This window comes from Burkholderia cepacia (assembly GCF_001039005.1).
In the GTDB taxonomy this organism is placed as follows: domain Bacteria; phylum Pseudomonadota; class Gammaproteobacteria; order Burkholderiales; family Burkholderiaceae; genus Burkholderia; species Burkholderia theae.
This window is the reverse complement of record NZ_LDWR01000011.1, coordinates 57,672-115,342: the sequence shown is the minus strand read 5'-3', so window position 1 is coordinate 115,342 and position 57,671 is coordinate 57,672. Positions and strand designations below refer to the sequence as shown.

At 67.5% G+C, this 57,671-nt stretch carries 41 protein-coding genes (1 of these 41 only partly in view); 35 read left to right on the top strand and 6 right to left on the bottom strand.

Going from position 1 to position 57,671, the window contains the following annotated elements:
- Nucleotides 1–95 precede the first annotated feature (95 nt).
- The 11 genes from VL15_RS05535 (at nucleotide 96) to VL15_RS05485 (ending at nucleotide 15,629) form a co-directional block, all read left to right on the top strand.
- A complete protein-coding gene (locus tag VL15_RS05535) occupies nucleotides 96–464 on the top strand; it encodes a DUF805 domain-containing protein (protein ID WP_053077586.1) in 369 nt (122 codons plus the stop codon).
- 306 nt (nucleotides 465–770) lie between these two features.
- The gene (locus tag VL15_RS05530; protein ID WP_048243812.1) at nucleotides 771–1,721 is read left to right on the top strand and encodes a sugar ABC transporter substrate-binding protein; all 951 of its coding nucleotides are present in this window, start codon (nucleotides 771–773) and stop codon (nucleotides 1,719–1,721) included.
- Between the two features lie 145 nt (nucleotides 1,722–1,866).
- On the top strand, nucleotides 1,867–3,477 hold the full coding sequence (locus VL15_RS05525) for a sugar ABC transporter ATP-binding protein (protein ID WP_048243810.1): 1,611 nt from the start codon (nucleotides 1,867–1,869) through the stop codon (nucleotides 3,475–3,477).
- Entirely contained in the window at nucleotides 3,477–4,496 is a 1,020-nt protein-coding gene (locus VL15_RS05520) for an ABC transporter permease (RefSeq protein WP_048243809.1), read from the top strand. Before VL15_RS05525 ends, VL15_RS05520 begins: the two co-directional genes overlap by 1 nt.
- Before the next feature lie 35 nt (nucleotides 4,497–4,531).
- Nucleotides 4,532–5,563 (top strand): LacI family DNA-binding transcriptional regulator, encoded by a 1,032-nt coding sequence (locus VL15_RS05515; protein ID WP_048243807.1) that lies wholly within the window; start codon nucleotides 4,532–4,534, stop codon nucleotides 5,561–5,563.
- Entirely contained in the window at nucleotides 5,560–6,489 is a 930-nt protein-coding gene (rbsK, locus tag VL15_RS05510; protein ID WP_048243805.1) for a ribokinase, read from the top strand. The genes VL15_RS05515 and rbsK overlap by 4 nt, the downstream gene beginning before the upstream one ends.
- 301 nt (nucleotides 6,490–6,790) lie before the next feature.
- Nucleotides 6,791–8,551, top strand: a complete 1,761-nt coding sequence (locus tag VL15_RS05505; RefSeq protein ID WP_048243803.1) for a methyl-accepting chemotaxis protein — start codon at nucleotides 6,791–6,793, stop codon at nucleotides 8,549–8,551.
- 545 nt (nucleotides 8,552–9,096) lie between these two features.
- Entirely contained in the window at nucleotides 9,097–11,019 is a 1,923-nt protein-coding gene (locus tag VL15_RS05500; RefSeq protein ID WP_048243801.1) for a PrkA family serine protein kinase, read from the top strand.
- 125 nt (nucleotides 11,020–11,144) lie between these two features.
- Nucleotides 11,145–12,413: a YeaH/YhbH family protein gene (locus tag VL15_RS05495; RefSeq protein WP_048243799.1), complete on the top strand. Its 1,269-nt coding sequence runs from the start codon at nucleotides 11,145–11,147 to the stop codon at nucleotides 12,411–12,413.
- Nucleotides 12,410–14,089, top strand: coding sequence for a SpoVR family protein (locus tag VL15_RS05490; protein ID WP_048243797.1), 1,680 nt, complete (start codon nucleotides 12,410–12,412; stop codon nucleotides 14,087–14,089). The genes VL15_RS05495 and VL15_RS05490 overlap by 4 nt, the downstream gene beginning before the upstream one ends.
- Before the next feature lie 235 nt (nucleotides 14,090–14,324).
- The gene (locus tag VL15_RS05485; protein WP_048243795.1) at nucleotides 14,325–15,629 is read left to right on the top strand and encodes an MFS family transporter; all 1,305 of its coding nucleotides are present in this window, start codon (nucleotides 14,325–14,327) and stop codon (nucleotides 15,627–15,629) included.
- Nucleotides 15,630–15,708: 79 nt separating this feature from the next.
- Here VL15_RS05485 and VL15_RS05480 read toward each other — a convergent pair whose 3' ends face one another.
- Nucleotides 15,709–16,638 carry a LysR family transcriptional regulator gene (locus tag VL15_RS05480; protein WP_048243793.1) on the bottom strand — a complete coding sequence of 310 codons (930 nt, stop codon included), beginning with the start codon at nucleotides 16,636–16,638 and terminating at the stop codon, nucleotides 15,709–15,711.
- A gap of 101 nt (nucleotides 16,639–16,739) precedes the next feature.
- Between VL15_RS05480 and VL15_RS05475 the strand changes: the two genes are divergently transcribed.
- From VL15_RS05475 to VL15_RS05435, 9 genes are all read left to right on the top strand, one after another.
- Nucleotides 16,740–17,777 carry an agmatine deiminase family protein gene (locus VL15_RS05475; RefSeq protein ID WP_048243791.1) on the top strand — a complete coding sequence of 346 codons (1,038 nt, stop codon included), beginning with the start codon at nucleotides 16,740–16,742 and terminating at the stop codon, nucleotides 17,775–17,777.
- Nucleotides 17,778–17,823: 46 nt separating this feature from the next.
- The gene (gene aguB / locus VL15_RS05470; RefSeq protein ID WP_048243789.1) at nucleotides 17,824–18,738 is read left to right on the top strand and encodes an N-carbamoylputrescine amidase; all 915 of its coding nucleotides are present in this window, start codon (nucleotides 17,824–17,826) and stop codon (nucleotides 18,736–18,738) included.
- 10 nt (nucleotides 18,739–18,748) lie between these two features.
- Entirely contained in the window at nucleotides 18,749–19,861 is a 1,113-nt protein-coding gene (locus tag VL15_RS05465; protein WP_048243787.1) for a polyamine ABC transporter substrate-binding protein, read from the top strand.
- 50 nt (nucleotides 19,862–19,911) lie between these two features.
- Complete coding sequence (locus tag VL15_RS05460; RefSeq protein WP_048243785.1) at nucleotides 19,912–21,024, top strand: agmatine deiminase family protein; 1,113 nt, start codon at nucleotides 19,912–19,914, stop codon at nucleotides 21,022–21,024.
- A 197-nt stretch (nucleotides 21,025–21,221) separates the two neighbouring features.
- Complete coding sequence (locus VL15_RS05455; RefSeq protein ID WP_230684347.1) at nucleotides 21,222–22,691, top strand: agmatine deiminase family protein; 1,470 nt, start codon at nucleotides 21,222–21,224, stop codon at nucleotides 22,689–22,691.
- A gap of 277 nt (nucleotides 22,692–22,968) precedes the next feature.
- Nucleotides 22,969–23,661 (top strand): alpha/beta hydrolase, encoded by a 693-nt coding sequence (locus tag VL15_RS05450; RefSeq protein ID WP_048243782.1) that lies wholly within the window; start codon nucleotides 22,969–22,971, stop codon nucleotides 23,659–23,661.
- 216 nt (nucleotides 23,662–23,877) lie between these two features.
- Nucleotides 23,878–24,693 (top strand): ABC transporter substrate-binding protein, encoded by an 816-nt coding sequence (locus VL15_RS05445; RefSeq protein ID WP_048243780.1) that lies wholly within the window; start codon nucleotides 23,878–23,880, stop codon nucleotides 24,691–24,693.
- A gap of 92 nt (nucleotides 24,694–24,785) precedes the next feature.
- Complete coding sequence (locus VL15_RS05440; RefSeq protein ID WP_048243778.1) at nucleotides 24,786–25,508, top strand: amino acid ABC transporter permease; 723 nt, start codon at nucleotides 24,786–24,788, stop codon at nucleotides 25,506–25,508.
- A gap of 2 nt (nucleotides 25,509–25,510) precedes the next feature.
- Nucleotides 25,511–26,236 carry an amino acid ABC transporter permease gene (locus VL15_RS05435; RefSeq protein ID WP_048243777.1) on the top strand — a complete coding sequence of 242 codons (726 nt, stop codon included), beginning with the start codon at nucleotides 25,511–25,513 and terminating at the stop codon, nucleotides 26,234–26,236.
- A 168-nt stretch (nucleotides 26,237–26,404) separates the two neighbouring features.
- On the opposite strand, the gene VL15_RS05430 is transcribed toward VL15_RS05435, so the two are convergent.
- Both VL15_RS05430 and VL15_RS05425 read right to left on the bottom strand, forming a co-directional pair.
- On the bottom strand, nucleotides 26,405–27,670 hold the full coding sequence (locus VL15_RS05430; RefSeq protein WP_048243775.1) for a M23 family metallopeptidase: 1,266 nt from the start codon (nucleotides 27,668–27,670) through the stop codon (nucleotides 26,405–26,407).
- A gap of 338 nt (nucleotides 27,671–28,008) precedes the next feature.
- Nucleotides 28,009–28,656 (bottom strand): TetR family transcriptional regulator, encoded by a 648-nt coding sequence (locus VL15_RS05425; RefSeq protein ID WP_048243774.1) that lies wholly within the window; start codon nucleotides 28,654–28,656, stop codon nucleotides 28,009–28,011.
- Nucleotides 28,657–28,805: 149 nt separating this feature from the next.
- Between VL15_RS05425 and VL15_RS05420 the strand changes: the two genes are divergently transcribed.
- The 7 genes from VL15_RS05420 to VL15_RS05390 all read left to right on the top strand — a co-directional run bounded on the left by VL15_RS05420 (nucleotide 28,806) and on the right by VL15_RS05390 (nucleotide 40,335).
- Nucleotides 28,806–30,005, top strand: a complete 1,200-nt coding sequence (locus tag VL15_RS05420) for a MexX/AxyX family multidrug efflux RND transporter periplasmic adaptor subunit (protein ID WP_048243772.1) — start codon at nucleotides 28,806–28,808, stop codon at nucleotides 30,003–30,005.
- Between the two features lie 19 nt (nucleotides 30,006–30,024).
- Complete coding sequence (locus VL15_RS05415) at nucleotides 30,025–33,162, top strand: multidrug efflux RND transporter permease subunit (protein ID WP_048243770.1); 3,138 nt, start codon at nucleotides 30,025–30,027, stop codon at nucleotides 33,160–33,162.
- Nucleotides 33,162–34,622 (top strand): efflux transporter outer membrane subunit, encoded by a 1,461-nt coding sequence (locus VL15_RS05410; RefSeq protein WP_048244356.1) that lies wholly within the window; start codon nucleotides 33,162–33,164, stop codon nucleotides 34,620–34,622. The genes VL15_RS05415 and VL15_RS05410 overlap by 1 nt, the downstream gene beginning before the upstream one ends.
- A gap of 845 nt (nucleotides 34,623–35,467) precedes the next feature.
- On the top strand, nucleotides 35,468–35,980 hold the full coding sequence (locus VL15_RS05405; RefSeq protein WP_034186931.1) for a fimbrial protein: 513 nt from the start codon (nucleotides 35,468–35,470) through the stop codon (nucleotides 35,978–35,980).
- Between the two features lie 119 nt (nucleotides 35,981–36,099).
- Nucleotides 36,100–38,553, top strand: coding sequence for a fimbria/pilus outer membrane usher protein (locus VL15_RS05400; RefSeq protein ID WP_048243768.1), 2,454 nt, complete (start codon nucleotides 36,100–36,102; stop codon nucleotides 38,551–38,553).
- Nucleotides 38,554–38,569: 16 nt separating this feature from the next.
- On the top strand, nucleotides 38,570–39,316 hold the full coding sequence (locus VL15_RS05395) for a molecular chaperone (protein ID WP_048243767.1): 747 nt from the start codon (nucleotides 38,570–38,572) through the stop codon (nucleotides 39,314–39,316).
- Complete coding sequence (locus VL15_RS05390; RefSeq protein WP_048243765.1) at nucleotides 39,313–40,335, top strand: fimbrial protein; 1,023 nt, start codon at nucleotides 39,313–39,315, stop codon at nucleotides 40,333–40,335. Before VL15_RS05395 ends, VL15_RS05390 begins: the two co-directional genes overlap by 4 nt.
- Before the next feature lie 90 nt (nucleotides 40,336–40,425).
- Here the strand turns inward: VL15_RS05390 and VL15_RS42610 are convergent, their stop codons facing one another.
- Together VL15_RS42610 and VL15_RS05385 are read right to left on the bottom strand one after the other, a co-directional pair.
- Nucleotides 40,426–40,563 (bottom strand): HHHH-motif protein, encoded by a 138-nt coding sequence (locus VL15_RS42610; protein ID WP_196319544.1) that lies wholly within the window; start codon nucleotides 40,561–40,563, stop codon nucleotides 40,426–40,428.
- 48 nt (nucleotides 40,564–40,611) lie between these two features.
- The gene (locus tag VL15_RS05385) at nucleotides 40,612–40,854 is read right to left on the bottom strand and encodes a hypothetical protein (RefSeq protein ID WP_048243763.1); all 243 of its coding nucleotides are present in this window, start codon (nucleotides 40,852–40,854) and stop codon (nucleotides 40,612–40,614) included.
- A 325-nt stretch (nucleotides 40,855–41,179) separates the two neighbouring features.
- Between VL15_RS05385 and VL15_RS05380 the strand changes: the two genes are divergently transcribed.
- The 7 genes from VL15_RS05380 to VL15_RS05350 all read left to right on the top strand — a co-directional run bounded on the left by VL15_RS05380 (nucleotide 41,180) and on the right by VL15_RS05350 (nucleotide 47,990).
- A complete protein-coding gene (locus VL15_RS05380; protein ID WP_048243762.1) occupies nucleotides 41,180–41,848 on the top strand; it encodes an RNA polymerase factor sigma-70 in 669 nt (222 codons plus the stop codon).
- An 88-nt stretch (nucleotides 41,849–41,936) separates the two neighbouring features.
- Complete coding sequence (locus VL15_RS05375; protein WP_021163602.1) at nucleotides 41,937–42,179, top strand: MbtH family protein; 243 nt, start codon at nucleotides 41,937–41,939, stop codon at nucleotides 42,177–42,179.
- 44 nt (nucleotides 42,180–42,223) lie between these two features.
- A complete protein-coding gene (locus VL15_RS05370) occupies nucleotides 42,224–43,243 on the top strand; it encodes a TauD/TfdA family dioxygenase (RefSeq protein ID WP_048243760.1) in 1,020 nt (339 codons plus the stop codon).
- Nucleotides 43,233–44,081 carry an ABC transporter ATP-binding protein gene (locus tag VL15_RS05365; RefSeq protein WP_048243758.1) on the top strand — a complete coding sequence of 283 codons (849 nt, stop codon included), beginning with the start codon at nucleotides 43,233–43,235 and terminating at the stop codon, nucleotides 44,079–44,081. The genes VL15_RS05370 and VL15_RS05365 overlap by 11 nt, the downstream gene beginning before the upstream one ends.
- Nucleotides 44,078–46,168, top strand: a complete 2,091-nt coding sequence (fhuB, locus tag VL15_RS05360; protein WP_048243756.1) for a Fe(3+)-hydroxamate ABC transporter permease FhuB — start codon at nucleotides 44,078–44,080, stop codon at nucleotides 46,166–46,168. The genes VL15_RS05365 and fhuB overlap by 4 nt, the downstream gene beginning before the upstream one ends.
- The gene (gene fhuF / locus VL15_RS05355; RefSeq protein WP_048243754.1) at nucleotides 46,165–46,965 is read left to right on the top strand and encodes a siderophore-iron reductase FhuF; all 801 of its coding nucleotides are present in this window, start codon (nucleotides 46,165–46,167) and stop codon (nucleotides 46,963–46,965) included. Before fhuB ends, fhuF begins: the two co-directional genes overlap by 4 nt.
- Nucleotides 46,962–47,990, top strand: a complete 1,029-nt coding sequence (locus VL15_RS05350; RefSeq protein WP_048243752.1) for an ABC transporter substrate-binding protein — start codon at nucleotides 46,962–46,964, stop codon at nucleotides 47,988–47,990. The genes fhuF and VL15_RS05350 overlap by 4 nt, the downstream gene beginning before the upstream one ends.
- Nucleotides 47,991–48,185: 195 nt before the next feature.
- On the opposite strand, the gene VL15_RS05345 is transcribed toward VL15_RS05350, so the two are convergent.
- On the bottom strand, nucleotides 48,186–49,931 hold the full coding sequence (locus VL15_RS05345; protein ID WP_048243751.1) for a cyclic peptide export ABC transporter: 1,746 nt from the start codon (nucleotides 49,929–49,931) through the stop codon (nucleotides 48,186–48,188).
- A gap of 269 nt (nucleotides 49,932–50,200) precedes the next feature.
- On the opposite strand from VL15_RS05345, the gene VL15_RS05340 reads away from it, so the two are divergent.
- Nucleotides 50,201–57,671 carry the 5' portion of a non-ribosomal peptide synthetase gene (locus tag VL15_RS05340; RefSeq protein WP_048243749.1) on the top strand. Its footprint extends 2,216 nt past the window's final position, so only the first 7,471 of its 9,687 coding nucleotides appear in the window; its start codon is at nucleotides 50,201–50,203; its stop codon lies beyond the right edge, outside the window.

The following is a 57,671-nucleotide window of genomic DNA, read 5'->3' as shown; positions in this document are numbered from 1 at the left end:
TCGTCGTTCAGCGAACAACGCACGCGGATTGCCGGTTCCGACCCACTCGAACGCACATCACGCCGCGCGCAACACGCACGGAGAAGCGCTAAACAATGAATCTCAAATGGTTTCTCTTTTCCTTCGAAGGCCGGATCGGCCGCATGCCGTGGTGGATCTACGCGCTGGTTTCCGCGTTGATCAGCGCGGTTTTCGATGCGGGTTCCCGCGGTTCGCCGGATGACGATCTGCCGCTGCTGGCGATGCTTGTGCTGGTCGCGATCGCGATCGTCGCTGTGTGGTCGTCGATTGCCGTCGGCGTGAAGCGACTGCACGACATCGACAAGTCGGGATGGTGGATGCTGCTGATTTTCGTGCCGATCGTCGGCGCGATCGCACTGTTCGTGATGAACGGCTTCATCGCCGGCACGCCGCATGCGAACCGCTTCGGCGAGCCGCTTCGGCGAGCCGCCGTCGTCCGATGAAGACGAACCCGCGCCGCGGGACCCGGCGTGATGCGCAAACACGCGCTCCGAATAAACCCTTAATTATTGATCAGACAGGTTGCGCGTCGAAGCGAATCGGTACAGCATAGCCGTCACTCCGCCGGCGGTCCCGCTGGCGGCGGCGCGTCAACGACAGCACGCGCCAGGCAGTCGGCCGTCTGCCTCGCTTCCATTTCGTGGTACCGACAGCAGCATCGATGGCCATTGCTCGGGTAGTGTGGCGCAAACGTTTGCTCACATTAAAACAACAGTCCGGCCCATTGGGCCAGTCGCCAGGAGATGTGTATGAATGTCCTGTTTCGCCGTCGCTTCCTGACCGCCGCGCTCGCCGCCGTCGCGGTCGCTGCCGCACCGGCCGTCCACGCGCAATCGGCGGCCAAGCCGAAGGTCGCGCTCGTGATGAAGTCGCTCGCCAACGAGTTCTTCCTGACGATGGAAACCGGCGCGAAGGAATACCAGAAACACAATGCAAGCCAGTTCGACCTGATCACCAACGGCATCAAGGACGAGACCGACACCGCGAACCAGATCCGCATCGTCGAGCAGATGATCGTGTCGAAGGTCGACGCGATCGTGCTCGCGCCGGCCGATTCGAAGGCACTCGTGCCGGTCGTGAAGAAGGCGGTCGATGCGGGCATCGTCGTCGTGAACATCGACAACCGGCTCGATCCCGACGTGCTGAAGTCGAAGAACCTGAACGTGCCGTTCGTCGGCCCGGACAACCGCAAGGGCGCGCGGAAGATCGGCGACTACCTCGCGAAGCGGCTGAAGGCGGGCGACCAGGTCGGCATCGTCGAAGGCGTGTCGACGACGACCAATGCGCAGCAGCGCACGGCCGGCTTCCAGGACGCGATGAAGGCGGGCGGGATGAAGGTCGTGTCGGTGCAGTCCGGCGAATGGGAGATCGACAAGGGCAATGCGGTCGCATCCGCGATGCTCAACGAATACCCGAACCTGAAGGCGCTGCTGTGCGGCAACGACAACATGGCGATCGGCGCCGTGTCGGCCGTGCGCGCGGCCGGCAAGCAAGGCAAGGTGCTCGTGGTCGGCTACGACAACATCAACGCGATCAAGCCGATGCTGAAGGACGGCCGCGTGGTCGCGACCGCCGATCAATACGCGGCGAAGCAGGCCGTGTTCGGCATCGACACGGCGCTCAAGGCGATTGCCGAGCATCGCAAGCAGGCCGACATGTCGGGCGTGGTCGAGACGCCGGTGGATCTCGTGACGAAGTGACGCGGCCCCGATGCGGCCGCCGCCCTCAAGAATCCGGCGCGGCGGCCGTTATCAGGGGTGAGCGCGATCACGGCCACTGCATGCACATGCACTTGTGAGCGTCACACCCGCGCGCCGCGTACAAGCGGCCGCAACCAGGATCGCGATGGAACCGACCTTCCAACCCTCCCGTTCAGCCATTCCCGTGCTGTCCGTCTCCGGCATCGGCAAGACCTATGCCGAACCCGTGCTCGCCGACGTCACGCTGACGCTCGAGGCGGGCCACGCGCTTGCGCTGACGGGCGAGAACGGCGCCGGCAAGAGCACGCTGTCGAAGATCATCGGCGGGCTCGTCGAACCGACCACCGGCACGATGCAGCTCGGCGGCCACCCGTATGCGCCGGCGAGCCGCACGCAGGCCGAGGCGCTCGGCGTGCGTATGGTAATGCAGGAGCTGAACCTGCTGCCGACGCTGACGGTCGCCGAAAACCTGTTCCTGAACCGTCTGCCGCGGCGCTTCGGGATCATCGACCGCGCACGGCTGCGCGACGACGCGCGTGCCGCGATGGCGCAGGTCGGGCTCGATGCGGTCGATCCCGATACGCCGGTCGGCGCGCTCGGCATCGGCCACCAGCAGATGGTCGAGATCGCGCGCAACCTGATCGGCGACTGCCGCGTGCTGATTCTCGACGAGCCGACCGCGATGCTGACGGCGCGCGAAGTCGAGCTGCTGTTCGAGCAGATCGACCGGCTGAAGGCGCGCGGCGTCGCCATCGTCTACATCTCGCACCGGCTTGAGGAACTCGCGCGCGTCGCCGAGCGAGTCGCGGTGCTGCGCGACGGCCGGCTCGTGCATGCGGGCGACATGGCGGCGACGACGTCCGACGGGCTCGTCACGCTGATGGTCGGGCGTGAGATCGGCGAGCACATCGATCTCGGCGAGCGCCATATCGGCGCGCCGCGGCTCGTCGTGTCGGGTCTCTCGCGCGGGACGGCCGTGCGGGACGTGTCGCTCGAGATCCGCGCAGGCGAAATCTTCGGCATCTCGGGGCTGATCGGCGCAGGGCGCACCGAGCTGCTGCGGCTGATCTACGGCGCCGACACGCCGGATGCGGGGACGATCGCGGTCGGCCAGCCGCTGAAGCCGGCGCGGATCGGTTCGCCCGTCGATGCGGTGAAGCACGGCATCGCGCTGATCACCGAGGATCGCAAGGGTGAAGGGCTGCTGCTGTCGCAGTCGGTCACGGCGAACGTGTCGCTCGGCCAGCTCGACCGGTTCGCGCGCGGCGGCATCGTCGATACCGTGCGCGAAACGGCGCTTGCCGAGCAGCAGATCGACGCGCTGCGGATCCGCACGCACGGCGCGACGCAGGCGGTCGGCGAGCTGTCGGGCGGCAACCAGCAGAAGGTCGTGATCGGCCGCTGGCTGGCGCGCGACATGGGCGTGCTGCTGTTCGACGAGCCGACGCGCGGGATCGACGTCGGCGCGAAGTTCGAGATCTACACTTTGATGGGCGCGCTCGCGCGCGAAGGCCGTGCACTCGTCGTCGTGTCGAGCGACCTGCGCGAGCTGATGCTGATCTGCGACCGGATCGGCGTGATGTCGGCCGGCCGCATGACCGCCGTGTTCGAGCGCGGCAACTGGACCCAGGATGCGCTGCTGGCCGCGGCGTTCGCCGGCTTCGGCCGCGAGACGCCGCCGGGCGGCGCGCAGCATCCGGACGCCGGGCCGGCGCAAGGCGCCGCTCCGGGCACTTCGACGACAGGACGACAGTAATGACCCAGCCTCCCGTATCCCCGACCGACGCAGGCGCACAGCAGACCGCGACGGGGCGCCGCGCGCGCACGCTGTCCGGCACGCGGCTCGGCCTGTCGAACTATCTCGGGCTCGCCGGCGCGCTCGCCGCGATGATCGCGCTGTTTTCGATGCTGAGTTCGCATTTCCTGACCTACGATACGTTCAGCACGATCGCGAACCAGATTCCCGATCTCGTCGTGATGTCGGTCGGGATGACCTTCGTGCTGATCATCGCCGGGATCGACCTGTCGGTCGGCTCGGTGCTCGCGCTCGCCGCGTCGATGGTCAGCGTCGCCGCGCTGAAATGGCAGTGGGGGCCGCTGCCGGCCGCGTTGATCGGGATCGCGGCCGCGACCGTCACGGGCGCGCTGACGGGCGCCGTCACGGTCGGCTGGCGGATCCCGTCGTTCATCGTGTCGCTCGGTGTGCTGGAGGCCGCGCGCGGCCTCGCGTACCAGCTGACGAATTCGCGTACGGCCTATATCGGCGACGCGTTCGATGTCCTGTCGAATCCGATCGCGCTGGGCATCTCGCCGGCGTTCCTGATCGCGGTCGCGGTGATGATCGCGGCCCAGTTCGTGCTCACGCGCACCGTGTTCGGACGCTATCTCGTCGGGATCGGCACCAACGAAGAAGCCGTCCGACTTGCAGGGGTTAACCCGCGGCCGTATAAAATCCTCGTATTCGCATTGATGGGCGCGCTCGCGGGGCTCGCGTCGCTGTTCCAGATTTCGCGGCTCGAGGCCGCCGACCCGAATGCGGGCGTGGGCCTCGAACTGCAGGTGATCGCGGCCGTCGTGATCGGCGGCACGAGCCTGATGGGCGGGCGCGGCTCGGTGATCAGCACGTTCTTCGGCGTGTTGATCATCTCCGTGCTGGCCGCGGGGCTGGCGCAGATCGGTGCGAACGAGCCGACCAAGCGGATCATCACCGGCGCGGTGATCGTGGTGGCGGTCGTGCTCGACACGTATCGCAGCCGGCGCGCGCGCGCCCGGTAGTACGACAGACAGAACAGACCAGAGAGAAACGGGAAATGGCGACGATCAAGGATGTGGCGGCCATGGCGGGCGTGTCGTTTACGACCGTCTCGCACGTGGTGAACAATTCGCGGCCGGTGTCCGCGGATGTGCGTGCGAAGGTCGAGGGCGCGATCCGCGAGCTGAACTACGTGCCTTCGGCCGTGGCGCGCTCGCTGAAGGCACGCTCGACGGCGACCATCGGCCTCGTCGTGCCGAACAGCACGAATCCGTATTTCGCGGAGCTTGCGCGCGGCATTGAAGACCAGTGCGCGGCCAACGGCTATTGCGTGTTCTTCTGCAATTCGGACGACGATCCCAAGAAGCAGCGCAACTACCTGCGCGTGCTGCAGGAAAAACGCATCGACGGGCTGATCGTTGCGTCGGCGGGCGAGGATGCGGTGCTTGCGGAGACGCTCGCGGACGCGCATGCGCCGCTCGTCGTGGTCGACCGCAACATCGAGGGGCTCGCGGCCGATCTCGTGCAGATCGACCACGAGCGCGGCGCCTACCTGGCGACGCGCCACCTGCTCGAACTCGGGCACGCGAAGATCGGCTGCATCACGGGGCCGACCGACACGGCGGTCAGTGCGATGCGCGTGCACGGCTTCATCCGCGCGATGGCCGAGCGCGGGATCGACATCATGCCGGGCGCGATCGCGGAAAGCGACTTCTCGTGCCTCGGCGGCTATCACGCGGCGTCGCGGCTGTTCGAATCGGTGCGGCCGAGCGCGATCTTCGCGGGCAACGACCTGATGGGCGTCGGCGCGCTGCGCGCGGCGGCCGAGCGCGGGATGCGCGTGCCCGACGACTGCTCGATCATCGGTTTCGACGACATCGAATTTTCCCGCTACACGTATCCGGCGCTGTCGACGGTCGGCCAGTCGGTACGCGCGCTCGGCGAAATGGCCGCGCAAACGCTGATCGAGCGTATCGGCGGCGGCTCGACGGCCGCGCCGAGCCGCCGCCGGGTCGTGTCGCCGCGCCTCGTGCTGCGCGAATCGACCGCGATCTACCGCGAGCCGCCTGCACCGGGCGGTCGCGCGTGACGGCGCCCGTGGCGGGCGCCGGCCGCGTGACGGTGGTCGGCAGCCTCAACATGGATCTCGTCGTACGTGCGCCGCGGCTTCCGCTGCCGGGCGAAACGCTCGCCGGTCATGCGTTCGCGCAGGCGGCGGGCGGCAAGGGCGGCAACCAGGCCGTCGCCGCCGCGCGGCTCGGCGCGCAGGTCGCGATGATCGGTTGCGTCGGCGCGGATGCGCACGGCGCGGCGCTGCGCGCGGGCCTCGAAGCCGAGGGTATCGACTGCACGGGGCTCGCGACGAGCGCGTCGGCGTCGACCGGTGTCGCACTGATCGTCGTCGACGATGCGAGCCAGAACGCGATCGTGATCGTCGCGGGCGGCAACGGCGAGGTCACGGCCGAAGCGGTTGCGCGCCACGAGGCCACGCTGGCGTCGGCCGACGTGCTGATCTGCCAGCTCGAGACGCCGCCGGACACGGTGTTCGCGGCGCTGTCGGCCGGACGGCGGCTCGGCCGCACGGTGGTGCTCAATCCGGCCCCGGCCGTCGCGCCGTTGCCGGCGGACTGGCTGCCGCTTGTCGATTACCTGATCCCGAACGAGGTCGAGGCGGCCGCGCTGACCGCGCTGCCCGTGCGCGATCCGGCCGAGGCGGAAGCTGCCGCGCGTGCGCTGCAGGCCGCCGGCGCGCGCAACGTGCTGGTCACGCTCGGTGCGCGCGGCGTGCTTGCGCTGACGGCCGACGGAACCGCGCGGCACTATCCGGCCCCGGCCGTCCAGGCCGTCGACACGACGGCGGCCGGCGACACCTTCATCGGCGGCTTTTCCGCACGGCTCGCGGCCGGCGCGGACGTCGACACCGCCATCCGCTTCGCGCAACGCGCGGCGGCGCTGTCGGTCACGCGAGCGGGCGCGCAGCCGTCGATTCCGACGCTCGCCGAACTGGCCGATTAGGGCCCGATCTCCACCCCCCCCAATCCAGGACTCCGCAGCACGGCCGGCTCGTCACACGAGACGGCCGGCCGCGCTCGCGGCCACGCGCCGGAGCCTCTGCGAACCTGCCTCCATTCTGCTTGCCGAGATTGCAGGACATTGCATCATTTATTCAGCTGTTTGTAATAAACAGATGAATAATTCGAAAAAATCCGTGAAAACCATCAAGTTGTGCGTCGCACAGTCGTAAATGCACTAGGAGAAGCAGTGCTTCGAGCCAACGGGCCAGGCCCGTTCATGACGTCGCTACACAGGAAAGATGATGGTGTTCAGGAACCTGACGATTCGCGCGCGCATCGGTTTGACGATGGCGTTTCTGGCGGTGCTGCTGGGCGTAACCGGCGTGCTCGGGCTGTACGGGATGACGCGTTCGAACGACTCGACGCGCGAAATTTTCACGAACCAGATGCCGAGCGCGGTCGACGTGGCGGTCGCGGAAATGTTCGCGGCGCGCGAGCGTCTCGCGCTCGACCGCGCGGCGTTGCTGGCCGGCACACCGGACTCGGCGGCCGCCGTCGAGCGCAGCCGCGCGATGCGCACGCAGGCCGATGCGTGGTGGCAGAAGTATCTCGCGCTGCCGCGTGGGCCGGAGGAGGATCGGCTCGCGCAGGATGTGGCCGCGAAGCGGCAGGCGCTGCAACGCGGCTGTGATGCGTTCGCGAGCATCCTCGGGGCAGACCAGCGCGATCGCATCGGCGACGGCGCCAAGCAGCTCCAGGCGCTCTACAACGACCTCGCGGTGGCCAGCGAAGCGCTGCGCAACTTCCAGTTCACCGACGCGAAGGCGGGCTTCGACAGTGCGGAATCGGTGTTCGACACGTTGCGGGTCTTGTCGATCGTCGCGCTCGTGGCCGGCATCGGCGCCGCGCTGTTGTCGTGGCTGACGCTGAGCCGCGCGATCGGCCGCCCGATTGCCGACGCGCTCACGCATTTCGACGCGATCTCCGCGGGCGACCTGCGCCGGCCGATCGTCGTGCACCGGCGCGACGAAATGGGCCAGCTGCTCGAGGGCCTGGCGAAGATGCAGCGCGGGCTCGTCGACACGGTACGCACCGTGCGCGGCGGCAGCGAATCGATCGCGACGGCGGCCCGCCAGATCGCGGCCGGCAACATCGACTTGTCGTCGCGTACCGAGGAACAGGCCGCCGCGCTGCAGGAAACCGCGTCGAGCATGGAGCAACTGACCGGCACCGTGAAACAGAACGCGGACAATGCGCGCCAGGCAAGCTCGCTGGCCGCGAACGCATCGGAGATTGCAAACAAGGGCAATACGGTGGTCGGCCAGGTGGTCGGCACGATGGGCGAGATCAACGACAGTTCGGCAAAGATCGCGGACATCATTGCGATCATCGAAGGAATCGCATTCCAGACCAACATTCTTGCGCTGAATGCGGCCGTCGAAGCGGCGCGCGCGGGCGAGGAAGGCCGCGGTTTCGCGGTCGTCGCGGGCGAGGTGCGCAGCCTTGCACAGCGTTCGTCGGCCGCGGCCAAGGAGATCAAGGCGCTGATCGACGCGTCGGTGGAGCGTATCCGGTCGGGTTCCACGCTGGTCGACGAAGCAGGGCGCACGATGAGCGACGTGATCGGTGCGGTGCAGCGCGTGACGGACATCATGGGCGAGATCGCGGCGGCGTCCGAGGAGCAGAGCGGCGGGATCGACCAGGTGGCGCGCGCGGTCGCGCAGATGGACGAGGTCACGCAGCAGAACGCTGCGCTCGTCGAGGAAGCCGCGGCTGCCGCTCAGTCGCTCGACGAACAGGCGGCGCGCCTGCGTGAAACGGCGTCGGTATTCCAGCTCGACGACGATGCGGCGCGCTCGGGTGGCGTCGCTCCGGTTGCGGCGCGTCACGCGCCGCGTGCACCTTCCGCGGCAGGTCAGGCTGCGGCGCGCGACGATCGCGATGCACCGCCGAAACGCCCGGCCGCGGCGATGCCGGCGCGCAAGCCAGCTACTGCCGCTGCTGCGCCCGCACCGGCGCCGGCGGCCGCGACCGCCGGCGCCGACGACTGGGAGACCTTCTGATTCGCGCGTGCCGCGCATCTATCCCCATTTGGTGACGAACGACGCCCGCGACATGCGGGCGTTGTCGTTTCCGCGGCGAACAAAATGTGACAGCGCGCATGCACGATCGTGCATCGTCGTGTGCATCGCGTGACCCGTTCTGACGGATACACGCAACGATGCGTGTCGTATGTCCGCATCGATGGTACGGGTATCTCCGTAAGGGCGCCGCGCAAAAAAATTGTAACGGCGCGCGAAGCGTGTCGTCGTAAACGGCCGCTCGAACGTATAGGGATGAAGGGGAGAAGTGGCGACGTCGGATGTGTCCAACGCACAAGACGTTCTGTCGTTCGACGAGACGCGGCGGATGCAGTTTCTGCGGCTCGGGAGATCGATTGTAAAACGGCGAAATGTGTTGTCCAAGCGGTGTTGTCGAGAATAACGAACTTCATACGAAGAGTTCGTGAAAAAAAAACAGAAAGGGTTTAGGATGAATTCGAACGCGCTTGCTTCTGCGCAGTCGTACGAAGGCAGGCACGTCTTCAGACTCAGGCGAGGGAGGTAGCATGGATATTTACAGCAGCTTCGCGAACCGCTTCGAAAAAACGCGAGAGGAAGAGCTCTCGCTGGAGGAGTATCTCGCGCTCTGCAAGAACGATCCATCCGCGTACGCGACGGCTGGTGAACGCATGCTGGCAGCAATCGGGGAACCTGAACACATCGATACCCGCAACGAGCCGCGCTTGTCGCGGATCTTCGCGAACAAGGTCATCAAGGTCTATCCCGCATTCCGTGAGTTCTACGGAATGGAGGAAGTGATCGAGCAGGTGGTTGCGTACTTCCGCCACTCTGCGCAAGGGCTCGAAGAGAAGAAGCAGATCCTCTATCTGCTCGGTCCGGTGGGCGGCGGCAAGTCGTCGATCGCCGAGCGTCTGAAGCAACTGATGGAGCGCGTGCCGTTCTATTCGCTGAAGGGTTCGCCCGTCAACGAATCGCCGCTCGGGCTGTTCGACTACGACGAAGACGGCCCGATCCTCGAGGAACAATACGGCATCCCGCGCCGCTACCTGAAAAGCATCCTGAGTCCGTGGGCCGTCAAGCGGCTGCACGAATACAACGGCGACATCCGCCAGTTCCGCGTCGTGCGTCGTTATCCGTCGATCCTGCGGCAGGTCGGCATCGCGAAGACGGAGCCGGGCGACGAGAACAATCAGGACATCTCGTCACTCGTCGGCAAGGTCGACATCCGCAAGCTCGAGCAGTACGCGCAGGACGATGCCGACGCGTACAGCTACTCGGGCGGCCTGTGCCTCGCGAACCAGGGCCTGCTCGAGTTCGTCGAAATGTTCAAGGCGCCGATCAAGGTGCTGCACCCGCTGCTCACCGCGACGCAGGAAGGCAACTTCAAGGGCACCGAGGGCTTCGGCGCGATTCCGTTCGACGGGGTGATCCTCGCGCACTCGAACGAGTCGGAGTGGAAGGCGTTCCGCAACAACCGCAACAACGAGGCACTGCTCGACCGGATCTTCGTCGTGAAGGTGCCGTACTGCCTGCGCGTGTCGGAAGAGACCAAGATCTACGAGAAGCTGATCCGCAACTCGTCGCTGGCCGAAGCCGTCTGCGCGCCGGGCACGCTGAAGATGATGTCGCAGTTCTCGGTGCTGTCGCGCCTGCACGAGCCGGAGAATTCGAGCCTGTTCTCGAAGATGCAGGTGTACGACGGCGAAAACCTGAAGGACACCGATCCGAAGGCGAAGTCGTACCAGGAGTATCGCGACTACGCGGGCGTGGACGAAGGGATGACGGGCGTGTCGACACGTTTCGCGTTCAAGATCATGTCGCGCGTGTTCAACTTCGATTCGAGCGAGGTCGCGGCCAACCCCGTGCACTTGATGTACGTGCTCGAACAGCAGATCGAACGCGAGCAGTTCCCGCCGGAAACCGAGCAGAAGTACCTGTCCGTCGTGAAGGACGTGCTCGCGTCGCGCTACGCGGATTTCATCGGCAAGGAGATCCAGACGGCCTACCTCGAGTCGTATTCGGAGTATGGCCAGAACATCTTCGACCGCTACGTCACGTATGCGGACTTCTGGATCCAGGACCAGGAATTCCGCGATCACGACACGGGCGAGAGCTTCGACCGCGCCGCGCTGAACGCGGAGCTGGAGAAGATCGAGAAGCCGGCCGGCATCAGTAATCCGAAGGATTACCGCAACGAGATCGTGAACTTCGTGTTGCGTGCGCGGGCGGCGAATGCCGGCAAGAACCCCGTATGGACGAGCTACGAGAAGTTGCGCGTCGTGATCGAGAAGAAGATGTTCTCGAACACCGAGGAACTGTTGCCGGTGATTTCGTTCAACGCGAAGGGGTCGGCGGAGGAGCAGCGCAAGCATGAGGACTTTGTGAACCGGATGGTCGCGAAGGGCTATACGCCGAAGCAGGTGAGGCTGCTTTGCGACTGGTACCTGCGCGTGCGCAAGTCGTCATGACGCGCGCGGTACCGCGCCCGTGCGGCGAGTCCGTACGGGCGCTTTCAGAGGCGCCGCCCGCATGACGGGAGACGGCATGTGCGGCGAGCGTCCCGGCATTTCGACTTTCGAGCGGGAGACCGGCAGTGCTTCATCAAATCATCGACCGCAGGCTGGCCGGCAAGAACAAGAGTATCGCCAATCGCGAACGCTTTCTGCGTCGCGTCAAGAACTACATTCGTCGTGCCGTGTCCGACGCGGTGCGCGACCGTAGCATCAAGGATATCCAGAACACGCAGAGCATCACGATCCCTCGCAAGGACATCGCGGAGCCGAATTTCCGGCACGGGCCGGGCGGGCGTCGTGAGTACGTGCACCCCGGCAACGAGGATTACGTGCGAGGCGACAAGATTCCGCGCCCGCAGGGCGGCTCGGGCGGCGGCGGCAGTCAGGCGAGCAATGAAGGCGAAGGGCAGGACGACTTCGTGTTCGAGCTGTCGCGCGACGAGTTCATGCAGTACTTCTTCGACGATCTCGAACTGCCGCGCCTCGTGAAGACGCACCTGCTGACGGTGCCGAGCTGGAAGAACGTGCGAGCGGGCTGGTCGGCGGAAGGCACGCCGAACAACATCGACGTCGTGCGATCGCTGCGCAGCGCGCTCGGCCGGCGCATCGCGCTCGGCTCGCCGCTCGTCAACGAGCTGCGCGAACTCGAAGCGCAACTCGAATTGATGAAGAGCGATCCGGAAGACCGCCGCGCGGAAATCGCGACGCTCGAGGCCGAGATCCATCACCTGAAGGGACGCATCTGGCGGATTCCGTTCATCGATCCGTTCGACCTGCGCTACATCAACCGTGTGAAGCAGCCGCAGCCGTCGAGTCAGGCCGTGATGTTCTGCCTGATGGACGTGTCGGGCTCGATGGACGAGCAACGCAAGGATCTCTCGAAGCGCTTCTTCATCCTGCTGTACCTGTTCCTCAAGCGCAACTACGAGCGCATCGAGGTCGTGTTCATCCGCCACCATACGCGCGCCGAGGAAGTCGACGAAGATACCTTCTTCCATTCGACCGAGAGCGGCGGCACGGTCGTGTCGAGCGCGCTCGAGCTGATGCGCAAGGTGATGAACGAACGCTACTCGCCGACCGAGTGGAACATCTACGGCGCGCAGGCGTCCGACGGCGACAACTGGACCGACGATTCGCCCAAGTGTCGCAAAATCCTGGAAGAGGATATCCTCACGAAGACGCGTTACTTCGCGTATATCCAGGTCGCGCCGGAAGAGCAGAACCTGTGGCTGGAATACGCGCAGCTGGCATTGTCGCAGCCGCATCTCGCGATGAAAAAAGCGGAATCGGCTGCCGACATTTACCCGGTGTTTCGCGAATTGTTCGAAAAGCAGGTGGAAATGTCATGACGACCCGCCATCTGCACAACGAGTCGCGCGGCTACGAGCCGCGCCCCTCCGGCGACGACACGGCCGGCCCTGCCGCGGCGCAGCAACGCGCGCAGGCCGAACCGCCGCCGCCGGCCGCCGACTTGCCCGGTGTCGGGCAAAAGGAAGCGCGTATGAACGTTGCCGAACGCAAGCCGTTGCCGTGCCCGTCCGACTGGACGTTCGAACTGCTCGAGGAATACGACACGCACATCTCGCAGGTCGCGGAACAGTACGAGCTCGACATCTATCCGATCCAGCTCGAACTGATCAGCGCCGAACAGATGATGGACGCGTATGCGTCGGTCGGGATGCCCGTCAACTACCGTCACTGGTCGTTCGGCAAGCACTTCCTCGCGACCGAGAAGAGCTACCGCCGCGGCCAGATGGGCCTCGCGTACGAAATCGTCATCAATTCGAACCCTTGCATCGCGTATCTGATGGAAGAGAACACGATGACGATGCAGGCGCTCGTCATCGCGCACGCGGCGTACGGGCACAATTCGTTCTTCAAGGGCAACTACCTGTTCCGGCTGTGGACCGACGCGCACGCGATCATCGACTATCTCGTGTACGCGAAGAACTACGTCGCGGAATGCGAGGAGCGCTACGGCCTCGATCGCGTCGAGGAACTGCTCGATTCGTGCCATGCGCTGATGAACTACGGCGTCGACCGCTACAAGCGGCCGCAGAAGCCGTCGCTGTCGAAGGAAGCGGCGCTGCGGCGCGAGCGCGAGGCATACCTGCAGTCGCAGGTGAATGAACTGTGGCGCACGCTGCCCGGCAAGAAGCCCGAGCTGATGGAGGAGCAGGAAGGCCGCTATCCGCCCGAGCCGCAGGAGAACCTGCTGTATTTCGCGGAGAAGAACGCGCCGCTGCTCGAACCGTGGGAGCGGGAAGTGATCCGCATCGTGCGCAAGATCGGCCAGTATTTCTACCCGCAGCGGCAGACGCAGGTGATGAACGAAGGCTGGGCGACGTTCTGGCACTACACGCTGCTGAACACGCTGTATAACCAGGGCAAGCTGGAAGACGGCTTCATGATGGAGTTCCTGCATTCGCACAGCAATGTGGTCTACCAGCCGCCCGTCACGAAGCCGTACTACAGCGGGATCAACCCGTATGCGCTCGGCTTTTCGATGATGAGCGACATCCGGCGGATCTGCGAGGCGCCGACGGAAGAGGACTACAAGTGGTTTCCGGAGATCGCGGGCACCCCGTGGCTGCCGGCGATGCACTACGCGATGCGCAACTTCAAGGACGAGAGCTTCATCGCGCAGTACCTGTCGCCGAACCTGATCCGCGAGATGCGGCTCTTCTCGGTGCTCGACGACGACATGCGCGATTCGCTCGAGGTGTCGGCGATCCACGACGATTCCGGTTACCAGTACGTGCGCCAGGCGTTGTCGCGGCAGTACGACATCCATCACCGCGAGCCGAACATCCAGGTGTGGGCAGTGAATACGCGCGGCGACCGCAGCCTCACGCTGCGCCATTTCATGACCGACAACCGCCATCTGTCGAACGACAGCGACGAGGTGCTCAAGCACATGGCGCGGCTCTGGCAGTTCGACGTGTACCTGGAAAGCGTCGACGAGGCCGGCACCGTGCGCAAGCGCTACGAGTGCCGCTACGTGCCGCCGGAGATCCGCGTTTGAGCGCCGGGCTTCGCGCATGTTTGCATCGGACGCCAGCCTGCGGGCTGGCGTTTTCATATGACGAACGCGCGGCGGGAGAATATTCTTCTACATCCGGACGAACCCGGAAAGCCTGTTACTTTACATTTCGCTAAAATCCCGTAGCGCCGTGCGCCGGAACCGGTGCCACGTGTGACCGTACGCGGCGGCCCCGAGCCGTCTCGCCCAGAAAGTACTAAAAGGAACAGACCAACCCATGGACGTCCAGACCGACCAAGCTGCGCTGTCTGCGCATGACACCCGGCGGCGCGTGTTCGCCATCGTCGGCGCCTCATCGGGCAACCTCGTCGAGTGGTTCGACTTCTACATCTACTCGTTCTGCGCGCTGTACTTCGCGCCGGCGTTCTTCCCGAGCGGCAACACCACGACGCAGCTGCTGAACACGGCCGGCGTGTTCGCGGCCGGCTTCCTGATGCGTCCGATCGGCGGCTGGCTGTTCGGCCGCATCGCCGACCGCCACGGCCGTCGCGCGGCGATGATGATCTCGGTGCTGATGATGTGCGGCGGTTCGCTCGTGATCGCGGTGCTGCCGACCTATGCGCAGATCGGCGCGCTCGCACCGGCGCTGCTGCTGGTCGCACGCCTGTTCCAGGGCCTGTCGGTGGGCGGCGAATACGGCACGAGCGCGACCTACATGAGCGAGGTCGCGCTGAAGGGCCGGCGCGGCTTCTTCGCGTCGTTCCAGTACGTGACGCTGATCGGCGGCCAGCTGTGCGCGCTGCTCGTGCTCGTGATCCTGCAGCAGACGTTGTCGGCCGACGAACTGAAGGCGTGGGGCTGGCGCGTTCCGTTCGTCGTCGGTGCGGCCGCCGCGCTGATTTCGCTGTACCTGCGGAAATCGCTCGACGAGACGTCGACGAGCGCGTCGCGCGACAAGAAGGACGCTGGCACGATCCGCGGCGTGTGGCAGCACAAGGGCGCGTTCTTCACGGTGGTCGGCTTCACGGCCGGCGGCTCGCTGATCTTCTACACGTTCACCACGTACATGCAGAAGTACCTCGTGAACACGGCCGGCATGCATGCGAAAACGGCCAGCAACGTGATGACCGTCGCGCTGCTCGTCTACATGCTGATGCAGCCGGTGTTCGGCGCGCTGTCCGACAGGATCGGCCGCCGCACGTCGATGATCCTGTTCGGCTCGTTCGCGGTGATCGGCACGGTGCCGCTGATGCATGCGCTGAAGGACGTGACGAGCCCCGTGGCCGCGTTCGTGCTGATCACGGTCGCGCTGGCGATCGTCAGCTTCTACACGTCGATCAGCGGCCTCATCAAGGCCGAGATGTTCCCGCCGGAAGTGCGCGCGATGGGTGTCGGCCTGTCGTACGCGGTCGCGAACGCGATCTTCGGCGGCTCGGCCGAGTACGTCGCGCTGTGGTTCAAGTCGGTCGGAAGCGAGGAAACCTTCTACTGGTACGTGACGGTGCTGTGCGCGATCTCGCTGATCGTGTCGTGGCGGATGCGCGATCCGAGCAAGGAAGGGTATCTGCGCCACGAACCGTGATCGATTGCGCCGCGCGCGCATTCGCATCGTGACGAACGTCCCGCCATCCGGTGGGACGTTTTTTTTTTGCGGCGTGCGATTACGCGGGCGGCAGCGGCATGGCGGTGGATGCCGGATCGGGTGCGCCCGATTGCCGGCCTTGCTCGACCAGCCATTCGAACATCCGCTCGACGATCGGCGAACGCGACGGGCCGTCGATGCGCGACAGCCACCACGTGGTGCCGGGCAGGCGCGGGTAGTCGGCGAGCACGGTCAGCGCGCGCTGGTCGATGCCGGCCTGCGCGACGAGGCGCGGCAGGCACGCGAGGCCGCGGCCGCGCAGCACGGCATCCAGCACGAGCCGCTGATCGTCGTAGATCGCGTGCATCCGGAAATCCGACAACTGCTCGCGAAACACCGTCGCCAGACGCTCGTCGGTCAGGCTCGCTTCGAGGCAGATGAGCCCCGCATGCCGAGGGTGCTCGCCGCGCGGCACGCGTTCGAGTTGCTCGGCGAGCGGCGTCGCGCACACCGTCACCCATTCGTCGCGCATGAACGGGATATCCAGCAGGCCCGGCTGCAGCATCGGCCGCGTGCCGATCGTCATGTCGACGTCGATCTCGTCGACATAGCGTGCCGTCTCGTCGGTCGACAGCAGCGGGCACAGGTCCGGCAGGATCTCCTGTAGCTGCTCGAGGCGCGGCTGCAGCCAGCCGTGCAGCAACGGCGCCGGACACACCAGCACGACCAGGCCCGGGTTCAGATAGGTCGCGATGCGGTCGAGCCCGCCGCGCAACGTGTCCATCGCGCGCTGCACGCTGCGCTGCAGGACCTCGCCGGCGATGGTCAGTTCGACACCGCGGCCGCGCCGGCGGAACAGCGGCTGCCCGAGTTGCGCTTCGAGCTGCTGGATCTGATGGCTGATCGCCGATTGCGACAGGTGCAGCTCGTCGGCCGCGCGCGAGAAATTGCCCAGCCGGGCCGCGGCTTCGAAGCCGGTCAGCAGTTTCAGGGACGGAACGCGTTGCATTGAGGTATGAGGTAGATTGATTAATTCTGCCAAAAAATATCAATATTCATCAAGTTTAACCTGTCGCACAATCGGCCATCAATCACAACGGAGGCTGATCGATGGGTCGCTTTGATGCTCGCCAGCGCGGTTACCGGATGCCCGCCGAATGGGAATCCATGGATGCCACGTGGCTCGGATGGCCGGTTCTCGAAGGTCGCGAGGACCTGTGGGGCGTGCATTACGCGCAGGTTTGCCGCGAGTTCGCGCTGGTCGCGCGGACGATCGCCCGCTATCAGCGCTGCGTGGTGGCCGTCCACCAAAGCCAGGCCGACGCCGCGCGCGAGCTGGTGGGCGCGAGTGTCGATGTGTTGCCGGTCGCGGCCGAGGACAACTGGCTGCGCGATTGCGGGCCGATCTTCCTTGTCAGCGAACGGCGCGAGCTCGGCGCGGCCGTGTTCCGCTTCAACTGCTGGGGCGAGAAGTACCAGCCGTACGACGGCTGCCAGCAGGCCGGGCAGGACATCGCGCGCGCGGCCGGTGCGGAGATCTTCAATTCGCACATGGTGCTGGAGGGCGGCTCGTTTTACGTCGACGGGCAGGGCACGCTGGTCACCACCGAGAGCTGTCTGCTGCATCCCAACCGCAATCCGCACCTGAGCCGCGCGGAGATCGAGGCGGAGCTCCGGCGCATGCTCGGTGTCGAGAAGATCGTCTGGCTGCCGGGCAATCCCGACGAAGTGGAGACGAACGGGCACGTGGACGGCATCGCGTCGTTCATCGCGCCCGGCCGGATGCTGTGCCAGGCCGCGCTACCGGAGCAGGGCGACTATTTCCGCGTGATGCGTGAAAACCGCCGCGCGCTGGAACTCGCGACCGACGCGGCCGGGCGCCGTTTCGAGCTGATCGACCTGCCGTCGCCGATCGTCAGCGAACGCTTCGGCTCCGAGCGCTACTGCGACTGCTATGCGAACTACATTCTGGTGAACGGCGCGGTGATCGTGACCGCGTTCGGCGTCGAGCAGGATCAGGCCGCGCGCGAGGTCTTCAGTCGCGCGTTCCCGGAGCGTAACGTGGTGATGTTGCCGATTCCGACGCTGTCGATCGGCGGCGGCAGCATCCACTGTTCGACGCAGCAGCAGCCGTCCGTCGCGCGCTGAGCGACGTCCCACCCGCGGTTTCCGGTCCCACCGAGGAGCAATCGCAATGCCGTCCAAACACATCACCGTCGCCGCCGTCCAGATGGCGTCGGGCAGCTGGAATCTCGAAGACAACATGGCCACCGCGGAGCGCCTGATTCGCGAGGCCGCCGCGCAGGGCGCGAATCTCGTGCTGTGCCCGGAGTTGTTCGCGATGCCGTACTTCTGCGTCGATCAGAACGTGCGTCATCTCGAACTCGCGCAGCCGTTCGAAGGCAACGCGCAGATCGCCCGTTTCGCGGCGCTGGCCGGCGAGCTCGGCATCGTGCTGCCGATCGGCTTCTTCGAGCGTGCGGGCAATGCGGCGTACAACTCGATCGCCGTGGCGGATGCCGACGGACGCGTGCTTGGCGTCTACCGCAAGACGCATATCCCGGATGGGCCGGGCTATACGGAGAAGTTCTATTTCACGCCCGGCGACACCGGATTCAAGGTGTGGGACACGCGCTTCGGCCGGATCGGCATCGGCATCTGCTGGGACCAGTGGTACCCGGAGACGGCGCGTTGCCTTGCGCTGATGGGCGCCGAGATCCTGTGCTTTCCGACCATCATCGGCTCGGAGCCGTTCAGCAGCGAGTTCGATTCGGCCAGCCACTGGCAGCGCACGATGCAGGGCCACGCGGCGGCCAACATGGTACCGGTGGTGGCGGCCAACCGGATCGGCCGCGAAGCGGGTTTCGGCAACGGCAATCCGCAGCAGCAGGGGCTGACGGGCGTGTTCTACGGGTCGAGCTTCATCGCGGATCACACGGGCGAGAAGCGGGCCGAGGCGAACCGTACCGACGAAGCCGTGCTCGTGCACACGTTCGACCTCGACGCGATTCGCGCCGACCGGCAATCGTGGGGCTTCTTCCGCGATCGCCGCCCGGAGATGTATCGCACCTTGCTCACCAGCGACGGCGTGTCGTCCTGTTATCGATGAGGAGTGGCCGATGAAACGGAAAGGATGGCTGCGCTTCGCGGTGCCGGGCCTCGCGCTGTGCGTGCTGGCCGGAACGGCCCGGGCCGACGAAGAGAAGGTGCTGAACCTGTACAACTGGAGCAATTACTTCGCGCCGGATACCGTGTCCGCGTTCGAGAAGGAAACCGGCATCAAGGTTCGCTACGACGCATACGACAGCGACGAGACGCTGCAATCGAAACTGCTGACCGGCAACAGTGGCTACGACCTCGTATGGCCGACCAACGACTTCATGGCCAAGCAGATTCAGGCCGGCGTGTTTCGCAAGCTCGACAAGAGCCGGTTGCCGAACCTGAAGTATCTCGATCCGTCGCTGCTGACGCAGATGGCGCAATCCGATCCCGGCAACCAGTACGGCGTGCCGTACATGTGGGGCACCGTGGGCGTCGGCTACGACCGCGCCAAAGTGCGCGCGATCCTCGGCAAGGACATGCCGGCCGACAGTCTCGACCTGCTGTTCAACCCGGCGCTCGCGTCGCGTGTCTCCGCGCAGTGCGGGTTGGGCCTGCAGGATTCCGCGAGCACGGTGCTGCCGCTGGCGCTGCGCTACATCGGCCGCGATCCGATGCACCCGTCCGCGCAGGACTATGCTGCCGCGCAGGCGATGCTGATGAAGGTCCGGCCGTTCATCCGCGAGTTTGTCGGTTCGTCCGATGCCAACGAGCTGGTCGACGGCGAGCTGTGCGTGACGATCGGCTTCTCCGGTGCGATCAACCTGGCCGCGCAGAAGGCGAAGGCGCGCGATCCGAAGCGCGATATCGTGTACGACATCCCGCGCATCGGCAGCCTGATGTGGTTCGATGCGATGGTCATTCCGGCGTCCGCGAAACATCCGGACAACGCGCATGCGTTCATCAACTACATCCTGCGGCCGGACGTGATTGCGAAGATCTCGAATTCGACGCGCTACGCGAATGCGAACCAGGGTGCGCTGAAGCTGATGGACCCGGCGCTGGTGCGCGATCCGGGCATCTATCCGGACGAGTCGACGCGGCGCACGCTGTTTACGCCGACCGCCGAATCGCCGGCCACGATGCGTCTTGAAGGCCGAACCTGGCTTGGTTTCAAGACGGCGCGACCGTGACGGTACACCATGAAACAATTGAAGCAACCGGCAAGCGAAAGAGGAATGCCATGACAACGAGACGTCAACTGTTGAAACGCGGCCTGTCCGTATCGGGCGCGGCGCTGGCCGCCAGCACGCTGGGCGGCTTGCTCGGCCGCGCCGCGCATGCGCAGCAGGGCGCGGCCTGGCACATGCCGGACGAGGGCGCGCCGCACACGGCGACCTGGATGGCGTTCGGCCCGAGCGAGGACATCTGGGGCGCGCGGCTCCTGCCCGTGGTGCGCGAGAACCTCGCCGCGGTCGCGAAGGCGATCGCCGCGCACGAGCCACTCAAGATGCTGGTGCGGGAACAGGACTACGCGATCGCATCGCGCCTGTGCGGCGCATCGGTCGAGCTCGTCCAGCATCCGGTCGACGATCTGTGGATGCGCGACACGGGGCCCGTGTTCGTGAAGAATGCGTCGGGCCAGCTCGGCGGCGTGAGCTTCAATTTCAACGGCTGGGGCAACAAGCAGGAACACGACCAGGACGCGGAAGTCGCGCCGTTCGTCGCCGAACGCGCGGGTGCACGGCTGGTCGATACGCGGCTGGTGCTGGAAGGTGGCGGCATCGAGGTGGACGGCGAGGGGACGGCGATCATCACGCGCAGCTGCGTGCTCAATCCGAACCGCAATCCGGGCGTCAGCCAGGCACAGTGCGAGGCGGAGCTGAGCCGGCTGCTGGGGCTGAAGAAGATCATCTGGTTGCCCGGCATCGCGGGCAAGGACATCACCGACGGGCATACCGATTTCTACGCGCGCTTCACGAGCCCGGGTGTCGTGGTGGCCGGGCTCGACACGGACCCGTCCTCGTACGACCACGCGGTGACGCGGCAGCATCTGGAAATCCTGCGGAAATCCACCGATGCGAAGGGCCGCCCGTTGAAGGTCGTCGTGCTGCCGGGACCGAAGACCGTCCGGCACACTTACGAGAACGCGGAGTTCGCGGCCGGCTACATCAACTTCTACGTGTGCAACCGCGCGGTGATCGCGCCGCAGTTCGGCGACAGCCGGGCCGACCGCAATACGCGCGACACGCTCGTCGACCTGTTTCCCGGCCGCGAAGTCATTCAGCTGAATATTGACGGCATCGCGGCGGGCGGCGGCGGCATCCACTGCACCACGCAACAGCAGCCGGCCTGAGCGCGGCCGCGGGCCGGTCTGCGTGACCGGTTCGCACGGCTGCCGACATTCACCGGTCGTTCCGGACTACTGATCAACAATATGGAATCCGTCCCGATGGACGGAAGCCGGCGTACGCATGCGCGCCGGCTGCGCAATGGAGTGAACACATGACGAAAAAAGGAACCCGCGCAAGCGTGGACAAACACGTGCGGAATATGCCAGATACCGGCCGGCGCGGATTCATCCGCTGTTCGGCCGCGTGGCTCGGCATGCCGCTGCTGGGCAGCCTGGCCGCGTGCGGCGGCGGCGACGGCGCGTCCGATGCGGCTTCCGCGCCGCGCGTGACGCCGCCGACGCCGTCGACGCGGCAGGCCGTGTACCGGCTGCCGGCCGAAGATGCGCCGCACGCGTCGACCTACATGGCTTTCGCGTCCGGCACGGAAGGCATCTGGATGCCTGTCACGTCGCAAAGCACGGATGCCGGCATCGACCGGGTTCGGGCCGACCTGATGGACGTCGCGAAAGCGATCGGCGCAACCGAACCGGTCAACATGCTGGTGCTGCCGGCCGATCTCGACGCGGCCCGCGCGCTGCTCGCGACTGCAAGCGTCGCGAATCCCGACCTGCATGCGCGTTATGCGGCGCGTCCGGCGGGCGCGGGCGGGATCACCCTCGTGCCGCTCGCCGACGGCTTCAACGACTTCTGGGTGCGCGATACGGGCTGCGTGTTCGTCAGGGACACCGCGAACGGCAATGCGCTGAATGCGGTCGGCTTCAATTTCAACGGGTGGGGCAACGCGAACACCGACGGCGTCGGCCTGAGTCCCGGCACGACGATCCCGCCGGCGATAGCAGCCGCGAGCAACCGGTCGAAGGCGGGGAAGTTCTTCCAGCCGTTCGGCCGCGACAGCACGGTGGCGGGCTGGATGGCGCAAACGAAGGGCGCGAACCTCGTCCGCAGCACGTTGACGCTCGAAGGCGGCGCGATCGAATTCGACGGTGATGCGACGGCGATCCTTACCGAATCGGCCGTGCTGCACGTGAACCGGAATCCGCAACTGTTCGACATCCCGAACGGCGTCATCGCCAACGCGACACTGCTGCCGTCGGCGAAAGATACCGTGCACGCCGAGCTGCAGCGCACGCTCGGCGTGCGCAAGATCATCTGGCTGCCGGGAACGGCGACCTATCCGCGCGGTGCCGGCGTGGGCGGTGCGGGTGGCGCGGCGACGCCGGCCGGCGAGAGCGACATCACGAACGGCCACGTCGATTTCTATGCACGGTTTCTCGCGCCGGGTGTGGTCGCGTGCTGCTACGACGCGTCGAATTCGACCGGCGAGCGCGCATTGACGGATGCGAACCGGCAACGTCTCGCCGGCCAGACCGATGCGAACGGCCGGCCGCTGCAGATCGTCGAACTCGTGCCGCCGGTCAATTTCGGCACGTCGGCCGGCACGAACCTGAGCGAAAGGCAGATGTCGCATTTCGCGGCCGGCTACATCAATTTCTACACGTGCAACGGCGCGATCGTGATGCCGAAGTTCAACGACGCGGCGGCCGACGCCGCCGCGGTCGCCGCCCTCCGCCCGTATGCAGGGAACCGCGCGATCGTGCAGGTCGACATCCTCGGCATCGCGTCGGGGGGCGGCGGCATCCACTGCTCGACCCGGGAAGTGCCGGCATGAGCGTGTCGTGTCATATCGATATGGAAATCGATTCGTTGTCCGTGACGCGCGATTTCCTTAATCTGAACCCGTAGTTCGTGTGACACCTCCTTGACTGGGATTCGCGCCCGCTGCTTGCAGCGGGCGTCTTTTTTGGTGCGCTGCATCTCACGCCGGCCACGGCGGGGTTGGTGGTGCACGGCGACTCGCCTATGCTGGTTGCTGCGTGTCCGCGCGGCGGTCCGGATCGGCCGGGCCGGTGACGTTTCGATGACATGCCATGTCAAGGAGAAACACCATGAGCAAACCCGCGATCGTGCTCGTGCACGGCTTCTGGGGCGGCGCCGCGCATTGGGCAAAAGTGATCGTCGAACTTGCGCGCAAGGGTCATGTGTCGCTGCATGCGGTCGAGATGCCGCTGACATCGCTCGCCGACGATGCAGAACGCACGCGCAAGATGGTCAGTCAGGTGGACGGCCCCGTGCTGCTGGTCGGCCATTCGTACGGCGGCGCGGTGATCAGCGAGGCCGGCAACCTGCCGAATGTCGCGGGCCTCGTGTTCATCGCCGCGTTCGCGCCGGACGCCGGCGAAAGCCCCGGCGGGATCACGCAGGAACACCTGCCGGTGGCCGCGCCGAATCTCGCGCCCGACAGCGATGGTTATCTGTGGCTCAAGCCCGACAAATTCCACGAAAGCTTCTGCCAGGACCTTTCGTCGGACGAAGCGCTCGTGATGGCCGTCACGCAGAAGGCGCCGCTGGCGAGCACGTTCGCCGACACCGTCAATACACCCTCGTGGCGCACGAAGCCGTCGTGGTACCAGATCTCGAGCGAGGACCGGATGATCGCGCCGGAGAACCAGGAGCGAATGTCGGCGCGGATGAATGCGCGCAAGGTCATCACGCTCGATGCGAGCCATGCGTCGCTCGCGTCGAAACCGGTGGCGGTTGCCGCGCTGATCGACGAGGCGGCCGCGTCGCTTGCCGGATAAGGCAAGGATCGGTGGGAAGGGCGCAGCGCAATGCCGCGCCCACGGCCGGCACGGCTCATCACGAAACCCGCTGAGCAAAGCACCATTTGTTGGTTCGGATTCGCCGCACGCGCTGATACGTTAGCGGCTTCGCGACATCACACTTCGTCGCGATGTTTCTCGAACCGGGCCGCCGCGCGATCCGCGGCGGCCTTCATAACAAGACAGGTCGTGCTCATGAAATTCCACACTCTCGCTACGTGGCTCGTCGGGGCCGCGCTCATTACCGCCGGCACCGTCGCGCATGCGGATCGCCTCGACGACATCAAGAAGGCCGGCGTGCTGCGCGTCGCGACGTTCGACAGCAACCCGCCGTTCGGTTATGTCGATGCGAAGAACAACCACATCGTCGGTCTCGACGTCGACTATGCGAAGGCGCTTGCCGACAAGCTCGGCGTGAAGCTGCAACTCCAGCCGACCAACCCCGCGAACCGCATTCCGTTCCTGACGTCCGGCAAGGTCGACCTCGTGCTCGCGAACTTCACGATCACCGACGAGCGCGCGAAGCAGGTCGACTTCAGCATTCCGTATTTCTCGTCGGGCCAGCAGTTTCTCGCGAAGAAGGGCGTGCTGAAATCGGCCGACCAGTTGAGTAGCCTGCGCGTCGGCGCGGACAAGGGCACGACGAACGAGATCACCCTGCGCGAGAAATTCCCGAAGGCGACGATCGTCGCTTATGACGACACGCCGTTCGCGTTCGCCGCGCTGCGCGCGGGCAACGTGCAGGCGATCACGCAGGACGGCCCGAAGCTGATCGGCCTGCTCGCGAACGTGCCCGACAAGCAGAACTACGAGATCCCGGCGTTCACGATCTCGAACGACTACATGGGCGTTGGCGTGCCGAAGGGCGAGACGCGCCTGCTCGGTTTCGTCAACGACACGCTGAAGGGGCTCGAGGCGAACGGCCGTGCCGTGCAGATCTACGATGCATGGTTCGGGCCGACGACGAAGACGCCGCTCACGCGCATCTTCCGCATCGGCGACAAGACCTGATTCACGCCGCACGCGCGCCGCGACCTGCCGGAGCATCGGCGTCGCGGCGCTTTCCGTTTTCTTCCGATCGCGCTTAGCGCGCGCACCCAAGCATGCTCGGGTTGGCTCCCAAATATCTGTCCTGGCTCTGGCAGGGCTTCCTGCTGACACTCGGCCTCGCGGCCGCGTCGGCCGTTGCCGCGACCGCCGGCGGGCTGTTGCTCGCGGTCATGCGTCACGCGCGCGGCACGGCCCTGCGCATGACGGCGTCCGCGTACGTCGTCGCGTTCCGCAACACGCCGCTGCTCGTGCAGTTGCTGTTCTGGTATTTCGGCGTGGCGTCGCTGCTGCCCGACACGTGGATCGCGTGGCTGAACGCGCGCCATGCGGTGAGTGCGGGCCCGTTCACGCTCGCATGGCCGTCGTTCGAATTCGTCGCGGGCTGGGTCGGGCTGAGTGCGTACACGGCCGCGTTCGTCGCCGAGGAATGCGAAGCCGGCCTGCGCGGCGTGCGTCGCACACAGCACGACGCGGCGGCCGCGCTCGGCCTCACGCCGATGCAGTCGCTGCGTTATGTGGTGCTGCCGCAGGCCGTGCGCATCGCGTTGCCGCCGCTATGCGGTCAAACCATGAATCTCGTGAAGAACTCGTCGCTCGCGATGGCGATCGGCGTGGCCGAGCTGTCGTATGCATCGCGGCAGGTCGAAACGGAAACGTTCAAGACCTTCGCCGCGTTCGGCGTCGCAACCTTGCTGTACGTCGCGGCGGTGGCCGCGATCGAGGCCGGCGCATACGCGGCCACGCAATGGCGCGACAGGCTGGGAGCGGGGCGCTGACGATGGACTTCTCGCTGCTGCTCGCCAACCTGCCGTACCTGCTCGTTGGCGCATTCCCGGAAGGCCCGCTCGGCGGCGCCGCGCTGTCGTTGGTGCTCGCGATCGCGTCCGCCATAACGTCGGCCGTGCTCGGTGTCGCGCTCGGCGTCGCGATGGCGCTCGCGCGCGGCCCCGTACGCGTGCTGCTGCTCGCGTTCATCGGCTTCTTCCGCGCGATTCCGATGCTGATGCTGATCTTCTGGACGTATTTCCTGATGCCCATGCTGCTGCATATGGACGTGCCGGGGCTCGCGACGGTCGTCTGCGCGCTCGCGCTGATCGGCGGCGCGTATCTCGCGCATGCGGTGCATGCGGGCATCGTCGCGGCGGGGGACGGGCAATGGCAGGCCGGGCTGTCGCTCGGGCTCACGCGCTGGCAGACGGTGCGCCATGTGCTGCTGCCGCAGGCGATCCGGATCATGACGCCGTCGTTCGTGAACCAGTGGGTCGCGCTCGTGAAGGACACGTCGCTCGCGTATATCGTCGGCGTGCCGGAACTGTCGTTCGTCGCGACGCAGGTGAACAACCGGCTGATGGTGTATCCGGCGCCGATCTTCCTGTTCGTCGCGGTGATCTATCTGGTGCTGTGCACGTCGCTCGACGGCGCGGCGCGCTGGCTGTTGTCGCGCGGCCCGCGCGCGGAACGCGTCGAGCAGGCGACGGCCGAGCGCACGGAGCCCGCGCGGTGACGATGCATCACGGCCGTGGCCGCGGAGAACGGCCGGCGACGAAACGTCCGTGATCCGGGATGGACCGCACGCCGCGCAGGTCGGGTGCGGCGTGCAGATCGGACAAGAAGGGCAGACGACCGGCCGCCTGCGCCGCCGCTTCCGGCGCGACGGCGGGCGGCACGCGTGTCACGACGCCGAATAGTGCGTGTTGAAGACCGCGCGCAGCGTCGACTTGTCGGTCGCGAAATCGCCCCACAGCGGGCCATCGTTCTGCGCGAACGCGAACGGCGTCGTATCGATCGACGCGAGGCGGAAGCGCCATTGCGCCGCTTCCTGGCGGAACGCGGTGAGCTGCATGTCGGACAGCGCCGTCTGCGCACTGGCGAGCGTGACGAGCGGGTCGACCGGATTGTCCGCGACGCGCACCTCGAAATGCAGGTGCGGGCCCGTTGCGGCACCCGTCATCCCGACCGAGCCGAGCCGCTGGCCCTGCTTCACGCTTTCGCCCGTCTTGAGGCCGCGCGCGAACGCGGACAGGTGTGCGTAGTAGGTCGAGTAGCCGTCCGCGTGATCGACGATCACGTAGCGGCCGTAGCCGCCCGGATCGAAACCGGCGAACGACACGACGCCGTCGGCCGCCGCGTCGACGGGCGTGCCGCTCGGCGCGGCGAGATCGACGCCCGTATGGAACGCCATCGCCTGCGACAGCGGATGGATGCGTTCGCCGAAGAACGAGCTGATGCGCGTCCACTTGACCGGCATCGTGAACGCGGCGGCTTCGAGCGGCGAGCCGTCGAGCGCGTAGTACGCGCCGTGTTCGGCACCGGGCGCACGGAACCAGATCGCACCGAACGTGCGGCCGGCGACGCGCAGTTCGAACGCAGTGAGGCGCGGCGTGCCGTCGTTCGTGTCGAACGCGACGCGATAATAGTCGCCGCGCTGCGCACTCGCGCGCATCGCGACCTTGCCGGTAACGAGATCGCCGAGCTGGATGCGCACCTCGGGCGGCACGTCGAGACGGTTCAGCGTATCGGACAGCGTGAGCTCGATATTGCCCGCGCGCATCCCGTGCTGGCTCTCGGACGGTGCGAGCTGGAACAGGCTCGCATAACCGAGCATGTCGTTGCGGTGTGCGCTGAGCGGCGCGAACAGGCCGGGCTGCAGGCTGCGGTCGTTGCGTTCGACGTGTTCATTGCGCTCGCCGATCGTGCGGGCGAGCTCGCTCGTCACGAAATGCTGCGCGGTGGGAAACGGCGTGTCGGACAGCACGCGCTGCGGCAGCGCGGCCGTGCCGGTATCGACGGCGCCCGGCAGTTGCGACACGGCCGGCAGCGCGGCGGCGAGACCGAGGGCGGCGAGGGCGCCGAGCACGGCGGCCGGCACGAGCGCGCGCACGACGCGCTGCGCGCGGCCGGGCGCGAAAGCATCAGGAGTTGCGGCAGACTTGACCAAGGTGTCCACATCCAGGAGAGCGGTTCAAGGGGGTGTGGGCAGGGGCCGACGGCGGCACAACCGTCGAAGGGCGACGGGGCGGGCGGCGGGCGTGCAACAAAACAGGCCCCGCCAGGGGCCTGTGTCGTTTCCGTTCGACCCAACGCGCGGGGCGGGCCCGCTTCGAACGGCGGCGTGCATACCGGGTCGAACCCGGTTATCACGAAGACGCTAAAGAAAGATGACAGCGTCAGTCTACCGATGTTCCGCGGAACGTTAAAAATTTTAAAGAGGGTCAGCTCATTCGTTTCGCAGTGCGGTAAGTCGGATTAAATCAGCATTTGTTACGACGATTTTCGTCAGTCCGGCAATTTTTGCGCGCGGCCGCGCAACGCGGCGGACGTTCGGACGGTGTCGAAACCGGCGTCGAGCATCGCCTCGGCGTCGTTCCACAGGTTGCCGCGCAGCCGGTTGGTCCAGATCATCGACGCGAACACGCCTTCGAGCAGCGACACGAGATAGACGGCGGCCAGGTGCACGTCGAGATCGGCGGCGAGCTCGCCGGCCGTGATCGCGCGGCGCAGCAGCGCCTTCGTGATCCGCAGCATCTGCAGTTCGAGCAGCATGCGGCGCCGCTGCAGCGCGCCGTTTTCCTCGCTTTGCTCGCATTTCGTATAGAGGATCACGAGCACGCGCTGCATCGGCCCCGGCTCGCCGCACTCCTGCAGGTAGTGCGACGCCGCGCGCCGCAGCGTGGCGAGCGGCGGCAGGCCGTCGCCCGCGTCAAAACCTTCCGACGTGCGCGCGAACGCGCGGTCGCACATCGCGAGACACACTTCCATCTTGTTGCGGTAGTGGCCGTAGACGGCGCCCCGCGACATCCCGGCGGCCTCGGCGAGGTCCGCCATCGCGGTCTGCGCGACGCCTTTCTCGAGCAGCACGAGCTCGGCGGCGTCGAGGATCCGGTGCTTGATGGCGAGCGATTCTTCCCGGGTCTTGCGGGCCATGTCGTGAGTTTCCTTTCAATTTGCTGTCGTTTTATTGAGACAGTGTGGCGGTCGGATTGAAACAGCGTTTATTTAATCAGTCGTGACTGATTATAATCGGCCACCCTGAGCCGCCGCATTGTATCGGCGGCGAACGATCCGAGGTCACTATGAATAACAATCGCTCCCTGTTGCGCCACGGGCTGGCGCCGTTCGCACTGGCGGCCGTGCTGGCCGTGGCCGGATGCGGAAAGGGCGACAAGGACGCAGCGCCGGAGACCGCGAAGCAGGCGACCGTCGTGACGGTGCGCCCGACGGCCGTGCCGATGACCGTCGAATTGCCGGGCCGGCTCGACGCATACCGGCAGGCGGAAGTGCGCGCGCGGGTCGCGGGCATCGTCACCGCGCGTACCTACGAGGAAGGCCAGGAAGTGAAGCAGGGCGCGGTGCTGTTTCGCATCGATCCCGCGCCGCTGAAGGCCGCGCGCGACGCCGCGCAGGGCGCGCTCGCGAAGGCGCAGGCCGCTTTGCTCGCGGCGAGCGACAAGCGCCGCCGTTACGACGATCTCGTGCGCGATCGCGCGGTGAGCGAGCGCGACCATACCGAGGCCATCGCGGGCGACACGCAGGCAAAGGCCGAGGTCGCGTCCGCGAAGGCCGAACTCGCACGTGCGCAGCTGCAGCTCGACTATGCGACCGTCACCGCACCGATCGCGGGCCGCGCACGGCGCGCGCTCGTGACCGAAGGCGCGCTCGTCGGCCAGGACCAGGCGACGCCGCTCACGACCGTCGAGCAGCTCGATCCGATCTACGTGAACTTCTCGCAGCCGGCCGCCGACGTCGACGCGCTGCGCCGCGCGGTGAAGAGCGGGCGCGCGACGGGCATCGCGCAGCACGACATCGCGGTGACGCTGCTGCGCGCGGACGGCACCGCGTATCCGCTGAAGGGCAAGCTGCTGTTCAGCGATCTCGCGGTCGATCCGACCACCGACACCGTCGCGATGCGCGCGCTGTTCCCGAACCCGGAGCGCGAGCTGTTGCCGGGCGCGTATGTGCGGATCGCGCTCGATACGGCGGTCGACCAGCGGGCGATCCTCGTGCCGCGCGACGCGCTGCTGCGCACGGCCAACCGCACGTCGGTGCGCGTGGTCGGCGCGAACGGCAAGGTCAAGGACGTCGAGGTCGCAGCCGACCAGATGAGCGGCCGTGACTGGCGCATCACGCGCGGCCTGACGGGCGGCGAGCGCGTGATCGTCGACAACGCCGCGCAGTTCGCGCCCGATACGGCCGTCAAGCCCGTCGAGAAGGCGTCGCCGTCGAAGGCGGCGCCGGCAGCGGCCGCTTCGCAGGCGGCCGCCCGTCAAACCTGACCGGTTCAAACCAACCACCATGGCACGTTTCTTCATCGATCGCCCCGTCTTCGCGTGGGTGATCGCAATCTTCATGATGCTGGGCGGCGCGTTCGCGATCCGCGCGCTGCCCGTTGCGCAGTACCCGGACATCGCACCGCCCGTCGTCAGCATCTACGCGACGTACCCGGGCGCGTCCGCGCAGGTCGTCGAGGAATCGGTGACCGCGCTGATCGAGCGCGAAATGAACGGCGCGCCGGGGCTGATGTATACGTCGGCGACGAGCAGCGCCGGGATGGCGTCGCTGTACCTGACGTTCAAGCAGGGCGTGAACGCCGATCTCGCGGCCGTCGAAGTGCAGAACCGGCTGAAGACGGTCGAGGCGCGGCTGCCCGAGCCGGTGCGCCGCGACGGCATCCAGGTCGAGAAGGCCGCCGACAACATCCAGCTCGTCGTGTCGCTGACGTCCGACGACGGGCGGATGACCGACGTGCAGCTCGGCGAATATGCGTCGGCGAACGTCGTGCAGGCGCTGCGCCGCGTCGAGGGTGTCGGCAGGGTGCAGTTCTGGGGCGCCGAATATGCGATGCGGATCTGGCCCGACCCGGTGAAGATGGCCGGGCACGGCCTCACCGCGTCGGACATCGCGTCGGCCGTGCGCGCGCACAACGCGCGCGTGACGATCGGCGACATCGGCCGCAGCGCGGTGCCGGACAGCGCGCCGATCGCGGCGACCGTGTTCGCCGACGCGCCGCTGAAGACGCCGGCCGATTACGGCGCGATCGCGCTGCGCACGCAGGCCGATGGCTCCGCGCTGTATCTGCGCGACGTCGCGCGCATCGAGTTCGGCGGCAACGACTACAACTATCCGTCGTACGTGAACGGCAAGGTCGCGACCGGCATGGGCATCAAGCTCGCGCCGGGCTCGAACGCGGTCTCCACCGAGAAGCGCGTGCGCGCGGCGATGGACGGGCTGTCCGCGTACTTCCCGCCGGGCGTGAAGTACCAGATCCCGTACGAGACGTCGTCGTTCGTGCGCGTGTCGATGAACAAGGTCGTCACGACGCTGATCGAGGCCGGCGTGCTCGTGTTCCTCGTGATGTTCCTGTTCATGCAGAACCTGCGCGCGACGCTGATCCCGACGCTCGTCGTGCCGGTCGCGCTCGCGGGCACGTTCGGCGTGATGTACGCGGCCGGCTTCTCGATCAACGTGCTGACGATGTTCGGGATGGTGCTCGCGATCGGCATCCTCGTCGACGACGCGATCGTCGTGGTCGAGAACGTCGAGCGGCTGATGGTCGAGGAAGGGCTCGGCCCGTACGACGCGACCGTCAAGGCGATGACGCAGATCAGCGGCGCGATCATCGGGATCACCGTGGTGCTGACGTCGGTGTTCGTGCCGATGGCGTTCTTCGGCGGCGCGGTGGGCAACATCTACCGGCAGTTCGCGCTGTCGCTCGCGGTGTCGATCGGGTTCTCGGCATTCCTCGCGCTGTCGCTGACGCCCGCGCTGTGCGCGACGCTGCTCAAGCCCGTGAATGGCGACCATCACGAGAAGCGCGGTTTCTTCGGCTGGTTCAACCGTTTCGTCGCGCGTGCGACGCAGCGCTACGCGACGCGCGTCGGTTCGATGCTGAAGAAGCCGGTGCGCTGGCTCGTCGTATACGGCGCGCTGACCGCGGCCGCGGGATTGATGCTCACGCAACTGCCGACCGCGTTCCTGCCGGACGAGGACCAGGGCAACTTCATGGTGATGGTGATCCGGCCGCAAGGCACGCCGCTCGCGGAAACGATGCAGAGCGTGCGCGAGGTCGAATCGTATATCCGCAACGACGAGCCGGCCGCGTATACGTTCGCGCTCGGCGGCTTCAACCTGTACGGCGAAGGGCCGAACGGCGGGATGATCTTCGTCACGCTGAAGAACTGGAAGGAGCGCAAGGCCGAGCGCGATCACGTGCAGGCGATCGTCGCACGCATCAACGAACGTTTCGGCGGCACGCCGAACACGACGGTGTTCGCGATGAACTCGCCGGCGCTGCCCGATCTCGGCTCGTCGAGCGGCTTCGACTTCCGGCTGCAGAATCGCGGCGGGCTCGACTACGCGACCTTCAGCGCCGCGCGCGAGCAACTGCTCGCGGCGGGCGGCAAGGACCGCGCGCTGACCGACCTGATGTTCGCCGGCACGCAGGACGCGCCGCAGCTGAAGCTCGACATCGATCGCGCGAAGGCCTCCGCGCTCGGCGTGTCGATGGAAGAGATCAACACGACGCTCGCGGTGATGTTCGGCTCGGACTATATCGGCGATTTCATGCACGGCACGCAAGTGCGGCGCGTGGTCGTGCAGGCCGACGGGCTGCACCGGCTCGATCCCGACGACGTGAAGAAGCTGCGCGTGCGCAACGCGCGCGGCGAGATGGTGCCACTCGCGGCATTCACGACGCTGCACTGGACGCTCGGGCCGCCGCAGCTCACGCGCTACAACGGCTATCCGTCGTTCACGATCAACGGCTCGGCCGCGGAAGGCCACAGCAGCGGCGAGGCGATGACCGCGATCGAGCGGATCGCCGCGAAGCTGCCGGCCGGCATCGGCTTCTCGTGGTCGGGGCAGTCGTTCGAGGAGCGGCTGTCGGGCGCGCAGGCGCCGATGCTGTTCGCGCTGTCGGTGCTCGTGGTGTTTCTCGCGCTCGCGGCGCTGTACGAGAGCTGGTCGATCCCGTTCGCGGTGATGCTGGTCGTCCCGCTCGGCGTGATCGGCGCGGTGCTCGGCGTCACGCTGCGGATGATGCCGAACGACATCTATTTCAAGGTGGGGCTGATCGCGACGATCGGGCTGTCCGCGAAAAACGCGATCCTGATCGTCGAAGTCGCGAAGGATCTGGTCGCGCAGCGCATGTCGCTCGTCGACGCGGCGCTCGAGGCCGCGCGCCTGCGGCTGCGGCCGATCGTGATGACGTCGCTCGCGTTCGGCGTCGGTGTGCTGCCGCTCGCGTTCGCGTCGGGCGCCGCGTCCGGCGCGCAGATGGCGATCGGCACCGGCGTGCTCGGCGGCGTGATCACGGCGACCGTGCTCGCGGTGTTCCTCGTCCCGCTGTTTTTCGTGATCGTCGGCCGCCTGTTCGACGTCGGCCCGCGCCGGCGCGGCGGGGCGCAGCCGGCGACGATGGAGGGATCGCAATGATGTTTGCGCTGAATGCACGCGCCGCGCTGCGCGCTCAGCTCGCACTGGCCGCCGCGCTCGCGCTCGCCGGCTGCTCGCTCGCGCCGCGTTACGAGCGTCCGGCGGCGCCCGTGCCGTCCACTTATGCACCGGCCGACGGCAGCCTGGCATCGGCCGCGGCGCCGGGCACCGCGGCCGATGCCGCGCTGCTCGACGACTGGCATGCGTATTTTGCCGATCCGGCATTGCAGGCGTGGATCGACGCGGCGCTCGCGAACAACCGCGACCTGCGGATCGCGGCCGGTCGGCTCGAGGAGGCGCGTGCGCAATACGGCGTGCAGCGTGCGGACCTGATGCCGTCGGTCGATGCGAATCTCGGTTATGACCGCGCGCGCCAGTACGACCCGGTCGTGCGCGAAAGCGCGATCAGCGGGCTGTATCGCGCGGGCGTCGGCGTCAGCGCGTACGAGCTCGACCTGTTCGGCCGCGTGCGCAACCTGTCCGACGCGGCGCTGGCCGACTATTTCGCGACGGCCGATGCGCAGCGCACGGTCCGCATCGGCGTGATCGCCGAAGTGGCGAGCGCGTACGTATCGGAGCGTTCGCTGCACGAGCAGCTCGCGCTGGCGCAGCGCACGCTCGACGCGCGCGAACGCATGGCCGCGCTCACGCAGCGCCGCTACGCAGCCGGCACGAGCGACGCGATCGAGCTGCGCTCGGCCGAGATGCTGGTGGCATCCGCGCGCGCGTCGCAGGCCGCGCTGCAGCGCGAGCATGTGCAGGCCGTGCGGGCGCTGCAGTTGCTCGCGGGCGATTTCGCGCGCAACGTGCCCAGCGACGCGACCGCGCTCGACACGTTGTCGATCGCGCCCGTGGCGCCGGGCGCACCGAGCGCGCTGCTCGAACGACGGCCGGACATCCGGCAGGCCGAGGCGAGGCTCAAGGCCGCGAACGCGCAGATCGGCGCCGCACGCGCGGCGTTCTTCCCGCGCATCGCGCTGACGACCGACTACGGCTCGGTCAGCGACGCGTTCTCGAGCCTGTTCGCGGCCGGCACGAGCGTGTGGACGTTCGCGCCGCGCATCACGCTGCCGATCTTCGCGGGCGGACGCAATCGCGCGAACCTCGACGTCGCGAACGCGCGCAAGCACATCGCGGTCGCCGAATACGAGAAGACCGTGCAGACCGCGTTCCGCGAAGTGGCCGACGCGTTTGCCGCGCGCGACTGGATCGATCGCCAGCTGGCCGCGCAGCAGGACGTGTACACGGCGGACGGCGCGCGGCTGAAGCTGGCGGAGCGCCGCTACGCGGGCGGTGTCGCGACGTATCTCGAACTGCTCGACGCGCAGCGCAGCACGTACGAGTCGGGGCAGGAGCTGATCCGGCTCAAGCAACTCAGGCTCGCGAATGCGATCGCGCTGTATCGCGCGCTCGGCGGCGGCTGGGCGCCGGCGTCGGCGGAGGCCGCGGCTTCCGCGTGAGCCCGTTCGCCTGACGCCGCAGCGCGTCGGGCGGCACGACTCGACGTGCCGCCGCCGTGTCGATCGAGATCGTTATCCGCTGAATCGCCGATCGCCAGCGGCGATACCTTTCCCCGTCGGCCCCAGCCTGCCAAACGTTTTACGTCCCGCGACAGCACGCAAGTGTGTCGTCCGGACCGCTCCGCATCGCGCGACCGATCATGTCGCGACCCGACCCGGCGCACACGTGTGCCGCGTCTCTTTCTTTCCTGCCTCATCCAATCTGCGGACAAATTGCGTTCCGGCGGCCGCGCATGCGTTCGATTCCCGATCGGGAATTGACGCTCCGATTAATCCATGAATTGGAATTAATGCGGGCGGCAAAGTGTCGCGGTAAAACGTTTGTATTTATGTCGCAATCGTTTGCGCGCTGAATTCGGGTTGATTGAGGCTCCGTTTTAATTTCCTGGTTGTTGAAAATGAATTGAGATTGGCGTTGTCGTTTGGCAACGATGGCGGCATTGGACAATGTTTTGTCTTTTGCGGGATGGATCTTGGGCGAGCCAATACCAGCAAGGCTGGGCGGGGTGTCGATCGTTGCTGGCCGAAAATATCTTTAATCTTCAATTGGTTCCGTCAAATAAAAAAGGACTGCGGATAAAAAAGACGGGATTGAAAATTGTCAGGAAGGAATGTGATTTTCAGGGGGTGAATTGGACATTGTCAGAGGCATTTGACAATGATTTACAGAAATCTTTCATGATTATCTCGATAATGCCGCCTCGTGACGGACGGAAGCCAACCACACGCTGCCGTTTGTGTCCGCCACGTCGTCCAATCCATTTGCACTCCTTACCGGAAACGTCATGAAAAAATCCATCCTGACCGCTGTCGCACTCGCGGCCCTGTCGACCTCGGCCTTCGCAGCGGGCACCGGCACGATCAACTTCACGGGCGAGATCGTCGCGGGCGCATGCGGCATCGATTCGGGCTCGGTCAACCAGACCGTGAACCTCGGCAAGGTGCCGACCAACGTGTTCAAGCAGGCTGGCGACAAGTCCACGCCGACCAACTTCGACATCAAGCTGACCGACTGCGACACGAGCATCGCGCAGAACGCGTACTTCACGTTCACGGGCACGTCGAGCGCGGGTCAGCCGAAGCTGCTCGCCACGATCGGTTCGGCAACCAACGTCGGCATCCGCCTGCAGGCCGCGTCGGGTGAATACCTCGACAACGGCGCCGAGCAGAAGGCGCCGACCGTGCTGCAAAACGGCACGAACATCGCCCGCTTCGCCGCCATGTACGAAGCGACGGCAGCCGGCGTCACGCCGGGTACCGCCGACGGCGTCGCGAACTTCACGGTCCGCTACCAGTAAGCCGCCGTACCGGGGAAGGGTGCGCGCACCCTTCCTCGTTCACATTCCTCCCGTTTTTCTCCTTCTCGGACTTCCGGTAGCGCCGCGTGCGAATCAGACATTCCTTCCTTTGCGTCTCCGTGCTGGTCGTCGGCAGCCAGAGCCATGCGACGGAATTCAATTCGTCGTTTCTGAACATCGACGGCACGAACAATGTCGATCTGTCGCAGTTCTCGCAGGCCGACTTCACGCTGCCGGGCGAATACATGCTCGACGTGCAGGTCAACGACCTGTTCTACGGGCTGCAGTCGATCGAGTTCATCGCGGTGGACGCGTCCGGGGCGGGCAAGCCGTGCCTGCGACCGGAGCTGGTCGCGCAGTTCGGGCTGAAGCCGTCGCTCGCGAAGGACCTGCCGCGCTTCCAGGGCGGACGCTGCGTCGATCTCGGCGCGATCGAGGGCGCGACCGTGCGTTACCTGAAGAGCGACGGGCGGCTCAAGATCACGATTCCGCAGGCCGCGCTCGAGTTCACCGATTCGACCTACCTGCCGCCGGAGCGCTGGTCCGAAGGGATTCCGGGCGCGATGCTCGACTATCGCGTGATCGCGAACACGAACCGCAACTTCGGTGCGGGCGGCGGACAGACGAATTCGATCCAGGCCTACGGGACGGTTGGCGCGAACTGGGATGCATGGCGCTTTCGCGGCGACTACCAGGCGCAATCGAACGTGGGCAACACGGCATACGCGGATCGCACGTTCCGCTTCAGCCGGCTTTACGCGTTCCGCGCGCTGCCGTCGATTCAGTCGACGGTGACGTTCGGCGACGACTACCTGACCTCCGACATTTTCGACACGTTCGCGCTGACGGGCGCGTCGATCCGCAGCGACGACCGTATGCTGCCGCCTTCGCTGCGCGGTTATGCGCCGCTGATCGCGGGTGTCGCGCGCACCAACGCGACCGTGACCGTGTCGCAGGCGGGCCGCGTGCTGTACGTGACACGCGTGTCGCCGGGCGCCTTCGCGCTGCAGAACATCAACACGAGCGTGCAGGGCACGCTCGACGTCGCGGTCGAGGAAGAGGACGGCAGCGTGCAGCGCTTCCAGGTGACGACGGCCGCCGTGCCGTTCCTCGCGCGCACCGGGCAATTTCGCTACAAGGCCGCCGTCGGCAAGCCGCGCCTGTTCGGCGGCGCCGGCATCACGCCGTTCTTCGGCTTCGGCGAAATGGCGTACGGCCTGCCGTTCGACGTCACCGTGTATGGCGGCTTCATCGCCGCGTCGGGCTACACGTCGCTCGCGCTAGGCGTCGGCCGCGATTTCGGCACGTTCGGCGCGGTGTCGACCGACGTCACGCATGCGCGGGCGCGCCTGTGGTGGAACGGCGCGACGCGCAACGGCAACTCGTATCGCATCAACTATTCGAAGCACTTCGACGGGCTCGACGCCGACGTGCGCTTCTTCGGCTATCGCTTCTCCGAGCGCGACTACACGAACTTCGCGCAGTTCTCGGGCGATCCGACCGCGTACGGCCTGGCCAACAGCAAGCAGCGCTACTCGGCGACGATGTCGAAGCGCTTCGGCGACACGTCGACCTATTTCTCGTACGACCAGACGACCTACTGGGCGCGCTCGTCCGAGCAACGTGTCGGCCTCACGCTGACGCGCGCGTTCTCGATCGGCGCGCTGCGCAACGTGAACGTCAGCATGTCGGCATTTCGCACGCAGAGCGCGGGCGGAAGCGGCAACCAGTTCTCGGTCACCGCGACGCTGCCGATCGGCGGCCGCCACACCGTCACGTCGAACCTGACGACGGGCGGCGGCAGCACGAGCGTGAACGCGGGTTATATCTACGACGATCCGGACGGCCGCACCTACCAGGTCAACGCGGGCGCGACCGACGGCCGCGCGTCGGCGAACGCGAGCTACCGCCAGCGTACGTCGGCGTACCAGCTCACGGCACAGGCATCGACGCTCGCCAATGCGTATGCGGCCGCGTCGCTGGAAGTCGACGGCTCGTTCGTCGCGACGCAGTACGGTGTTTCCGCGCACGCGAACGGCAACGCGGGCGATACGCGGCTGCTGGTGTCGACCGACGGCGTGCCCGACGTGCCGCTGTCCGGCTCGCTCACGCATACCAATTCGCGCGGCTACGCGGTGCTCGACGGCATCTCGCCGTACAACGTGTACGACGCGACCGTCAACGTCGAGAAGCTGCCGCTCGAAGTGCAGGTGACGAACCCGATCCAGCGCATGGTGCTGACCGACGGCGCGATCGGCTTCGTGAAGTTCTCGGCCGCGCGCGGCAGCAACCTGTACCTGACGCTGACCGACCCGGCCGGCAAGCCGCTACCGTTCGGTGCGTCGGTGCAGGACGCGGCGAACGGCAAGGAGCTCGGCATCGTCGGCGAGGGCGGCGCCGCGTTCCTGACCCAGGTTCAGCCGAAATCCACGCTTGCGGTGCGCGCAGGCGAACGCACGCTCTGCACGGTCGACGCACTGCCGAACCAGCTTCAACTCGAAGGCACGCCGATTCCGGTGACGTGCCAGACGCCCGGCGAGTCGCACGCAGCGGCCGCGCGGGTCGAACGATGATTTCACGGATCCTGCGATGAAAAACTCTTTGTCCCTTTCTTTCCTGCAGCGCGCGTCATGCGTGCTCGCGACCGCCGGCGCGCTGCTCGCGGGTGCCGCGCATGCGGCGATCGTGCCCGATCGCACGCGCGTGATCTTCAACGAAGGCGAACAGGCCGCGATCGTCACGATCACCAACAAGAGCACGACGTATCCGTATCTCGTGCAGTCGTGGCTCGAGGACGCGAAGGGCAACAAGATCACGTCGCCGCTGATGGTCGTGCCGCCGCTGCAGCGCGTCGAGGCGAACGAACGCAACGTGCTGCGGATCGCGAAACTGCCTGGCACCGAGCTGCCGGCCGATCGCGAATCGGTGTTCTACCTGAACATCCGCGAAGTGCCGCCGAAGACCGATACGCCGAACACGCTGCAGATCGCGCTGCATACGCAGATGAAGCTGTTCTACCGGCCGAAGGCCGTGCAGCCCGCGCGCGACGAGGACTGGACGCTGCCGATGACGCTGCGGGTGGACGCGGCCGCGCACAAGCTGGTGTTCGACAATCCGACGCCGTACCACGTGACGGTGGTCGACGTGAGCGCGGGCGCGCAGAAGACGCCGGTGCCGATCGAGCCGGTGATGGTGAGCCCGATGAGCACGGCCGACGTGCCGTTCAAGGCCGCGACGCCGTCGACGCTGTTCGTCACGCATATCGACGACTACGGCGGCCAGGTGGCGGTCGAGTATGCGTGCGATGCGGGGGCTTGCAAGAGCGTGAAGAAATGAGCGGGGGAATGCGGCATCGGGAATCGCCGGCGGCCTGGTTGCGCTGGATCGTGCTCGTATTGCTGGTCGCGGCCGTGCAGCCCGCATGGGCGCTGCGGTGCCTGACCAACAGCGGTGCAACGTCATTGACCGAGCCGATCGGCGGCGTTGCGTCGTATCCGACCGACGCGCCGGACGGATACGTGATCTGGGTGTCGCCGGTGCGCACGACATCGGGGTATTGCTACAAGGATCTGGGTGACGACGGCAGCCTGAAAGTTGTCGACAACATCTATTTCTACGCGAATCCGAATCGCACGAACCCTGCGTCATGGGGGCTCGAGATCGGTATCCGCTACAAGGGCATCGACTATTTCGACAAGACCAGCAACCGCGGCGGCGGGGTGTTCACCGGCTATTCGGTGCCGCCATGCAGCAAGTATGACTTCGACCGCGGACGTTGCCAGCAGACGCGAATCAGCATCGACTATCAGGTCGTCGTGCGCAAGAAGGGCAACTGGGTTCAGCCGCCGAGCGATATCTACACGGTGTTCCAGTTCGATGGCGAGTTCGGTCTGAACGCATACAACCCGAGCTTCCAGTATCGCCTGAGCGGCCTGCGCAACCTCAAGCCGACGCCGTGCTTCGTCGACGTGCTGGTCACGCCCGAACCGGGCATCGTCAATTTCGGACAGGTGCAGGCGGTCGGCAACGGCTTCATGCCGGCAGTGCCGCGCAAACGGTTCTCGTTGTCGTTGACCAAGAAATGCAATGTCGCGGTACGCGTCGACGGGTACTTCGAAACGAGCTATCCGGTTCGGAACGGCTTGCTGGTGCCTGCGAAAGACAGCAATTTCGGTATCGGCATCGAGGACAGCCAGGGCAAGGCGATTCCATTCAACGAACAGTTCAATCTGGCTCAGTTCCCGTCCAACGTGATGAACCAGAGCGTATTGATGGACGCCGTGCTGAAGTCGTTCGGGCCGCCGAAGATCGGACGATTCGATGCGACCGCAACGATCCGGCTGTTCATCTATTGAGCGAACCAGGGCCGGGCACCGTACGGTCAGTCGCGACAATGAAAAAAAGCGCCGGCATCCCGGCGCTTTTCCACATCTGCTGCGTGATGCTCAACGCACCCAGCGGCACACCTTGTGATGGTGATGATCGAAGTGGCACTCGCGGTGCTGATGCGCTTCGGCGATGGCCGGCACGAGCACGGCCGCGGCCAAGGCCGCGATGGTCAGCGTTTTCAGTAGCGTTTTCATGTTGAAGTCCTTGTCGTTGACGTGCGGATCACCGGAGCAGGAAGGGGATTACCACTGCGGGCGTTGATCGTCGCGCCGGTCGTCCCGATGGTCGTCCCGGCGATCGTCATTCCCGCGCTGATGCTGCGCTTCCCAGTCGTGGCGCTCCCAGTAGCGATTGCCGTCCCAGTAACGATCGCCATGCCAGCCGATCGTGACTTGAGCCGGGCCGGCCGGGTAGGCAACGCATCCGGTCAGCATCACGCTCGATAGCGCGCCGACCATGACAGCGGATAACACGATGGATTTCATGGTTTTCTCCCTTGGAATCAGCAGCTAGATCGTACGAGCCCCCAAAATTTCACGTGGTAAGAAGTTGCTACCGCCCATGACAGGTGCAGGCGCTTCGTCAGGCACGTGAAAGATCGTGCCGGCGACGCGCCAGCCGGTCACGCCGTTCGGGATTGCCGATGACCGCGCACCGCGGCCAATGGACGGTGTCCCATCCGCCCACGCAGCGATTTCGTCAATTGTTCAGACAAATCCTGACAACTGAAAGGGCCATTCGGTAATCAGATTGAGAATGATTTGCGTTTACGTTAAATTGCGCTATCTCGGAATTTGACGGAGCAGATCGATGGCCATGGCGGAAGTGCTCGACCGACCGGCGGCGGCAACGGCGAACCCGTTCCTCGGCAGTTATCCGGACCTGCCGCCGCGCGCCGCGCAGCGTGTGCGCCGTGCCGCGGAGCCCCGCGTGCAGGGCGCGTTGCTCGACGTGCTGATCTCGCATCGCGCGATGCTGGTGAATGTCGCGCGCGGCTTCGTCGGTTGCGCGAGCCGTGCCGAGGACGTCGTGCACGATGTTTTCGTGAAGCTCGTCGAATTCCCGAACCAGGACGCGGTGCGCCAGCCGGTCGCGTATGTGACGCGGATGGTGCGCAATGCGTCGATCGACGCGTGCCGCCGGCAAAGTCTCGAAAACGTCTATCACACGGAAGAGGACGACGGCTACGACGTGCCGTCGTCCGAGCCGACGCCGGAAGCCGCGCTGATGACGCGCGATACGCTGCGGCGCGTATGGGCCGCGCTCGACGACCTGCCGGCACGCAGCCGTGCGGCCTTCGAGATGGTGCGGCTGCGCGAGGAAACGCTGCAGACCGCGGCGCGCGCGCTGAACGTGTCGCAGACGCTCGTGCATTTCATGGTGCGCGACGCGGAGCGCCATTGCGCGGAATGCCTCGACGCGTGCCATCGCGGCGTCGCGTGCCCGGTGTTCCTCGGCGGCCGCGCGCGGCGGCGGTAAAAAAACGCGCCGGCCAATCGTCTATCAGACAGAGGCGGCCGAATTCGCCGCTTCGCCTCCTTCAACCGTCTCCCGCTTTTTTCCGATCATGACGCAAGCCACGACGCCTTCCGCCGACACCGACGATCTCGTCTATACGGTCGTCATCAACGACGAAGAACAGTATTCGATCTGGCCGACGTTCCGGCCCGTGCCGGCCGGCTGGCGCGAGGTCGGCGTGAGCGGCCCGAAGGCCGACTGTCTCGCGCACATCGAGACCGTCTGGACCGACATGCGCCCCGCAAGCCTGCGCCGCGCGATGGACGGCGAGCGCGCGTCGCGCGCGTCGTGAACCGCCGCGCCGCGATCCGGCGCGCCACCTGAAGAGGACGTTGCATGACCCTGCTTTCGTTGCCGACGCTCGACGACCTGCGTATCGAGCCGGGGCTGCCCACCGTCGTGTCGCCGCGCGGCGGCGACGGCATGTCGATCGACGAAGTCGCGCCGCTGGCGCGCGAGATCGCGGCCGACACGCTCGAACGCGCGGGCGGCGTACTGTTTACGGGCTTTCACGTGCCGTCGATCGACGCGTTCCAGCAGTTCGCGGCGTCCTTCGGCGATCCGCTGATCGGCTATGAATACGCGTCGACGCCGCGCAGCCAGGTCGAAGGCGCCGTCTACACGTCGACCGAATACCCGCCGCACCGTGCGATTCCGCTGCACAACGAGCAGTCGTATACGCGCGAATGGCCGTTGCGGATCTGGTTCCACTGCGCGCTCGCGGCGCCGAAGGGCGGCGCGACACCGATCGCGGACAGCCGTGCGGTCTACCGTGCGCTCGATCCGGCGCTCATCGCTCGCTTCGAGCGGCGCGAGCTGCTGTACGTGCGCAATTTCGGGCAGGGGCTCGACCTGCCGTGGCGGCAGTCGTTCGGCACCGACGAGCCGGCCGAGGTCGAACGGATGTGCGCGGCGCGCGGCATCGAATGCGCATGGCGCACCGACGACGACGGCGAACTGCTGCTGCGCACCCGCGAACGCTGCCAGGCCGTCGCGCGCCATCCGCGCACCGGCGATCGCGTGTGGTTCAACCAGGCCAACCTGTTCCATCTGTCCGCGCTCGACGACGACATGCAGGAAGCGCTGGTCGACGCGGTCGGGCTCGAGAACGTGCCGCGCAACGTGTACTACGGCGACGGCGAGCCGCTCGAGGCCGATGCGCTCGCGCAGATCCGCGGCGTGCTCGACCAGCAGCGCATCGTGTTTCCGTGGCGCACGGGCGACGTGCTGATGCTCGACAACATGCTGACCGCGCATGCGCGCGACCCGTTCGAAGGGCCGCGCAAGGTGGTCGTCGCGATGGCGCAGAGTTACTCGGTCCCGCGCGCGACCGACCGGAGGACCGATGACGCGTAGTACCGCCGCGCTTGCCGCGCGGGGGCTGACGGTAGGTTATCGCGACCATGTCGTGATCGACGGATTGGATCTGTCGATCGCGGCCGGCCGCGTAACCGCGCTGTGCGGCCCGAACGGCTGCGGCAAGAGCACGCTGCTGCGCACGCTCGCGGGCCTGCAGCCCGCGCGTGCCGGCCATGTGGAAGTCGACGGAAAGCCCCTTGCGTCGTTTCGTCGTCGCGCGCTCGCGCGCGAGCTGACGATGCTCGCGCAGTTCAACCAGATTCCGTCGGGCCTGACCGTGCGCGAACTCGTCGCGTACGGGCGCTATGCGTATGGCGGCTTCCTGCGCGGCCTGTCGCGCGCCGACCATGCGGCGATCGACGAGGCGCTCGAGACGAGCGGCCTCGCCGACGACGCGGGCCGCGACGTCGGCGCGCTGTCGGGCGGCGAGCGCCAGCGCGCGTGGATCGCGATGGCGCTCGCGCAGCAGGCGCCGATCGTGCTGCTCGACGAACCGACGACCTATCTCGACATCCATCACCAGCTCGACATCCTCGATGCACTGCGTGCGCTGAACCGCGCGCGCGGGCTGACGATCGTCTGGGTGCTGCACGACCTGAACCAGGCGGCCGCGTACAGCGACGAGATCGTGCTGATGCGCGCGGGCCGGCTCGTCGCGCAGGGCTCGCCCGACGCGATGCTCGAACCGGTGCGGCTGCGCGCGGCGTTCGGTGTCGAGATGCTGAAACTCGCGCATCCGCAGACGGGCGCGCCGATGTGCGTGCCGGCCTACGGGCCGTCGAGCACCGCCACGCCGCATGCGGCCGACGTCTTCGACCGGGATCTCGCCGTATGACGACGTTCGCGATGCGCAAGCGCCTCGCGGCGACGGGGAAGGGCGCGGCCACCGGCCGGGCCGGTGCGATCGCGATCGGCCTCGTCGTGCTGATCGCGGGTCTCGCGGCGCTGCGCGTCGCACCCGATTTACGCGTGTGGTGGGACGCGGCGCCCGGCAGCGATGGCGCCGCGCTCGCGCACGTCTTCCTGTTCGACCTCAACCTGCCGCGTGTCGCGGCCGCGCTCGTCGCGGGCGGCTGCCTCGGCATCGCCGGCGCGCTGTTTCAGTCGCTCACGCGCAATCCGCTCGCGTCGCCCGACCTGCTCGGCGTGACGGGTGGCGCGCAGCTCGGCCTGCTCGCGGCGATGCTCGTGCCGGCGCTGGCGGGCGTCGCGTCGGTGCCGCTGCTGTTCGTCTGCGGGCTGGCCGCCGCCGCATGCTCGATCGTCGCGGCCGGCGGCTGGCGCGCGACGCCGTTGCGCCTCGTGCTCGCGGGCAGCGTCTGCATGCTGCTGTTCGCCGCGCTGTCGACGCTCGTGCTCGCGTTCTTCGAGCAGAACATCGCGGGCGCCGCGCTGTGGACCAACGGCAGCCTTTACCAGCCGGGCGCGACGGGCCTCGCGCTCGCCATGCGCTGGCTCGTCGTGCCGCTGCTCGCATTGCCGTTCGTGATCCGGCCGCTGAATCCGCTCACACTCGGCGACGATGCGGCGGCTGCAGCCGGCGTACGCGTCGATGCGACGCGGCTTGCCGCGACGATCGTCGCAGTTGCGTTCACGAGCGTGGCCGTCAGTATCGCGGGCCCGCTGTCGTATGTCGGGCTCGTCGCACCGAACCTGCTGCGCCAGGTGCGCGGCGCGCGTGTGGCGCGTCTCGGCGTGATGGTGCCGCTGTCGGCGCTCGCCGGTGGCGCACTCGTGCTCGTCACCGACAGCGCCGTGCTCGTGTCGGGCCTCGACGCGACGCTGTCGACCGGCGTCGCGATCGCGCTGGTCGGCACGCCGCTGATGCTCGCGATGATTCGGCGCGGCGCCGCGTGGTCGGGCGTGCTGCACGCGGACGCCGAGCGCACGGCGGGCGGTGGATCGACGCGGTTCGTGGGCTGGCTCGAACAGCTTGGCTGGCCGTTGCGTACGGCGCTGTTCGTCGTGGTCGGTGTGCTCGCGGTATGGGTGGGCGTGTCGGCTGGCCCCGAATGGCTGTCGCCCGCACGCTGGCTCGCCGCGCTGTCCGGTCACGATGCGCTCGCGCGGATGCTGATCGACCTGCGCATGCCGCGCCTGTTGTGCGCGCTCCTCGCGGGCGCGCTGCTGGCGGTCAGCGGCGTCGCGATGCAGAGCGTCGTGCGCAATCCGCTCGCGGGCCCCGAAGTGCTCGGCGTCACGCAGGGCGCGGGGCTCGTCACGCTGTTCGCGCTGTCGACCTGGCCGCTGATGGGCCATGTGACGCTCGCGGCGGCCACGCTGATCGGCGGCGGACTGTCGCTCGCAATCACGCTCGTGCTGAATCACCGGCATCGTTATGCGCCGCTTGCGGTCGCGCTCACGGGTATCGCGATCGGCGCGCTCTGGACGACGCTCGCGCAATGGCTGATCACGCAGCAAAGCGTGCAGCCCGCGCGCTTCGTCGTGTGGCTCGTCGGCGGCACCTATGGCCGCAGCTGGGGCGAGGTGTCGATGCTGCTGCCGTGGTGCGTGCTCGCGGTGCCCGTGTTCGCGTGGCTCGCGCGACCGCTCGACATGCTCGCGCTCGGCGACGACCAGGCGGCCGCGCTCGGCCTGCCGGTGGCCGCGCTGCGGCCGCTCGCGCTGACGATCGCGACGCTCGCCGCGTGCGCGGCCGTCGCGGCGGTCGGGCCGGTGGGCTTCATCGGGTTGATGGCGCCGCACGTCGCGACGATGCTCGGCGCACGCCGGCATCGCACGCGGCTGTGGCTCGCGGCCGCGTGCGGCGCGCTGATTCTCGGTGTCGCGGATCTCGCGGCCCGCACGGTCGTCGCGCCGCGCGAAGTGCCGGCCGGCGTGCTGACCGCGTTGATCGGCGCGCCGTACCTGCTCGGGCTGCTGATTCTCGAGGGGCGCCGCGCCCGGCGCGCGGGGCGATGACGCCATTGCCCGACGGCGCGCGCGCCACGCGTTTCTCGGCGTTCGCGCCCGAACCGTTTGCCGATCATCTCGACGTCGTCTGGCTCGGCATGCCCGACGACGCGCATGCGCCGGGCCGGATCGTCGTGCCCGTCAGCGCGTTGCCCGAGCAGCGTGACGCGGTGCTCGACGCGATGGTCCGCCATTATGGCGGCGATCCGGCGCAGCATGCACGCGCGCTGATGTCGCAATGGAGCAAATACTATTTCGGCCGTGCGGCGCCCGCGGGCGTCGTCGCCGCGCTGACGCTCGGCCGGCCGCTCGACATGACGCCCGAACGCACGTTCGTCGCGCTCGACGACGGGATGCCTGCCGCGCTGTATTTCGCGGCGGACGCACTCGGCGCGCCGTGCGACGAACCCGCGCCGCGCTATACGGGGCTCATCGCGCATCTCGGCGCGGTGATCGACCTGCTCGCGGCGATGGGGCGCGTCACGCCGCGCGTGCTCTGGAGCAACGCGGGCAACCTGCTCGACTATCTGCTCGACACCTGTCGTTCGTTGCCATGCGCGGCCGATCCGGTGCGCGACGCGGACTGGCTGTTCGGCTCGACGTGCAACGGCTGCGAACCGAATCCGCTGCGTGTGCCGGTGCGCGATGCCGTGCCGCGCTCGCCGCTGCTGCCGACGCCGTTTCGCGCGCGCCGCGTGTGCTGCCTGCGCTACGAAATTCCTGGAGAAACGCAACTGTGTGGAAGCTGCCCCCTGCTACTGACAATGGACGACGCGGCGCTGGCCGAGCAGGACGCGATCCGGTGACACACGCCGGCCGCCGGCATGCGCTTGGCGCACTCGCCGCGCTCGGCGCCGCGTGCTGCGGCACGTTTTCCGCAACGGCTGCCGCGGTGACTGCTGCCGGCGACGCACTCGGCGCGCAGGCCTCGCGTGCCGTGTCGCTCGCCGGCAATCCCGTCGTGTCGCAGGCGAGCAAAACGATGCCGGTGCGGCCGCAGCGCGTGGTCGCGCTCGACTTCATGTTCGCGGAAAGCGTGATCGCGCTCGACATCGTGCCGGTCGGGATGGCCGATGCCGCGTTCTATCCGGGCTGGCTCGGTTACGAAAGCGACCGGCTCGCGCACGTGACCGACATCGGCTCGCGGCAGGAGCCGGGGCTCGAGGCGATCGCGGCGGTCAAGCCCGATCTGATCATCGGTGTCGGCTTCCGGCATGCGCCGATTTTCGACGCGCTCGACCGGATCGCGCCGACCATCCTGTTCCAGTTCAGCCCGAATGTTTCCGAGGACGGCGTACCCGTCACGCAGCTCGACTGGATGCGGCAGATCTTCCGGACGATCGGTACGGTCACGGGGCGCGACGCGCGTGCGCAGGCAGTTGATGCGCAACTCGACGCGGGGATCGCGCGCAATGCGGCGCGCCTCGCGGCCGCGGGCCGAAAGGGCGAGCGCATCGCGCTGCTGCAGGATCTCGGCTTGCCCGACCGTTACTGGGCCTATACGGGCAACAGCACGTCGGCGGGTCTCGCGCGTGCGCTCGGGCTCGATCCATGGCCGAAGAAGCCGACGCGGGAAGGCACGCTGTATGTGACGTCGGCCGACCTGCTCAGGCAGCGCGACCTGGCCGTACTGTTCGTAACCGCGTCGGGGATGGAGGTGCCGCTGTCGGCGAAGCTCGATTCGCCGGTGTGGCGCTTCGTGCCCGCGCTGCGCGACCGCCGGATCGCACTGATCGAACGCAATATCTGGGGGTTCGGCGGGCCGATGTCGGCGCTGAAGCTGGCCGACGTGATGACCGATACGATGCTGAAGCTGCCGGTCGCGCGTTGAGCACGTTGAGAACGTCGAGCACGTGAACGTGTGGCGGCGGAGCATGCCGCTTTGACGGGAAGGGTGTTGTCGTTGGTTTGATGGCGGGCGTCCTCGGCGTTTCCGCTCGGCCGCTTATCCACAACATTCCATTCCGAAACGCACATCGCCGACACGCTGCGGTTGCCGCGCGTCGGCGATTCATTGATGGACGGCTTACGCGCTCAGCGCATCGACGCCGTCCCGCGCATGCGAACGCGCGGGCATCGTGTCGCTGACGATGCGCCCGTTGTCGAGCTTCAGTAGCCGGTCCGCGAGATCGAAATAACGATCGTCGTGCGTGATCACGATCACGGCCTTGCCACGCGCGCGCAGCTCGGGCAGCAATTGCTCGTAGAACACGGCCTTGAACGACGGATCCTGGTCGGCCGCCCATTCGTCGAACAGGTAGAACGGCCGGTCCTCCAGATACGCGACGACGAGCGCGAGCCGCTTGCGCTGCCCGGTCGACAGCGCGCGGGTCGAGAACGCGCCGTCGACCACTTTCACCTTGTGGTCGAGCGCGAGCTTCGCGACGAGCGCGTTCGCGCGTGCATCGGCCTGCGCGCGGGCCGGATCGTCGGGATCGACGATGCCGAGCAGCGCATCGAACAGGTGGAAATCGTTGAACACCGCGCTGAAGCGCTGCCGGTACGCCGCGCGCTCGCGCCAGCCGATCGGCCGGCCGTCGACCTCGATCGTGCCTTCCTCGGGCTCGTAGAGTCCCGTCAGCACCTTCGCGAGCGTCGTCTTGCCGCTGCCGTTGCCGCCGACGATGAACACGAGCTCGCCCGGCTTGATCGTCAGGTCGACCGGTCCGATGCTGAACATGCGTTCGTCGCGTTCGTGGAAATACGCGTGCGTGACGCCGCGCAGCGTGACGGCGCCGGCCGTCGGCACATCGGGCGCGTCGGCCGCGGGCGGCACCGTGCGCAGCGCGCCGAATTCGGCCATCACGCCTTCGATCCGCGTGAGCGACACGCGCGCCGCATTGACGGTCGGCAGGTTGTTCAGGAGGCCGTCGAGCGGCACGAGCATGAACAGGAACACGACGACATAGCCGGCCGCCGCGCCCGCATCGGCATGCACGCCGAGCTGCGGCCAGAACGACGCGACGCCGAGGAACACGTAGAACAGGAAGATGATCCAGCCGACCCCGACCGCGTACGCGCTGAACGCGCGGCGGCGGTGGTCGCGCACTTCGCCGATCGCGGCGCCGAGCTGGCCGTCGACGAACTGGCGTGCGCGCGCATCGTGCAGCTTCAGTTCCTTCGCGCCGGAAAACAGCGAGCCGAGATAACCGAACAGGCGGTCCTGCGCCTTGCCTGCGGCCTCGAGCGACGCGATCGCGCGACGGTCGCCGGTGTGATAACCGAGCGAGCCGGCGATGATCGCGGCCAGCGCGAGCACGCACACGGGCCATGACAGCCACGCGAGGTAGCCGAGGCAGCCGAACACGATCGAGCCGTGCATGACCAGGTTCGGCAGTGCGAAGAACAGCATCGACACGTTGGTCGCGTCGTCGGTCAGCACCGACTGTACGGGCGCCGCGCCGATCCGCTCGATGTCGCGCAGCTCGGCCGCGCCGACGCGCCGCGCGAGATGCACGCGCAGCCGCGCCATCGTGTCCTGCGACAGGCGGGCGAACAGCGTGCCCGACACGATCCGCGTGACGAGCGCGATCACCGCGCACAGCGCGAAGCGCCATGCGAGTGATGCATCGGCCGCGCCGGGTGTCGCGAGCGCGCGGTTCAGCGTCGCGACGAGCAGCACGCTCGCGACGCCGTTCAGCACGCACGCGGCGAGCGCAAGCGCGAGCGACGCGCGGCTTTCGCGCAATAGCGCGAGGATCAGGCGGGCCGCGGGGCGGGCGGGAGAGGCGTCGAGGGACGGCGGGGAAGCAGGCTCGTGGGCAGCAGTCATCGGCAACGTCGGTAAAGGGAAGACAAGTGAATACGCGGAAACGGCAAAACGGAGGCGAAAGCGTCGGAGGGCGAGCCTGGATCCGGCTTTCCTCCCTGATAGACGAACGGGCCGCGCAAATATTTAGCAGCGCCTGCAAAAAAAGCGGCCGCACGCACTTTGAACGCAAAACGGTAAAAAATCGGCCGCGCCGTTCGTCACACCAGTGAAGCCGCCCCAAGCGGCCCCGAGACTTGGCCGTAGCGGCCGGACCGAAGGACTTCACGCACATGACGAGTTTCCCGACTGCGCTGCATCACCGAATCCGCGAACTGGCGCGCGTCGCGCCCGACGCACCCGCAATCGCGGCACCTTTCCAGAATGATTTGCGCTTGTCGCGCGGCGCGCTCGATGCGCGTGCGTCGCGGCTGGCCCGGCAACTGCGCGCGGCCGGCGTTGGCGCCGAAGTGCGGGTCGGCGTCTGCGTCGAACGCTCGTGCGAGCTGTTCGTCGCGCTGCTGGCCGTGTTGAAGGCGGGCGGCGTGTTCGTGCCGCTCGATCCGCGCCATCCTGCCGCGCGCCTCGACTGGATCGTCCAGGATGCCGAGCTGCGGCACGGTATCGTCGACGAAGCGGGCCGGGCGGCGCTCGGCGCGCCGTTCGAGCACGCGTTCGACGCGGCAGCCGAAACGGCGGACGGGCGGGACCTCGCTGCCGACGACGAGGACGTGCCCGTGCACCCGCGTGCGGCCGCATACATGATCTATACGTCGGGCTCGACCGGCACGCCGAAGGCGGTCGTCGTCGAGCACGGGCCGCTCGCCGCGCACTGCGACGCGCTCGCGGCCGCGCTGCCGATCGAAGCAGGCGACCGTCTGCTGCATTTCGCGTCGGTCAATTTCGACGCGGCCCATGAATGCTGGCTCGCGCCGCTCGCGGTCGGCGCCAGCATCACGATTGCGCCGCCGCAGCCGTTCGCGCCGGACGCCGCGCATGCGCTGATGGTGCGCGAGTCGGTCAACGTCGCCGCATTTCCGCCCGCATACCTGCGCGAATTCGCGGCCGTCGCCGCGCGCGAAGGCGTGCCGCCGGCGTTGCGCGTGCTCGCCTTCGGCGGCGAAGCGCTGCCGCAGCAGGCATTCGAATTCGTGCGCCGCACGTTCCCGTCGGTACGCCTGATCAACGGTTACGGGCCGACCGAAGCCGTGATCTCGCCGATGCTGTGGCCGGTCGAACCGGGCGAAACGCCCGTGCTCGCCGCCAACGACGCGTATGCGTCGCTGCCGATCGGTCGCGTGATCGGCCCGCGCGTCGCGCGCATCGACGGCGGCGACGCCGGTGATACGGCCGAAGGGGGCGAACTGCTGCTTGGCGGCGTCTGCCTTGCCCGCGGCTATCACGGCCGCCCGGCACTGACGGCCGAACGTTTCATTCCCGATCCGGACGGCGAGCCGGGTGCGCGCGTCTATCGCACGGGTGACCTTGCACGCATGCGCGACGATGGCGCATTCGACTACCTGGGCCGCCTCGACGACCAGGTCCAGGTGCGCGGCGTGCGCGTGGAGCCCGCTGAAATTGCAGCATGCCTGCGCTCGCATCCGGCCGTGGCCGACGCGGCCGTGGTCGCCGAAACCGGCAACGGGCCGACGCGGCTGATCGCCTGCGTTGCACTGCGTGCGGCGGCCGACGATGCGGCGCTGAAGGCGCACGTGGCCGCGCAATTGCCGGCGGCATGGCAACCGCACCGGTTCGTGCGCTGCGATGCGCTGCCGTATACGCTGAACGGCAAGATCGATCGTGCCGCGCTGCGCGAGCGGATTGCCGCCGCGCGCGACACGACGCTCGGTGCCGGCGACGCGCCGCGCACGCCGACCGAACAACAAATCGCCGACCTCTGGCAGACGCTGCTCGGCCTCGACGCAGCGCCGTCGCGCGACGACCATTTCTTTGCGCTGGGCGCGGATTCGCTCGCCGCGATGCAGTTGCAGGCCGCGATCCGTGCCGCCTGGCGCGTGAACCTGCGGCTCGACACGCTGTTCGCCGATCCGGCGCTCGCCGAGCTGGCCGGGACGGTCGATTGCGCGGAACGCGAGACCGGCGAGCCGCTGGCCGCCATTTCCGCGCGCCGCACGACGATCGATGCGGCTGCATCCGGCGCGCCGCATGTCGACCGTGCGGCGTCGCTCGCACAGCAACGTTTCTGGGTGCTCGCGCAAACACGTGACGCGAGCGCCGCGTATCACATCGCCGCGCACTGGACCATCGACGGCACGCTCGATCGCGACGCACTGCAGCGCGCGCTCGATCACGTGATCGGACGGCACGAAGCGTGGCGTACGACGCTCGTCGACAACGACGACGGCGTCGTGATGCAGCGGATCCATGCGCATCTGCCGGTATCGATCGCCGCGATCGACCTGCGCGACCAGCCGCCGGCCGCGCGCGATGCGCAAGCCGCGCGTCTCGCCGAGCGCGATGCGGCAGAACCGTTCGACCTCGCGCACGGCCCGCTGCTGCGCGCGACGCTCGTGGCGCTGGCCGACGACCGTCATCGCCTGCTGCTGACCGCGCATCACGCGATCACCGACGGCTGGAGCTCGCGTTGCGCGTTCGACGAACTGTCGGCCGCCTACCGCGCGTATGCCGAAGGCCGCGAACCGTCGTTGCCCGATCTGCCGATCCAGTACGCCGATTACGCGGACTGGCAGCGCGACATGCTGGCGGGCGGCGAGGGCGAGCGCCAGCTCGATTACTGGCGCGGCGCATTGCGCGACGTGCCGGGCCCGCTCGCGCTGCCGGTCGATCGGCAGCCGGGCGCCGCACGCACGCTGCAGGGCGCACGCGTATCGGTGCGCCTGCCCGACGCGGTCGCGGCCGACGTGCGGCAACTCGCGCGCGACGCGCAGGCCACCGTGTTCACGGTGCTGCTGGCCGCGCTCGACGCATGGCTGTCGCGTCTGACCGGCGCAACGGATATCGTCGTCGCAGTGCCGGTCGCGCATCGCCAGCGCCCGGAAACGCGTGCGCTGCTCGGTCTCTTCCTGAACACGGTCGCGCTGCGCGTGCGTGTGGCACCGACGCTGCCGTTCCGCACGCTGGTCGACGCGGCACGCACGGCGGCACTCGACGCGGTTGCGCACCAGGATGTACCGTTCGAGCGTGTCGTCGATGCGGTGAAGCCGCCGGTCAAGCGCGGCGACGAATGGCTGCGCGTGAAATTCGCACAGCAGTTCGACGCGCGGCACGACAGCGTGCTGCCGGGCGCAACGGCGGTTGCAACGCCGGGGCCCGATCTCGCCGCGCGCTTCGACTTCGCGCTCGATTTCACGGACGACGCGAACGGGATCGAGCTGGTCGCGGCCTATGCGACCGACTGTATCGACGCGGATACCGCGCGCGCCTGGCTCGACAGCTATGCGGCGCTCGTCGGCGCGGCCGCGCACGATCCGCAACGCACGACGGCCGCACTGCCGTGCGACGCGTCGGCTGCCTCGCGCCAGCCGCGCGACGGCCGTGCGCTGAAGGTCGAGCATGCCGACATCGTCGCCGCATTCGCGCGGCAGGCGGCCGCGTACCCGCATCGTGTCGCGCTTGCCGATGCGTCGGCGTCGCTGACGTTCGCCGAACTCGACGACGCGTCGAACCGCATCGCACGCGCGCTGATCCAGCGTGGTGCCGCCGCCGAAGCGCCGGTCGTCGTCTGCATCGAACGATCGGCCCGCTTCGTCGTCGGCCTGCTCGGCGCGCTGAAGGCCGGTGCGCTCGCCGTGTTGCTCGATCCCGCGCAACCGGCCGCCCGGCTCGCCGCGGCCGCAGCCGACTGCGGCGCGCGCTGGGCGCTCGTCGCGGATACGGCCGCGTGGCCGGCCGGCATCGACACGCAGCCGCTCGACGTCGATGCGCTCGCACAGGACGCGATGCTCGCCCATGCGATCGGCGTGCGCGTCGCGCCGCATCCGGAACAGGGCGCGTACCTGATCTATACGTCGGGCTCGACCGGCGCGCCGAAGGGCGTCGTCGTGTCGCACGGCGCGCTGGCCGACTACGTGCAGGGGATGCTCGACGAACTCGCGTTCGCACCGGACGCGTCGTTCGCGATGGTGTCGACCGTGGCGGCCGACCTCGGCCACACGACGCTGTTCGGCGCGCTGTGCGCGGGCCGCACGCTGCACCTGCTGCCGGCCGCGTGCGCATTCGATCCCGACTTGTTCGCGGACGAGATGCGGCGCCGCGACGTCGGCGTGCTGAAGATCGTGCCGAGCCACCTGCAGGCGCTGCTCGACGCGCGCGTGCCGGCCGACGTGCTGCCGCGCCACGCGCTCGTGACGGGTGGCGAAACGCTCACGTGGGCGCTCGTCGCGCGCCTGGCCGCGCTCGCGCCGGCCTGCCGCGTGATCAACCATTACGGGCCGACCGAAGCGACGGTCGGCGCGATCGCGTGCGACACGGCGTCGATTGCCGCCGACGCGCGCGATTCCGCAAGCGGCGTGCCGCTCGGCCTGCCGCTGCCGAATGCACGCGCGCTCGTGCTCGACGCGTTCGGCGCGTGCGTGCCGGCCGGCGCGACGGGTGAACTGTACCTGGGCGGGCCGGGCGTCGCGCGCGGCTACCTCGGTCGCCCGGCGCAGACCGCCGAACGCTTCGTGCCCGATCCGTTCACACCCGGCGCGCGGCTGTATCGCACGGGCGACCGCGTGCGCTTGCGCGCGGACGGCCGCATCGCTTTCCTCGGCCGCATCGACGACCAGGTGAAGATTCGCGGCTACCGCGTCGAACCGGGCGAGGTGAGTGCGGCCGTGCGCGCGGCCGGCCCGGTCGCACAGGCCGAAACACTTGCGATCGAGCACGATGGCCGCCTGCGGCTCGCGACGTTCGTCGTGATGCGCGATGGCGCGGCATTCGACGAAGCCGCCATGCGCGCGGCGCTCGCCGCGAAGCTGCCCGACTATATGGTGCCCGCGCAGTTCGTCGCGCTCGCGCGCCTGCCGGTGACCGCGAACGGCAAGATCGATCGCGCGGCGCTGCGCGAACTGGCGGCCGCGCCGGTCGCGAGCGCGTCCGGCGACGCGCCGCGGGGCGCGGTCGAAACGGTGCTCGCCGAAGTCTGGCAGGCCGTGCTGAAAGCCCCGCAGGTCGGCCGCGACGACAACTTCTTCGAACTCGGCGGCGATTCGATCCTCGTGCTGCAGGTGATTGCCCGTGCGCGCAAGCGCGGCGTGCGCTTCACGCCGAAGCAGCTGTTCGACGGCCCGACGGTCGCCGAACTCGCGCGCATCGCGAAAACGGAGGACGTGAGCGCTGCTGCTCAGCCTGCAATCGCAACCGCGACCACTGCGGCGACGCCGGCGGCCGCGCCGATCCTGACGCCCGCGCAACAGCGCTTCTTCGCGCTCGACGTCCCGCATCGCGGCCACTGGAACCAGTCGGTCGCGTTCGATGTACGCGGGCCGTTCGACGCGGATGCGTTCGCGCGGGCATTCGATGCGGTGCTGACGCATCACGATGCATTCCGCCAGCGCTTCGCGCGCGGCGCGGACGGCACGTGGCACGCCAGCGATGCCGCGAAGCCTTACGACGCACTGCCGTTCGTCGACGTTGCCGCACGCGACGAAGCCGACGCGCTCGCGCGCTTCGACGCGTTGCAGCGCCGTCTGGACCTCGGCCGCGGGCCGCTCGCCTGCGCCTGCGCGGCACGGCTGCCGGACGGTTCGACGCAGCTCTATCTCGCGATTCACCATGCGATCGTCGACGGCGTATCGTGGCGCATCCTGCTCGACGACCTGGACACGGCCTACCGCGCCGCGTGCGAACGCACGCCGGTCCGGCTGTCGCAGCCGGGCCTGCGCGCGGATGCATGGGCCGCACGGCTCGCACGCGCCGCGACGGAGCCGGCATCGCCGTTCGCAGCCGAGGCCGCGTACTGGGCCGGCATGGCGCAGGGCGACGACCTCGTGCCCGATCATCCCGGCGCCGCGGCAACGAACGCCGATGCGGCCGTCGTCGTGCAGACGATCGACGCGGCATTGACCCGCGCGGCGCTGACCGATGCGCACGCGGCCTACCGCGCGCAGACGATCGAACTGCTGGGCGCGGCGCTCGCGCTGACGCTGGCCGGATCACGCAGCGCCACATCGTGCCGTGTCGAACTAGAAGGGCACGGCCGCGAGGCGCTGTTCGACGACGCGGATGCCAGCCGCACGATCGGCTGGCTGACGAGCCATTACCCGGTGACGCTGCCGGTCGCGGCAACGGCGCGCGACACGCTGTGCGCGGTCAAGGACACGCTGCGCGCGGTGCCGCACAAAGGGCTCGGCTTCGGCGTGCTCGCGCACTACGGCGACGCGGCAACGCGCGCGGCGCTGGCCGCCGTGCCGCGCCCGCGTGTCACGTTCAACTACCTGGGCCAGTTCGATGCGCCGCGCGACGCGACGCTCGTGCCGCGCTTCGGTGGCTCCGGCGTCGAGCGCGATCCACAGGGACCGCTCGGCAATACGCTCGCGATCCACGCATACCTCGATACGGACCGCGACGGCGCACGCACGCTGAAAGTGCACTGGGTCTATGGCGCGCCGCAGTTCGAACGCGCGACGATCGACGTGTTCGCCGAACGCTTCGCGGCCGCGCTGCGGGAGCTCGTCGAAGCCTGCGCGTCGCGTGTCGCGCATCGCGGCGGTGGTGCGACGCCGGGCGATTTTCCGCTCGCGCAGGCGGCCGGCCTCACGCAGGCCGCGATCGAACGCACGCCGCTCGACTGGCGCGCGATCGACGACGTGTATCCGCTGTCGCCGATGCAGCAGGGCATTCTGTTCCATGCGCTGTTCGCACCTGGTCACGCGAGCTATGTGAACCAGCTCGTCGCGACCGCGACCGCACTCGACGCAGACCGGCTCGCGGCCGCGTTCGACGCATCCGTCGCGCGCCACGACATCCTGCGCACGAGCGTGATGCCGGACGAAGCCGCACCTTTGCAGCGCGTGCATCGCCACGCGCGGATGCCGGTCGAACAGCTCGACTGGCGCACGCGCGGCGATACGCTCGACGCCGATTTCGACGCATGGCTCGCGGCTGACCGCGCGCGCGGTTTCGACTGGCGCGAGCCGCCGCTGATGCGGCTCACGCTGATCCGCGTGACGGACGACGCATGGCGCGTCGTGTGGACGCGTCACCACGTGCTGCTCGATGGCTGGAGCACCGCACGCCTGCTGGCAGACGTGCTGCGCGACTATCGCGACCCGGATGCCGTGTCGCCGTTTGCCAGCCGCCCGGCGCTGCGCTATCGCGACTTCATCGCGTGGCTCGGCACGCGCGACCGCGATGCCGACGAGCGCTTCTGGACCGAACGCCTCGCACGGCTCGACGCGCCGACGCTGATCGCGGAGCGCGCGGCAGACCGCGCGGACGCCGAGATGGTCACGTGGCGCGCGACGCTCGACGCGGAAACGATGACGCGCGTCGCGCAAACGGCGCGCGCACTGAAGCTGACCGTCAACACGCTGGTGCAGGGCGCCTGGGCGCTCGCGCTGCAGCGGATGACGCACCAGCCGGCCGTCGCGTTCGGCGCGACGGTCGCGGGCCGCCCCGATGCGCTCGCGGATGTCGACACGGTGCTCGGTCTCTTTATCAACACGCTGCCGGTGATCACGGCACCGGCGCCGCAGCAGCGCGCGGCCAACTGGCTGCAGGCGCTGCAGCGCGACAACGCGGCCGCCGCCGAGCATGCGCATACGCCGCTCGCCGACATCCAGCGCTGGGCGCGCGGCG

Bases quoted from the DNA above. Each gene is read 5' to 3' on its own strand.
- VL15_RS05535 (WP_053077586.1), top strand. From the start codon at position 96: ATGAATCTCAAATGGTTTCTCTTTTCCTTCGAAGGCCGGATCGGCCGC.
- VL15_RS05530 (WP_048243812.1), top strand. From the start codon at position 771: ATGAATGTCCTGTTTCGCCGTCGCTTCCTGACCGCCGCGCTCGCCGCC.
- VL15_RS05525 (WP_048243810.1), top strand. From the start codon at position 1,867: ATGGAACCGACCTTCCAACCCTCCCGTTCAGCCATTCCCGTGCTGTCC.
- VL15_RS05520 (WP_048243809.1), top strand. From the start codon at position 3,477: ATGACCCAGCCTCCCGTATCCCCGACCGACGCAGGCGCACAGCAGACC.
- VL15_RS05515 (WP_048243807.1), top strand. From the start codon at position 4,532: ATGGCGACGATCAAGGATGTGGCGGCCATGGCGGGCGTGTCGTTTACG.
- VL15_RS05505 (WP_048243803.1), top strand. From the start codon at position 6,791: ATGGTGTTCAGGAACCTGACGATTCGCGCGCGCATCGGTTTGACGATG.
- VL15_RS05500 (WP_048243801.1), top strand. From the start codon at position 9,097: ATGGATATTTACAGCAGCTTCGCGAACCGCTTCGAAAAAACGCGAGAG.
- VL15_RS05490 (WP_048243797.1), top strand. From the start codon at position 12,410: ATGACGACCCGCCATCTGCACAACGAGTCGCGCGGCTACGAGCCGCGC.
- VL15_RS05485 (WP_048243795.1), top strand. From the start codon at position 14,325: ATGGACGTCCAGACCGACCAAGCTGCGCTGTCTGCGCATGACACCCGG.
- VL15_RS05480 (WP_048243793.1), bottom strand. From the start codon at position 16,638: ATGCAACGCGTTCCGTCCCTGAAACTGCTGACCGGCTTCGAAGCCGCG.
- VL15_RS05475 (WP_048243791.1), top strand. From the start codon at position 16,740: ATGGGTCGCTTTGATGCTCGCCAGCGCGGTTACCGGATGCCCGCCGAA.
- aguB (WP_048243789.1), top strand. From the start codon at position 17,824: ATGCCGTCCAAACACATCACCGTCGCCGCCGTCCAGATGGCGTCGGGC.
- VL15_RS05465 (WP_048243787.1), top strand. From the start codon at position 18,749: ATGAAACGGAAAGGATGGCTGCGCTTCGCGGTGCCGGGCCTCGCGCTG.
- VL15_RS05460 (WP_048243785.1), top strand. From the start codon at position 19,912: ATGACAACGAGACGTCAACTGTTGAAACGCGGCCTGTCCGTATCGGGC.
- VL15_RS05455 (WP_230684347.1), top strand. From the start codon at position 21,222: ATGCCAGATACCGGCCGGCGCGGATTCATCCGCTGTTCGGCCGCGTGG.
- VL15_RS05450 (WP_048243782.1), top strand. From the start codon at position 22,969: ATGAGCAAACCCGCGATCGTGCTCGTGCACGGCTTCTGGGGCGGCGCC.
- VL15_RS05445 (WP_048243780.1), top strand. From the start codon at position 23,878: ATGAAATTCCACACTCTCGCTACGTGGCTCGTCGGGGCCGCGCTCATT.
- VL15_RS05440 (WP_048243778.1), top strand. From the start codon at position 24,786: ATGCTCGGGTTGGCTCCCAAATATCTGTCCTGGCTCTGGCAGGGCTTC.
- VL15_RS05435 (WP_048243777.1), top strand. From the start codon at position 25,511: ATGGACTTCTCGCTGCTGCTCGCCAACCTGCCGTACCTGCTCGTTGGC.
- VL15_RS05425 (WP_048243774.1), bottom strand. From the start codon at position 28,656: ATGGCCCGCAAGACCCGGGAAGAATCGCTCGCCATCAAGCACCGGATC.
- VL15_RS05420 (WP_048243772.1), top strand. From the start codon at position 28,806: ATGAATAACAATCGCTCCCTGTTGCGCCACGGGCTGGCGCCGTTCGCA.
- VL15_RS05415 (WP_048243770.1), top strand. From the start codon at position 30,025: ATGGCACGTTTCTTCATCGATCGCCCCGTCTTCGCGTGGGTGATCGCA.
- VL15_RS05410 (WP_048244356.1), top strand. From the start codon at position 33,162: ATGTTTGCGCTGAATGCACGCGCCGCGCTGCGCGCTCAGCTCGCACTG.
- VL15_RS05405 (WP_034186931.1), top strand. From the start codon at position 35,468: ATGAAAAAATCCATCCTGACCGCTGTCGCACTCGCGGCCCTGTCGACC.
- VL15_RS05395 (WP_048243767.1), top strand. From the start codon at position 38,570: ATGAAAAACTCTTTGTCCCTTTCTTTCCTGCAGCGCGCGTCATGCGTG.
- VL15_RS05390 (WP_048243765.1), top strand. From the start codon at position 39,313: ATGAGCGGGGGAATGCGGCATCGGGAATCGCCGGCGGCCTGGTTGCGC.
- VL15_RS42610 (WP_196319544.1), bottom strand. From the start codon at position 40,563: ATGAAAACGCTACTGAAAACGCTGACCATCGCGGCCTTGGCCGCGGCC.
- VL15_RS05385 (WP_048243763.1), bottom strand. From the start codon at position 40,854: ATGAAATCCATCGTGTTATCCGCTGTCATGGTCGGCGCGCTATCGAGC.
- VL15_RS05380 (WP_048243762.1), top strand. From the start codon at position 41,180: ATGGCCATGGCGGAAGTGCTCGACCGACCGGCGGCGGCAACGGCGAAC.
- VL15_RS05375 (WP_021163602.1), top strand. From the start codon at position 41,937: ATGACGCAAGCCACGACGCCTTCCGCCGACACCGACGATCTCGTCTAT.
- VL15_RS05370 (WP_048243760.1), top strand. From the start codon at position 42,224: ATGACCCTGCTTTCGTTGCCGACGCTCGACGACCTGCGTATCGAGCCG.
- VL15_RS05365 (WP_048243758.1), top strand. From the start codon at position 43,233: ATGACGCGTAGTACCGCCGCGCTTGCCGCGCGGGGGCTGACGGTAGGT.
- fhuB (WP_048243756.1), top strand. From the start codon at position 44,078: ATGACGACGTTCGCGATGCGCAAGCGCCTCGCGGCGACGGGGAAGGGC.
- fhuF (WP_048243754.1), top strand. From the start codon at position 46,165: ATGACGCCATTGCCCGACGGCGCGCGCGCCACGCGTTTCTCGGCGTTC.
- VL15_RS05345 (WP_048243751.1), bottom strand. From the start codon at position 49,931: ATGACTGCTGCCCACGAGCCTGCTTCCCCGCCGTCCCTCGACGCCTCT.